This is a genomic window from Pseudoalteromonas sp. SIMBA_162 (genome assembly GCF_046535955.1).
Taxonomy (GTDB): Bacteria; Pseudomonadota; Gammaproteobacteria; order Enterobacterales; family Alteromonadaceae; genus Pseudoalteromonas; species Pseudoalteromonas marina.
In genome coordinates this window covers 1-57,671 of the sequence record NZ_JAWJBQ010000016.1, presented here as the reverse complement: position 1 = coordinate 57,671, position 57,671 = coordinate 1, and the positions used below count along the sequence as shown (strand labels likewise).

The following is a 57,671-nucleotide window of genomic DNA, read 5'->3' as shown; positions in this document are numbered from 1 at the left end:
AAATATGCTACTACTTGCAAATTGGCTTGTAGTCCAACGTAACCAGTCATGTAAAGTTGACAGTTCTGCAACAGCTTCTTCGAGTGTTGCTTCTTCAATTTGTAAATCGCTCATATATTTTTACCTGTATTAGCTTACTGACTGTTTTGAGTCTTTAAGACGATTGCATTGCCTATATTGGCTTAGCAAATTACAATTGTCTCTCATTTAAGTATTGTACCGCCTTTTGCGCTGCGTTTTTACGTTTTTTTGTTTAGGTAATTGTTATGAAAAAAGACTCTCCATCACCATCGTCCCTAAGCAATGACGACATAGACTTATTTCGCCAAACGATCACAGGCGCTAAAGTATTTAAACAAGATACTCATCGTTTTGATACAAAGCCTAAGGTGTCACAAGCAAAGCAATTTGCCCAGCAAAAAAAGCAGGCTCAATCTGAATTTTATTTCTCAGATGAATATATTCCCGATATAGACACCCACGGCACTGTCCATTATGTAAAAGAAGGGCACGACACTTATTTACCCAAGCAATTACGACGAGGCGACTTTGCACCTGATTTAACGCTTGATTTGCATGGCTTAAACAAAGAAATTGCTAAAGATGAATTAGCAGGACTCATTCACGAATGTAAAAAACAACATTATTATTGTGCGTGTGTTGTGCACGGAATTGGTGGTGGCATACTTAAACATAAAATTCCTCAGTACCTAGTTCAGCACCCAGACGTAATTGCAATGCATCAAGCGCCACTTGAATACGGTGGTAAAGGCGCGGTACTTATTTTGATAAACTTACCACAAAGCGATGAATTTAGACGCTAACCCAACATATTACTAGGAAGTAATTACGTGCATATTGTTTCTATTATTTTTCCACTTATCTTCATTGTCGCATTGGGTTATGGCTGTTGCCGGCTTTCGTTTTTTAACAAACAGCACATTACAGGGCTGAGTAAATTTACTTTTTACATAAGTTTGCCGGCTTTTTTATTATTGAATATGTCGCAAATAGACTTAAAGCAAAGCATTAGTCTTTCTGCATTTTTAAGTTTTTATATCCCGGTGTTGTGTATTTTTGGATTAGGTATTTTAGTCGACCGATTTTATTTGAATAAAAATAATAGTAAAAATTACCAAAAACACGGCGTATTTGGTCTTGCGGCTAGTTACTCAAACATGGTGTTGGTAGGTATTCCTATCATTATTGCATCGCTGGGCAAAGAGAAAATAGCCATTGCTTTTATGATCATCACCTTCCACAGCACTTTATTATTTGCACTGACCTATTTAATTGGGGCAAAGGGCAATAGCAGTTCGTTCTCGTGGTCACAGTTTGGCAAAAGCATGGTGCTTAACCCTATTGTTTTAAGTATTGGTTGTGGCTTAATCATTAACGTTTCGGGCATTGTATTATTTAAAAACTTAACGGACAGTTTGGCATTATTAGCAACCCCTGCAATAGCCTGTGCGCTATTTGTATTGGGCGCAAACCTAGCGTTTTATAAAATAGCAGCAAACTGGCAACCTGCTTTAATTGCCTCGATTTTAAAAATTATTATATTGCCGGCAGGCGTACTATTTATTGGGTCATATATATTTAAGCTCGACCCGCAAATACTAACCGTACTAGTTTTATTAAGTGCCTCACCTGTTGGCGTAAACGCCTATTTAATAGCGAGTCAAATTAAACAACATGAAGCAACGCTTGCAGGAGCGGTGGTGCTATCTACTATTTTAAGTGTAGTGAGTTTAACGTTTTGGTTAGCGGTTTTACTTTAATTTATAAGCCACCAGCTACATCAATAAAAGTGCCTGTGGTAAATGAAGCAGAATGTGAGGCTAAAAAGTATATTGCAGCAGCCACTTCTTCAGGTTGCCCACCCCTACGCAGAGGAAGATTACTTTTAAGCCGTTCTACCCGCCCCTCTTCACCACCATCTGTGTGCATATCAGTGTAAATAAGGCCTGGCCTAACACAATTAACGCGCACGCCTTTACAAGCAACCTCTTTGGCGAGACCCATGGTCAATGTATCAATAGCGCCCTTTGTCGCTGCATAATCAATGTATTCATTAGGTGAACCTGTTTTAGCCGCTACCGATGACACATTAACAATACTGCTACCGGGTAACATACGCTTAATGGCTTCTCGGCTACATATAAATGTGCTGGTAATGTTTGTAGTGAGTAATTCGTTAATTCGCTTTGCGTCCATGTTTAGCAGCGGCATTTGAGGTTTAAGCACACCGGCATTATTTACAAGTACGTCGAGCCGGCCAAATACTTTATCTATACGTGAAAATAAATCGTTAACATCGCTCTCTTGAGATACATCGGCCCTTACTAGTTCGGCTCGTACACCATAACTTCTTACTCTATCGGCAACGTATTCTGCTTGAGTTAAATGGGTCTTATAGTTAATACATACATCATATCCTTGGCGCGCAAAATAAACAGCGGTGGCTGCCCCTATACCTCGACTAGAACCGGTTATGAGTACCACCCGCGCTTTGTTCATACAAAATTAGTCCTTTAGCGCTGCCACTACCGAAATTTCGACCAATAGCGCATCGCGTGCCATTTTGGCTTCTACACAAGCGCGTGCCGGTGCATAACCTTCTGGTACCCATGCATCCCACACAGCATTCATATCGGCAAAATACTCCATACTTTTTACATAAATTGTTGCGCTTAACATATGCTTTTTTGAGCTACCGGCCTCATCTAACAGTGCTTCTACTTTATCGAGCATGGTTTGCGTTTGCTCTGTGATTTCCTTTTCAGCATCAGCGCATACCTGTCCACACAAATAAACAGTGCCGTTGTGCTTTACAATGCGACTCATTCGCGCACCGGTTTGAAGACGTTCAATGGTCATATTAGTCTCTTAATTTATAAATCGGCAGGAGCGTTTATATTTATATATTCGCTACGATTCGTATTTTCGTTGTAATGAATGACAGCCACAGCACCTGTATTAAATATAGGCATGTTTCCAGGACAAAGCTGATCAACCAAATAGCTCACTATTGGCATGTGCGCTACAATTAACCAACTATTACACTCGGGGTGCATTTGGATGAGTGTTTCAAGGTAATCAGCTGCAACATGCGGTTTGCCTTCCGGGGTAATATCGGCACACGTTTCGCTATATTTAAACGTGATACTTTCAGCGACCCCGTTTGCTGTTTGTTGAGCTCGTACGTAAGGGCTAACTAACAATGCATCCGGTTTTTGCGTATTGGCAAGCCATAGCCCCATTTTTTTTGCTTCTAAATGACCCACTTGGGTTAAATTTCTTGCCGCATCATCGGCCTGCATAGGTGCAGCTTCGCCGTGGCGCATTATTAAGATTGTTTTCATAAAAAATCAACCGATTAAAGAATATAAACAGTAGCCAGTTTGCTCACTTGTCAGCTATATTAACAACATAAACTTATTTTTTCTAAAATAGTTCTTTCACGACATTCAGGTAAATCTTTTAGCACACCCTTGCTACCCTGAAGTTATCCTCTGTTGTTATCAAGTAAACGTTTAGTTTCAGGAGCACCATTTGAATATCAGCCGCAATGATAATAGAGCATACCGCGCCCTTACACTGGACAATGGTCTAAAAGTATTGCTTGTGCAAGATAAAGATTCAACAAAGGCTGCAGCATCAATGGCTGTAAATGCGGGCCACTTTGACGATCCTGCTGATAGGCAAGGTCTTGCTCACTTTTTAGAGCACATGCTTTTTTTAGGCACAGACCAATTTCCAGACTCTGGAAGTTTTAATAATTTTGTTTCGCAAGCAGGCGGAAACACAAATGCATGGACCGGTACAGAACACAGCTGCTACTTTTTTGATATAAACAATCAAGAGTTTGAACACGCATTATTACAATTTAGCCGCTTTTTTATTGCCCCTCTGTTAAGTGCTAATGAAACAGAAAAAGAACGTAATGCCATTGATGCAGAATTTAAATTAAAAATTAAGGACGATGCCCGTCGCATTTATCAGGCCCATAAAGAAACGGTTAACCCTGCACATCCTTTCGCTAAGTTTTCTGTTGGTAACCTGCAAACACTCGCAGACAGAAAACGCTGTATTAGCGACGAACTTTGTGACTTTTTTAATGAGCATTACCAAGCACAATGGATGACATTAGTTGTATGTGCAAACGAAAAGCTAGACACTCTTCAAACCTGGGTAAAAGCTCACTTTAGCCAAATTTTAGGAAATAAAGCATCTGTAAAACCTGAGATCAGCGAGCCACTTTATCGAAAACAAGACCTAGGGAAAATTTTACATATAGAGCCACACAAACACATGCAAAAACTAATCGTTAGTTTTGCAATGCCTAATATTGATGACTTTTACCGACATAAAACCGTCAGTTTTATTGCACATTTACTCGGTTATGAAGGACAAGGCTCACTGTATTCTATTTTAAAAGAGCAAGGTTGGATAAATGCCCTTTCGGCGGGAGGGGGCATTAACGGCAGTAACTTTAAAGATTTTAATGTCAGCATGGCGCTTACCGATGAGGGTATAGAATATTTTGAAGATATTATCGAAATGCTTTTTGAGTACATATGTTTAATTAATGCCAACACAGAAAAGCTGCCCCGCTTATATCAAGACAAAAAAAATCTTTTACAAATTGCGTTTGATAACCAAGAAAAATCACGACTTATTGATTGGGTAAGTAGTTTGAGCATCAATATGCAGCATTATGATGAATGCAACTATGTACAAGGTGACTACCTAATGGAAGGCTTTAATAAAGCAACGCACGAAATGGCGATGCAATGGTTAAAACCTAACAATATGCGTATTGTACTCATTCACCCTGACGTAGAACCCGAGCATAAAACTGCGTGGTACAACACACCCTATAAAGTAGAAAAAGTATCACCTAGTTGGCTTGATGCCCTTAGTGATATCAATAAACCACTTAAAGATATGTACCTACCCACTGCAAACCCATATCTCACTAAAGAGGTTGAGCTTTTCGAAATAGAAAAGCCCCAAGAGCAACCCACACTTTTAGTAAAAGAACCGGGGTTTGATTTTTGGTTTAAACAAGACAGCACATTTAGAGTAGCGAAAGGTCATTTTTATTTAGCTATGGACTCTGACTTTGCGGTAAAAGACGTAAAGCATATGGCGCTAACACGCTTATTTACCGATTTATTTATGGATAGTGTTGGCGAGCAGTTTTACCCAGCAGAACTGGCTGGTTTAAGTTATCATTTAACCTCCCACCAAGGGGGACTTACACTACATACTGCAGGGTTATCATCGAGCCAATTAGAACTCGTCGATGAACTTTTAGATGCGTTATTTAATGTAGATATATGTGCAAAGCGCTTTGCCGAGTATAAAAAACAACTTGTTAGGCATTGGCGTAACAGCAACCAAAACAAACCTGTTAGTGAGTTGTTTAGTATTTTAGGTGCAAAACTAATGCCTTGGAATCCACAGCCTAACGATTTAGCAGAAGCGTTAAAAGCAACAAGTTTCCAGCAATTTAATGAATTTAGACAAGACTTTTTTAAGGCGTTACATGTGGAGTCTTTTTTACATGGTAACTGGCAAGAAAATCATGCTTTAGAATTTCAAAAAAAGGTGGCTGCACATTTGCAGAATGCCACAACTATCGACGATTTAAGACGCCCTTTATTTGAAATAAAAAAAGCAACACGTTATGAAATTGAGTTACCGTGTAACGATCATGCCATGGTTGTGTATTACCAGGCACAAACCAATGACGTGAACGAAAAAGTTAAAATGATGGCGTTAAATCATTTAATGAACCAAGACTACTTTAACGAGTTGCGCACAACACAACAATTAGGTTATTTGGTTGGTGCGGGTTACGCGCCTTTTAACACCCGGGCAGGCATTGCTTTTTATATACAGTCCCCTAAATTTGACTCAAAAACCTTGCTACATCGCCATACTCACTATGTGAATCAATATTTAGGTAATATCAATGAGCTAGACGAGCATAGCTGGCAGCAACAAAAGCATGGTTTAAAAACGCATATTGCAGAAAAAGATAAAAACTTACGTTTGCGATCACAACGCTTATGGCTTGCCATAGGTAACAGAGATCATAATTTTGATATGCAAAAACGATTGCTTTGTGCACTTAACATGCTGACTCTACAAGAAATTAAAGATTATGCTCTGGTACTTTTTGATGAAGATAGGCCAAGATACGAGCTTTTAAGTAACGCTAAAGTTAATAAATCTCAAAAAACACCGGTTTACTCGCATTCTCTTTGACTCTTGAATGTCCTTGTTTTAAATTGTCATTAGTAAATTAGTAGTAATAAAAAATGATAATAAAAACAATAAAACTAAACCTATTCGCTGTATTACTTGCTTACTCGTTTGATACTTACGCCTTTGAGTCTTCATTTAAATACAATTCAGACACTCTGCTGTTATTGTCGAGCGCTATTATTGCGCTCGCTTTGCCATACCTATTATTTGTTATATACAAGCTTAGGCGCTCTCGTCGCCAACTTCGCCTCTCTGAAAAACGTTTAAAAAGTACCGTTGAAGGCAGTGGTGACACCTTGTGGGATTGGAATATAAAAACAGGCGAAGTTATTCGTATTAACGATAAATACATGATGAACTCCCCCACTATTATGGGTTTCCCACCAAATAAAGGACTTATACACCCACAAGATATTCCTCATGTTGAGCATCTACTAAAAAAACATTTTGCAGAGCAAAGCGTTTTTTTTGAAGCCACATACCGAATTAAAGATACATTTGGCAAGTGGCATTGGGTGCTTGACCGCGGCAAGGTTATCGAAAAAGATGCAAATCTAGCCCCGCTCAGAATGACAGGCACTGTTCGCGATATTTCACAGTTAAAATCAACCGAAGAACGATTAAATCTGTTTGCTAAATGTGTTGAGTCGTTTACTGATGCGCTGGCAATTTACGATAAGAACTTTAAATTAGTCGATATAAATCCCAGTTTTTTAACGTTATTTGGTGGTATGCGCGAACAATACCTAAATAAAGATTTTAATTTGCCTGGATACGATACAAGTTACGTTGAAAACATTATCGATGTAGTGCGCCAAACTGAGCATATTCAGCAAGAAATTAAACTGCGCAATAATGAGCGTGTATTGCTGCCAATAGAAATATCAATTGATGAAATTAAAAACGAGCAAAACCAAATTACTAACTACGTGGTTGTTTATTCCGATTTAACAGAGCGAAAAAAAGCAGAATCGCAGCTGCATAATTTATCAAATCGAGATCGCACCACAAGCCTGCCTAACCGTAATTTATTTTTTACTAACTTACATAAACTGGTTCAGCAAGACGCTCACCATGCATTACTTGTTTTTGATTTAGATAACTTTAAAAAAATAAACGACTCATTAGGTCATCAACTAGGTGATAGTTTACTGGCAAAACTTGCTATGCGATTAAATAAACTCACCCGCGAAAACGATGTATTTTATCGTTTAGGAGGCGATGAATTTGCACTTGTAATGTCAAATACGAACGACCTTCATGTAATCACTCGCACTGCAAAACAGTTTTTAGCGGCTATTTCCACCCCATTTAAAATGGCAGGGCACGAGCTGGCTATTACCTCAAGTGTCGGTATTGTGTTGTTTCCTGAAGATGGAAACACACCCGAGGTACTACTTAAAAATGCAGATACCGCAATGTATCATGCTAAAAAGAAAGGTAACAGCTACCTGTTTTTTAACGACACCATGAACCGCCAAGCAGTTAAACGCTTACAAATTGAAAACCTAATGCGCTTTGGTTTGAAAGAAGATCACTTTGAAGTCTACTATCAGCCAAAAATGAATATACGCACGGGCAAGTTAACAGGCATGGAAGCGTTAGTCCGCTTTATTACTCCTAAAAAAGGAATAATAAGTCCGGGCGTATTTATCCCTATTGCTGAAGAAACAGGTCAAATAATAGATATTGGTGAAGTTGTTCTAAACAAAGCCTGTCGCGATGTAAAAAAATGGCTGGACGATGGACTGTTTAATGGGCGCGTTGCTGTTAACTTGTCTGCTAAACAATTTAGCCTTCCTGATTTAACGTCGCGTATTGATATTATTTTGCAAAAAAATGCTTTGCCATCGTACTTTTTAGAATTAGAGATCACTGAAGGCACAGTAATGGATGATCCAAACGAAGCCATTAATATTATGCGCTCGTTAAGCGCCCGAGGTATTCATTTAGCCATGGACGACTTTGGTACTGGGTATTCTTCTTTGGCTTATTTAAAACAGTTTCCGCTAAATACACTAAAAGTAGACAAAGCGTTTATTGATGATATGAAAAACGAGCGCGGCCGAAATATGGTCGATTCAATCGTCACGATTGCTCACAACCTTGACTTACATGTCGTTGCCGAAGGCGTAGAACAAGCACATCAAATAGACATTTTAAAAACGCTTAATTGCGAAACGGTACAAGGTTATTATTACTCAAAACCGTTATCTAAAGACGAATTTACTGAGTTTTTAAAACAACAACAAAGTAAAGCAACGCCAAGCTTAATTAGCCCTAAAAAAAGTAATGTGGCGTCTATAAGCTAAGCGCGCCACGTGCAGGTATTAACACCGACATATCTCAACCAGGCTCGCCTGTAATGAACGTTAAATAAAAACCAAGCCAATGGGCCAAGCAACGCACTGAGTAAAAGCCAGCGCTTTACGGGCATTCCTTTTTGTATTGTGTCTAAGTACATAAGCGGGATAAACAAACTGCTAAGTAAAACAAACCACAAAACCACATACCTTATCTAAATAAATTGGCGCGCAGTTTAGCGTTTCTTCGATTAAATTTAAAGCAATACACCTTTAACAAAAAGGCAGCATATTTAGGGCTGTTGATCTTTGGGATTAAATTTTGTTCAAATCAGCGGCTATTTAATCGCGGCGCGAGGTTTGTAACCTAGTAGATTAAGTAAAAACTGAGTAACAAAGAGTCAATAGCCCTTAGGAAGAACCCTTTGGGCTGCAGCTGTTTAGTATTAATGCGACGTTATCGCCAGTTTATGGGGAATAACCACACTACATAGGCTCTGCCTTACCTACATACCAAACAGACAGCTGCAAATTTAGCCTTGAAGGATTAACAGACCCTAGCTAAACCGCAGCTTTTTAAATTAATTAATAATTTGATGAGCGCTACTTTTCAGCACGCCCCATAAATTTGTTTTCAACCGTATTGATACGAATGCGATCGCCCGTTGAAATATGCTCAGGAACAGATATATTCAAACCAGTAGACATGCGTGCTGGTTTTGAACGAGCACTGGCTGAAGCGCCCTTAATAGATGGATCAGTTTCTTCTACAACAAGCTCAACGCTTGAAGGTAAATCAAGCCCTACTGGCGCTCCATCAATGACAATAACGTGCACCCCTTGGGTTTCTTCATTGATGAACAAAATTTCTTCACTAATGGCATCTTTATTCAAGTTATACGGCGTGTAGTCTTCGCTATCCATAAACACGTATTCGTCGCCATCTATGTACGACAGCATAGCCTCACGACGAATTAAGTCAGCAAGCGTTAGCATATCGCTGTCTTTAAACGTCTCATCAACCTTGCCACCGGTTACTACATCGTATAAACGCATACGGTATAAGCTTCCACCAGCACGGCCTTGAGGAACCGAGCGCACAATATCTTTTACTACTAATACACGACCATTAAACTCAATAGCTGTGCCTTTTTTTACTTCACTCGCCTTTGGCATGTGTAAATCCTATTATTTTTTTGATTGCCAGAAACATACCATGAACTGAACTTTGTTCAACAATAAAGTGAGCTAAAACGGCTTATACCTTGTATTGACTTGTAAAATCTATATTTATACTAAAATACATATAATCAATTCATTAAAAAACTGCTATGGTGTATCTACCTAGTATGACTTCAAGGAATGGATCATGGATCAAATAAAAGTACATGAGTATTTAATCAAAAAGCCGCTTGTGTTGGTTACAAAACCATTTGCTCAAGAGGTTGATGTCTATAAAGTGAATCATAAAATGTTCGCCACGCTTGCTGTTGGTAACGATGGTGAAACAAACGAAAACGGTGAAGTAATTTGGTGGCTTAATTTAAAGTGTGATCCCGATGAGGCACTTTCGTTACGCGATATTTTCCCCGCGGTTATCCCCGGCTACCACATGAATAAGCGTCTATGGAATACGGTTATTTTAGACGGTTCAATCCCCCAAGGTGAAATTGAACGCATGATTGATAATTCGTTTAATTTAGTCGTGGAAAACATGCCTGAAAAAGACCGTAACATGATAGCGCAACATTTAAATGCTGATTAAGCTTACTTATAAGCCTGTTACTTGGCCTAGTTAGGACACAAAAAAACCGCATATAAATGAAGTGACCCCCAATAGTTGGACAATCCAATTACTGGGGGTCTTTTTATGTCCAAGCACAAAAGAATATTTAAGTTAAAGCTCGCACAACTTGCTGAGCAGGAAAACTCTGAAGCATTAAGTAGAAAGTACAATATTAGCGCTCGGCTTATTCGTTATTGGTTTCAGGTCTACCTGCTTAATGGGTCAAAGAGTTTTATCCATAAACAGTTACCTTATTCAGGCGAGTTCAAAATTCATGTGCTCGAGACGATGGAAATTAATGATTGGTCTTTGGGTTATACTAGCGCCTATTTCGACTTATCATCCCCAGGTATTTTATTTCAATGGCAAAAGCTTTATGCTCACGGGGGTATAACCCGACTAAAACCACAGAAAAAAGGTAGGCCTCGCGTGACGAATCATTCTTCAACTCCTAAACCATCAGCAGACATGTCTGAAAAAGAGCTCAGGGAAGAATTGGATTATCTACGTGCAGAGAACGCAGTCTTAAAAAAGTTAGAAGCCTTGGCTCAGGCCAGAAAGAAAAAAGCAAAGACAAAACGATAGTTGTCGAAGAGCTCAAGGCAAAATACAGCTTACAACACTTATTAAAGGTCACAGGGCTTCCCAAGAGTGTGTATTATTACCATCGTAATACACTGGTTCAGCCCTGTTCCAACACTGACTTGTGCGAAAGAATACGTGATATCTATCACAAGCACAAAGGACGATACGGCTACCGTAGGGTAACTTGCACGCCAAGAGCAATGGGTTTGATGGTTAATCATAAGCGCGTGCAACGCTTGATGGGCGAACTTGGCTTGAAATCAAAAGTCAGACCTAAACGCTACACCTCTTACAAAGGTGAAGTCGGTAGGATCGCTGAAAATGTTCTCAAACGTGAATTTACGGCAAAGAAGCCCAATCAAAAATGGGTGACCGATGTCACTGAATTTAAAGTCAATGGAGAAAAGGTATACCTGTCACCGGTAATAGACCTATTTAACCAAGAAGTGGTCAGCTATGAGGTAAGGACATCTGTCACGCTACCACTAGTGACTGACATGCTTAAAGCCGCAACAGCAAAGCTGTTGAAGCATGAGAGACCACTCATCCACTCAGACCAAGGTTGGCAATATCAAAATAAACGATATCAACAACACCTGAAAAAGCATGGGCTAATCCAAAGTATGTCTCGAAAAGGAAACTGCTTAGACAATGCCGTTGCAGAAAACTTCTTCGGCATATTAAAAACTGAGATGTATCACAATGAGACGTTCAAGGACGCAAATGAACTCATTGAAAACATCAAAGAATACATCGATTATTACAACAACGAACGCATTAAGCTAAAACTAAAAGGCCTGAGTCCGATACAATATCGAAATCAGGCCTTGGTTGCCGCTTAGAAATGAGTCCAACTTATTGGGGTCACTTCATAAATGCGGTTTTTTAATACGTGTTAAACGTTATTTAGTGTCATCTTTAGCAATGTCTGATTGCTCTTCAGGCACAACGTCTGCTTCTTGCTCTGATGTTTCTAGCTTTACTACTTCAGGAACAGTTTCGTTTTGTGTTGGCTTTTCGCCATAAAACGTTTCACCTGACTCAGCCATTGATACTAACGACTCACAGGGTGCAAATATAGCGTTGCTATTAGCAAGCGTAGACATATCCGAACTTACTTTGCTCGCACCGAGTTTATCCATGTAGCTAAATGGACCACCTAGGAATGGCGGGAAGCCAATACCAAAAATAGCGCCAATATCACCATCACGTGGGCTTACAATAATGCCCTCATCTAAACAACGCGCAGCTTCATTAAGCATTTGCGCTACACAACGCTGAGCAATTTCGCTTTTGTTTAAACGTGAATTAGGCGTTACACCCAGCAACTCGTACACTGACTCGTCAACTTTTTTGCCTTTTTTCTCGTAATCATAAAAACCACGACCCGTTTTACGGCCAAGACGTTTTGAATCAATCATGCGTGAAAAGGCATCAGGTCCTTTAAAGCGCTCTCCCAATTCTTTTTCAAGGATAGGTGCGATCTTAGAGCCAATATCAATACCTACTTCGTCAAGTAATGCAAGCGGTCCTACTGGGAAACCAAACTCAACAAGGGCTGCATCAATTTTTTCAATTGGCTCACCAGCAAGCATTAAGTTAGCCGCTTCATTTAAGTAAGGTGCAAGTATGCGGTTTACGTAAAAACCTGCCATGTCTTTAACAACAATTGGCGTTTTACCCTGCTTACGCGCAAAATTAACAACACGTGCAATTGTCTCTTGAGACGTGCCTTCATGCGGAATAATTTCAACCAGTGGCATTTTTTCTACTGGAGAGAAATAATGCAAGCCAATTACATTTTCAGGACGTGTAGCATTTGCCGCAATCTGAGAAATAGGCAACGATGACGTATTACTCGCAAAAATTGTATTTTCTTGGCATTGCTGTTCTACGTCTGCGACCATACCTTGCTTAAGTGCTAAGTCTTCAAATACCGCTTCAATAACTAAATCAATGTGTTTAAAGCCACTGTAGTCAGTTGTACCGGTGATACGGTTCATTGTTAACTGCATATCTGCTTTAGACATAATGCGGCGCTTAAGGCGCTTATCAAGAATTTTGTAGGTGTAGTTCATCGCATTGCTAATGCCTTGCTCTGCGACATCTTTAATACGAACAGGCACTTTCGCTTTTACAGCACTTACATGGGCAATACCAGCGCCCATCAGCCCGCCACCTAACACGGCAGTTTTAGTCACTGCTGGGGCATCATCGTTGCGCCACTCTTTTTTCATTTCGGTGGTTGCAAAAAATAAACCACGAAGCGCTTTAGATTGCTCACTCATAACAAGCGTTGCAAACCCTTCTGCCTCGGTTTTATATGCTTTAAGCTCATCAAGCTCAACGCTCGCTCGTACTGCTTTTATAATAGCCAGTGGCGCTGGGTAATGGCCGCCCGTTTTTTTCAGTACGTTTTCTTTTGCTTTTTTAAAGATAAAGTTACGACCAAATGGGTTTGACTCTAATAGCTTGCTTACTTTATCGAGCTTTGGCTCTTTAGCTTGAGGCTTTTTCTTAGCAGCAAACTCTTTTGCTACTTTTAAAAGTACGCTTTGCGGTACGCAATCATCTAAAACACCCGCTTTTTTAGCCTGCTTAGGACGAATTTGCTTACCAGTTAGCATCCATTCAAGTGCCTTTTGAATACCCACAATTTTAGTTAAACGCTGCGTACCACCGCCACCAGGTAATAAACCTAGTTGAACCTCAGGTAAGCCAATTTTAGTTAAATCGCTATCTGTACCAACACGGTAATCACACGCTAATGCAAACTCTAAACCACCACCAAGCGCAGCGCCATGAATGGCACTTACTGTAGTGTATGGTAGTTTTTTCATATCAAAAAAAGCTTGATGACACAGCTCGCTAATAGCAAGTGCATCCTCACGTTTTTCTACGCTATCAAGCATTTTTACGTCAGCGCCCGCAATAAAGTTATCGCTTTTACCGCTGATAAAAACCATGCCTTTAACAGCATGTTCTTGTGCTTGCGTAAGTAAGGCTTTTAAATCGTCTGCAAACGAGTCACGCAGGGTATTCATTTTTTCACCCGGCACGTCAATCGTTACAACGGCAATTTTATTTTCGTCTACCGCTAAATTAAATACTGAATCTGTCATTACGCGCTCTCCAATACAAAGGCTGCACCTAAACCACCAGCAGCACATGCTGTTGTTAATGCTAAACCGCCACCACGACGTTTAAGCTCGTTTAAGCTTTGTGTAATTAAGCGAGCACCTGTTGCTGCAAATGGGTGACCATATGCAAGCGAGCCGCCATTCACGTTAAACTTATCCATGTTAATTTCGCCAATTGCTTTGCTTCGACCTAGCTTTTCTTGCGCAAACTTGTCTGAAGCAAACATCTTCATGTTCGCAAGGGCTTGCGATGCAAATGCCTCATGCATTTCAATTAAATCTAAATCAGCAAGAGTAATACCAGCTCTGTCTAATGCGATAGGTGTTGAATGCGCAGGACCCATCAACATATCTTGCTCCACACCAATGGCAGAAAACGCAAAGCTACGTACGTAACCTAAAATTTCGTAACCAAGCGCGCGTGCTTTACTTTCGTTCATCATCAATACCGCAGCGGCACCATCTGTAAGTGGTGTTGCATTTGCGGCTGTAACCGAACCATGTTGACGGTCAAACACAGGCTTAAGCTTTGCGTAACCTTCAACTGTCGAATTTTTACGGATATTGTTGTCTTCTTCAATAAAGCTTTTGTATGGCGGTAAATGTGCCGTCATTACTTCATCTTTCAACTTGCCATCTGCCCATGCTTGGGTAGCAAGTGAATGTGAACGATGTGCTAATGCATCTTGGTCTTCACGGCTAATATTATGTGTTTTAGCCATTTGCTCAGCAGTTTGACCCATTGAAAGGCCTGTTGAGTACTCTGCAACTGCAGGCGGTACTGGCATTAAATCTTTTAAGCGCAGCTTTGAAAAAATTTGTAAGCGTTGCCCTAAAGTACGCGCTTTGTTTAAATCAACTAAGCTACCTGCCAATTTTTTACTTACGCCAATAGGTAATACAGACGACGAATCGGCACCACCGGCAATACCTACACTCACAGAGCCCGCCATAATAGACTCAGCTACGTTAGCAATTGCCTGAAAGCTGGTAGCACATGCACGTGACACAGAATAAGCATCAACACCAACTGGCATGCCTGTACCAAGTACAATTTCACGCGCAATATTTGGCGCTTCTGGCATTTGTACTACTTGACCAAATACAAGTTGATCGATTTCTGACTTGTCGAAATTTAATCGCTCAAGCATTTCGTTAACCACTAATTTACCCATATCAAGTGCTGGTACGTGGTGGAATGCTGTTGCTTGTTTTGCAAACGGTGTACGAAGGCCACTTACAATGGCAATACGATCACCCTTTGGTGTTTTTAGTATGTTTTGCTCAGACATTTATGCTCTCCCGCTGACAGGTCTGACCTGTTTGTTTTCCTCGATTCTAAACAACCCGTGTGCTAAAGCCAATAGATAAACTGAAATTTATACAAAGTAGTCATGTTTACATATCACACAATAGGCTTTTTTAAACGCATTTACAAAGATTTGTGGTACGCTAAAAACCGTTAAAAAATAACGAACTATTTTAAAAAATACAGTCTAACTCTTGAGTTACCCTATTATAAACCTTATAAATAGGTCAGTATTTGCAACCTAACCCATTTAGGTACTAACCCAGCTGACGAGGACAGTCCACTTATTATGGCAGCTAACGCATTTTCACAATTAAAAACGTACTTAGATACACAAATCATTGGCCAGCCAGAGCTTACTCAAGCACTACTTATTGCTATTTTAGCTGACGGCCACTTATTAGTTGAAGGCCCACCAGGGCTTGCAAAGACACGCGCTGTAAATGCGCTTGCAAAAGGGATTGAAGGTTCGTTTCAACGTGTCCAGTTTACACCCGATTTATTACCGGCCGATGTAACTGGCACCGATATTTACCGCCAACAAACAAGCGAGTTTGTGTTTGAGAAAGGCCCTTTATTTCATAACCTTATTTTGGCTGATGAAATAAACCGTGCCCCAGCAAAAGTACAATCAGCATTACTAGAGGCCATGGCTGAGCGCCAAGTAACGGTAGGAAAAAACACCTACCCACTTAGCGACTTATTTTTAGTAATGGCCACTCAAAATCCGCTAGAGCAAGAAGGTACTTACCCGCTGCCAGAAGCACAGCTTGACCGCTTTTTACTGCATTTAAGTATTGGTTACCCGGGCGCCGAGCACGAGCTAGACATTTTACGCCTAACGCGCGGTGAAGCATTAAAAGAGCAACAAGCTGTTTTACAAAAAATTAGCCAAAGCGATTTATTTGCTGCCCGCCAAGCAATTTTAGGTTTGTACTTAGCCGAGCCTCTTGAGCAGTATTTGGTTCAACTTATTATTGCTACGCGAGAAGGCGCGCAACTAGATGAACAACTAGGCCGCTGGATTGAATTTGGCGCCAGCCCTCGTGCCACTATCGCGCTCGATAAATGTGCACGTGCTCATGCATGGTTACAGGGCCGCGACTTTGTAGCCCCTGACGACATACAAGCGGTTGTTCATAATGTACTACGCCATCGCATTATTTTGAGCTACGAAGCCCAAGCCGATGGTATTACAAAAGACCAAGTAATTAGCCGAATTGTAGAACTGGTAGCTGTACCTTAATTTATGCATAAACAATTAGACCCTCAGGCATGGCTGAAACAAAGCCATAGCCACGGTGTTAATTTAGCACTAAAAGAGCTGATGTATTACAAAGCCAAAGCGCAACTGCTTGAGCTTGCTCCTAAGGTTAAAATTAAAAATACTTTAGCAGGGCAATATCTTGCACCGCATAAAGGCCGTGGTATGGAATTTGCCGAAGTTCGCCATTACCAGCAAGGTGACGACATTCGTTCAATTGACTGGCGAGTTACAGCGCGTACAGGCGAAACCCATACAAAACTTTTTCAAGAAGAAAAAGAACGTCCTGTTTTTGTATTTACCGATTTTTCAAACTCGATGTTATTTGGCTCAAAGCTCCTGCTTAAGTCAGTGCAAGCTGCGCACATTAGTGCTTTAGTTGCATGGTTTGCCTGCCAGCGTGGCGACAGAATTGGCGGCATTGTATTTAATCAGCACGCTCATTTAGAGCTCAAACCCAGCGCGCGAGAAAAAGCCGTATTAAAACTTTGTCACAATTTATGTGCTAACCACCAGCAAGCCCTTGGGGGAATTGAGACAAAAGCCCACAATAACTTTAGTGATAACCTAAAGCGCCTTAATCATTTGGCAAAGCCAGGTAGCTTAGTGTATTTGGTATCAGATTTTAGTTCTCTTGACGATGCAAGCTTCAAACAGCTTGAAATACTTAGCCGTCATTGTGAGCTTATTGGCTGTCATATTAGCGACCCATTTGAACATCAATTACCGGCTTATAAAAATACTGTAAGCGTTAGTACAAATGGCCAAGATATTGCTTTGCCACTAATGGATAATGCCTTTAGAGCGCGCTTTGCTAAAAATGCAGAAGATACATTCAATAAGCGCCTTACTCGCTTAACTAAATCGGGTCTTAATTTAATATCGTTCAATGCAGCCGAACCACTTGAACTGCAGCTTGTGAGAAAATAAACCATGCAAACCAATCCACTCGATGGCCTGCACGATGTAATAGCACCTAACCAAGTTGATTGGTGGCCACTGGCCCCTGCTTGGTGGGTTATTATTGCTCTACTTTGCATTGCACTTTTAACCGGTGTGTATGCAATTTATAAAGCGTACCAATTTAAAAAAGCAAAACGTTATGCCGTATCATTAAGTCAACAAGAGCAATACCCTCAGCATTTACATATTATTTTAAAACGCCTAGTTGTTGAATATTACGGTAAGCACCTTGCCACACAACCTACAAAGCAGTGGTGTGAAACGCTTAATACACTTAGTGGACTCACGTTTACTGAGCAAGAAATTTTAAGCTTATACAGTAGCGAAAATAACAATGTCGATTTAAGTGAAAAATTTCGACAAGCAATCAAAAACTTTAAAGTAAAGGAGCCGCTATATGTTTGAATTTAGTTGGCCATGGCTTTTTTTGCTCCTTCCGTTACCTTTACTGCTTTTATTACTAAAGCCAGCAGCAAGTAGTAACAATACTCGCTTACGAATCCCGGGGTTTGCTCAGCATAGCTTGAGTAATCAAAGTATTGAACCTCGATCACGTCGTTTATCGTTATTTGAATGGTTACTTTGGTTATTACTTGTCAGCGCAGCTGCTAACCCCACGTGGTTAGACGAGCCTATTTTGTTGCCAAATGAAGGCCGAGATATCATGCTTGCGGTGGATTTATCTGGCTCGATGACCGAACAGGATATGGCCTACAATGGTCAATATGTTGACCGCTTAACAATGGTAAAAGCAGTACTTAGCGACTTTATAGAACAACGCACTGGCGACAGACTTGGACTTATTTTGTTTGGCGATACGGCGTTTTTACAAACACCTTTAACGCGCGATTTAAAAACGGTAACTAAAATGCTTAACGAAGCACAAATAGGTTTAGTTGGACGCGCGACAGCTATTGGCGACGCACTTGGCTTATCAGTGAAACGTTTTGCTAGTAAAGACGACAGTAACCGAATCGTTGTGCTATTAACAGACGGTCAAAATACCGCGGGTAACTTAAACCCTGACGACGCATTATTACTCGCCCGCGAAGAGGGCATTAAAGTCTATACCATAGGTGTCGGCTCTGATAACCCACGTGGTTTTAGCCTATTTAATATGGGTGGCTCAGGCGGAAGTAATTTAGATGAGCGCCTACTAAAAAATATAGCTGACGATACCGGCGGCCTTTACTTTAGAGCTAAGGATGTAGCGGGCCTCAAACAGATTTACGCAGAGCTTGATAAGCTAGAGCCCATTAGTGCGGACGAAAAAACCTTTCGCCCACAAAGCTCATTATTTTATTACCCACTACTTATTGCCATTTTACTAATTAGCTTAAACGTGATGCTAAGTACATTGCGCGCATTAAAGGAGCCAAACTAATGGATTTTGAATTTATTCGCCCTGCCATTTTATGGCTGCTTATACCTGCAATTGGCCTATTTTTTGTAGCGTTAATTAAGCACAAAAAAACCACAGACGTGCAATTAATTGCACCGCACTTAGCCCAATTTGTCATCAGTGATACCAACACAAAAGCCAGCCAACCACTTTGGCTGATAGCTGTATTTTGCAGTTTAGGGGTTTTATTCAGTGCAGGCCCAAGCTTTGAAAAAAAACAGGTACCCGTTTTTCAAAGCAAAAGTGCTCGTGTCATCGTTATGGATATGTCTTATTCAATGTACAGCACCGACATTTTACCAAACAGGTTAACGCAAGCTCGTTTTAAATCCCTTGATATGATTGAGCTTTTTAAAGAAGGTGACACCGCGCTAGTTGCTTATGCTGGCACTGCGTATACCATATCGCCACTAACCAATGATGCCACAACACTCAGCAATTTAATTCCAAGCTTAAGCCCCGACATAATGCCCGACAAGGGCTCTAATGTTTTAGCTGGCCTAGATATGGCAAAAGAGTTATTAAATCAGGCAGGTTATATTGATGGCGATATTATTTTAATAACCGATGGTATAGAACAAGAAGAACAAAGCGATGTAACAAGCTTTATAAATAACACAACATTTAGACTCAACATTTATGGTGTAGGGTCAGAGCAAGGTGCGCCTATAAAGTTACCTGAAGGTGGTTTTTTAAAAGACCGGTACGGTCAAATTGTGGTCCCGACTATAAATATTTCACAACTAAAAAGCTTAGCAACGCGCAGTGGCGGGAAATTTGCGCGCTATCAACCAAGTAATAGCGACATAAATACGTTTTCGCCAATGGCTAATAGTGAGTTATTAAAAGATGAAACACAAAGCCAAGCACTGTGGCGTATCGACGCCGGTATTTACGGGCTTTTGCTCTTGTTACCATTTGGTTTGTATTTATTCAGGCGCTCTGCCTTCTTAGGCGCGGTTTTGTTGCTTACCTTTTTACCTCAGCAAAACGCGTATGCATTGGAGCTCCCTACACTATTAAAAAATACAGACCAACGGGCTCTCACCGCCTATAAAAATGAAGAATACGACAAAGCCGCTAACGCGAAGTCAAACCAATTAAAAGGCGCAGCGCTCTACAAGCAAGGCAATTATAACGCCGCTTTAGATGCATTTAGCCAAGACAAGTCAGCCACAGGTTACTATAACTATGGCAATGCACTTGCCAAAGCGGGCAAACTTGAAGAGGCCATAAACGCTTATAAGCATGCTCAAACGCTGCAAAGTGATTTTAGTCAAGCCGCAGATAACCAAGCCTTAGTTGAGCAGCTGTTGAATCAACAAGAACAGCAAAACCAGCAAGAACAAAGTGGTGATGAATCTCAAAATCAAGAAAACCAGCAACAAAGTGATCAAAACCAACAACCCAATAACGAACAATCTGGGCAAGAGCAACAAAATAATGAGCAAAACGACTCGGCAAAAGGTGAAAACCAAAGCCAGAGCGATGCGAGCGAAAAATCAGAGCAAGAGTCTGAACCCTCTGAAGATCAGCAAGGGCAAACCGGTGAGCAATCAGAGGAGCAAAATAAACCTGATATGCAAGCACAATCACAAAGCGAACAAAGCGAAAATAAAAACGCTGAACAGCCTGACCAGCAACAGCCCCAATCGCAAGCAATGAGTGAGCAACCCGTTAGCGACGAGCAAAAACAAAAAGCGCAACAACAGGCAATGCAAGCACAAGCCAGTGAGCTTACAAATGAAGAAAAAGAAAAAGCCCAGCAGCTTAATCAATTACTCAGAAAAGTACCGGACGACCCGGCAATTTTACTACGGAATAAAATGCAACTCGAAGCCCAAAAAAGACAATATCAACGCCGCCCTACAGGAGTAGAAAAATCATGGTAATGCGATTATTTTGCTGTTTATTGCTACTATGCGCGATCCCTTCGTTCGCAGCGACAAAACTTCAAGCGAGCGTAGATAAAAACCCTGTTTTGGCGGGGGAGTTTTTTATGCTCAATATATCAGTAGACGATAACGTGAAAGGTGAACAACCCGATACGTCTGTACTGCTGAAAGATTTTGTAGTCGGCCCAACAAGTTTAAGTACGCGAACTAACATCATAAACGGTAGCATTAATAAACAAACTACGTGGAGCGTTAAATTAATGACCCGCACCGAGGGGCAGTACACTATCCCCTCATTTACGGTAAGTGGATTAAGCTCGCAGCCAATTGATTTAACCGTGACAAAACGTGCTGCAAACGCTGACAATAATAACGACATTTTTGTAAAAACATCACTTTCTAGCAATTCACTCTATGTGCAAGAAGCAGGCGTTTACACACTAAAACTATACTTAGCTAAAGAGTTACTTGATGGTAGTTTAAGTACACCGAGCATGGAAGATGCACTGCTAACACAACTAGGTAAACAGACAGAAAGTTACGAATTAGTTGATGGTAAACGCTACCTGGTTATTACTCGGGAGTATTTAATTCAACCCCAAAAAAGTGGTCCTTATACTATTGCTGCCCCCGTATTTCAGGGCCGAGTGCAACAAAATTATCGCCAGTTGGAAGTATCTGCAATTGGCGAAGACCAACAGATAGAAATTAAACCCATACCCAGTGATTACAACGGTGCATGGCTGCCTAGTGAGCTGGTGAACCTTGGTGAAGAATGGCAACCAAGTGATGACACCATTGAAGTAGGTACACCTATAACTCGTACAATTACACTTACAGCGCTTGGCGTCACCAAAGAGCAACTCCCAGATATAGAAATGCCAACAATAAATGGGATCCGTAGCTACCCTGATCAAAAAGAGAACAACAACGCAGTAAGAAATGGGCGTGTTGTTTCGCAACAAACCGCATCGTATGCATTATTGCCACAAACACCGGGCACTTACACCTTACCTGAAATTAAATTACCCTGGTTTAATACTAAAATTAACCGTATTAGTTTCGCCACGCTCCCAGCGCGCACAATTACTGTAACGCCAAGCAGCACCGTTGTTAATACCCCTGTAAATACAGAGCAAAGTATTGATAATATACCCGTTGATGAAACTAAAGCTGACGCTGATACCTCAATCCAAATGCAAACTGCTCACAGCTACACGCCACTATGGCTTATTGCTGTTGCTGTACTGGGTTATATTTTATGGATTGGCACTGTAATTTTTTATTGGTTTACAAGTTCTAATATAAATACCATTGAAAAAGTGAAGCCTTTACCTACTCCACGCAGCCAGCCAAGTTTAAAAAAGCTGTTAAACATACAAAAAGCAGGTGATGTTAAGGCCTTTTACAATGAGCTAAATAATTACGCAGTACAAATAACCAAACAGGATACCGGCGCTATTGATGAGTTATGCCGACGGATTAATAACTCACAGTTGAGTACTGAGGTAATTCAATTACAAGCGCAATTGTATGGAAATAAAGCTACAAACAGTGACCTTGGTGCTATTATAAAAATACTTGAGAGTGAGCAAGCTCAAGCATCAAATTCGCAACAAACTGTATTAAAAGACCTTTATAGCTAAAATAAAGTTACGTATGAGTCTTTTTTCATTAAATAAAAATATAGTAGTAAAAAAGTGCTTATGCTGGGAAATAAAAAATCAAATAATCAGGTCTTAATCGATATGGCAGAGAAACAAAAACGTTATGAAGCCTTAGTTCACGTTTATAATAAAGAGCTTTACCGCTTTGCATACTGGTTGTGCCGTGATCCGCACATAGCTGATGATTTAGTACAAGAGACATTTTTGCGCGCTTGGCGCTCACTTGATTCTTTACTCGATCAAAAAGCAGCAAAACCGTGGTTACTGACTATTTTACGCAGAGAAAACGCACGACGATTTGAACGTAAACAGTTTGATTACAGTGATGTAGAAAACGATACGCTAGTTGATGAAACCAGCCATTCGCTTGATGATGAAATGGAGCAAACCGTTATTCAACGACAAATTGGATTGCTATCTGACGAATACAGAGAGCCACTATTATTACAGGTCGTAATGGGGTGCACCGGCGAGGAAATTGCCGACATACTCGATTTAAATAAAAACACGGTAATGACGCGTTTATACCGTGCTAGAAACCAACTTAAAGAGGCTTTAAGCCGTGATGATGAACAACTTAAAGGGGCATCAAAATAATGGATGAACTTGAGTTTCGTCGCCGCACTATTGCGCAACCAAACGATATAGATAATGAACTTATGGAGTTTGCCCAGAGCAACCCTGAGCGACAAAGTTTTATTACCGAAATGAAAGAATTTGATAAACACCTTCAAGATGCACTCGACATACCTGTGCCTGATAACTTAGCTGATCGTATTATTTTAAATACATCGTTAAAAGAAAAAGCCTTACAAGAAGAGCAAGCTGCTGGCACCAACGTTGTTGACGCTAAATCGCGTTTTAAGTTTGACCGTGTGCACCTTGCCTTAGCGGCATCATTCATGGTCGCAGTGAGTGCGTTCTTTTTCAGCTCAGAGCAGCATATTGGCCACGAAGCGGGCGAGCATGCACTTGCGCATGTGTACTACGAAATAAATGCCCTTGATAAAAAATCCCCTATCAGCCTTCAAAGTGTTAATGACAAACTGGCCGTACTTGGAGGTCACATAGATGAGCTTCCTGGCGATATAACTTACGCTATGTTTTGTGATTTTAAAGGGGAAAGAGGCTTACATTTAATTTTTGAATCGGACTTTGGTCCAATGACGGTATTTATTGTACCTTCTGAAAATAAATCGTTTGGTTTGGGAAATGATCATTTCCAAGATGAGCGCTTTGAAGGCCAAATCAATCGCGGGTCGCAGGCCGATACCATTTTGGTTGCCAGTGTGGGTGCACCACTAGATACCTATAACGAGCGAGTAACCAACGCAATTCGCTGGCTCTAAGCCATAGTAAATAAAAAACCGCTTAGTACATACTAAGCGGTTTTTTTAAATCTAATTTTAATTAGTTAAAAAACGATTGATTTACCTCTTCCTGAATTTTCAGACGCAGCATCTAATTCCCCATCTTTATTAATAATCACATGCATGTCACCAAAGTGGCGCTCGTCAATTGTGTAACCCATTTTTTGAAGCTCTACTTTTACCGCATCATTTAACCCTTCGTGAACACGTATAACGTTTTTAGGCCACAGCTGATGATGAAAGCGAAGCACGTTAACCACCTGCTCTGCACTCATATTAAACTCTATTGCATTTAAAATTGACTGGTAAACCGAGCTAATAATCGTTGTACCACCCGGTGAGCCTGTTACCATTTTTACCGTGTTATCCTGTAATAAAATGGTCGGAGTCATAGAGCTAAGCATACGTTTATGTGGCTGTATTTCATTAGCTTTACCACCTAACGCACCAAACGCATTCATAACACCCGGTTTTGCGCTAAAGTCGTCCATTTCATCATTTAAAATAAACCCGGCGCCTTCAACTACAACCCCACTACCAAACCCTAAGTTTATAGTTGTGGTATTTGCTACGGCATTCCCCATTTTATCAACAATAGAAAAATGTGTGGTTTGTTCGCTTTCTTTCAGTCCAGGCTTTATTTTTTCGGTTGTTGAAATCGCTGTTAATGAGATATCAGCCATGCGCTTTTTTAAATATAATTCATTGAGTAATGCGTTTACTGGTACATCAAAAAAGTCAGGATCACCTAAGTACTCTGCTCGGTCTGCAAACACGCGTTTACCTATTTCAGAAAGCAAATGCACGTAAGACGACGAATTATGAGCCACTTCGTTATTTAGTTTTTGCAGTTCATACATTTTTAGCCATTGTAAAATTGCAATACCGCCTGAACTGGGTGGCGGCGAAGTAAGCACTTCATACCCGTTCCAACTTGCTTTTAATGGTGTGCGCGACTTAGCCGTATAATTTTTTAAATCAGCTTTGGTAATAATACCGCCATGCTTACGCATAAATTTTTCGATAATATTGGCTGTTTCGCCTTCATAAAACCCAGCTTGTCCATCATCGCGAATTCGCTTTAATGTTTTTGCCAGCTCAGGTTGTGTAAATTTTTCATTGGCTTTTAAACCAGCAAAATATTTCTCAAAGTTAACATCTATTTTTTGCTCGTTTAAATAGCTTATGTAATTACTAACCCCTTGCGCCAATTTTGGTGGCACAATAAAACCTTGCTCTGCTAAAGTAACGGCAGGTTGTACTAATTTTTTCCATTCTACCGTACCGTGTTTTTTATGAGCTAACCACATACCCGCAACACTGCCAGGTACACCACTTGCGTGTATGCCATAAATAGACCTATTAGGTATTACATTGCCTTGTTCGTCTAAGTACATGTCTCGGTGTGCATCGCTTGGAGCCGTTTCTCGGTAATCTATAAAATCACTTTTGCCATCTTTTTGGATCAGCATAAATCCGCCGCCACCAATGTTACCCGCTTCAGGCAGGGTTACAGCCAATACAAACTGTGCTGCTATAGCTGCGTCTACGGCATTTCCGCCCAGCTCTAATATATTTTTAGCCGTATCAGCACTGTACGAGTCAGGCATAGCAACAGCACTTTGCGCAACTTGCTTGGCTGCTACATGAAATGCACTGAATTGAAACACAAGTACACTCGTTATCACTAGCTTGGTTGGCGAAAAAAATAAGCCCATATAACGTCCTTAAATTATTGTTTTAGTTGTTGGAAGTTTCACTTAAAAGTTAAGTTAAAAATAATAAGCAGTATAACCTTCCCATATTTATGCACAGCATTTATGGCTAGGTCAATCCTTGTGGGTGCAGATTTTAGTCTTACTTTAGGCGCTTAGAATATAAAACAGCAGGTAAGTCACCCTGCTCATCAGTATGCGTGTAAGATTTGACAAACGTTAGTTCAAGCTTTTTCATTACTTTTATAGAGCTTATATTATCTGCTAACGCACTGGCACTAATATAATTAACATCGGGCTGTTTAGTGAGCTCTGCGCATAATGCTCTCGCGGCTTCAGTCGCATACCCTTGTCCCCAGCTTATTTGTTTAAAGCGCCAACCAATTTCAATATCACTAAAGTTTGGTTGTTCACTAAAAAAATCCATAGGTCTTAAAAGGACCCAACCAATAAATGTATTGGTGTCTTTAGTTGTCACAGACCAAAGCCCCCAACCCTTTTTAGCATTGCGGTATGCAAGCATACGCGGTATCCCCTCTTCTCTAATTTGTTTTTTAGTTGTAGGCACACCACGCGTTAAAAATTGCATTACTGCAGGGTCTTGATCAAGCTCATATAGTTGTTGCCAATCATGCTCGTTCATTAATTTAAACTTTAACCGCTCTGTTACGGGAACGTTCATTTTCATTACTCTATAATTATCTGGAATTAACTATTAATCTCTTGAGGAGATAGCATATGAACAAATTAGCAGGTTTAGCATTATTAGGCACTTTAATTACTTTAACCGGTTGTGAAGACGCTAAAGAAGTAAAAGAAGAAACAAAAGAAAAAAGCGCTCAAATGCAAGAAAAACTAGGTGATGCCTGGAATGAAGTAAAAGAAACAACACACGAACTTAAAAATGAAGAGTCGTTAAACGAGTTACTTCAACAAAGCAAAGCCATGGGCTTAGACATGTACGACGATGGTAAGGAAATTGCTATCGATGCATGGATAAAAAGTAAAGAAGCCGCAGGTGAATTAACAGAAAAAACCAAGCAAAAAGCCCAAGAAATTGCTGACGAAATTGAGCAAGCTCGCGAAGAACACAGTAAGGGGGAATAACTCTCTTTATAATAAAAAGGTAAGCCATTGTGGCTTACCTTTTTTTAACCGTAAAAAACAAATGTGGGTAATTAAGCTTTGTATTTACTCATTACCAAAGTGGCGTTTGTACCACCAAAGCCAAAGCTGTTAGACATCACTGTATTTAGCTCTACATCTTTGCGTTCAGTAACAATATCTAAACCTTCAGCTTGCTCGTCTAATTCATCAACATTAATAGACGGTGCTACAAAACCATGCTCAAGCATTAACAAAGAGAAAATGGCTTCATGCACACCGGCAGCTCCTAAAGCATGACCCGTCATTGCTTTAGTCGCACTGATCATGGGCGAGTTACCACCAAATACGTCTTGAATTGCACCAAGCTCTTTAACATCACCCACAGGTGTTGATGTGCCATGCGTGTTAAGATAATCAATGCTGTCTACATTTTGCATTGCTTGACGCATACAACGTGCAGCACCCTCACCCGATGGAGCAACCATATCGTACCCATCAGATGTAGCACCATACCCTACTATTTCAGCGTAAATATGTGCACCGCGTGCTAATGCATGCTCTAGCTCTTCTACGACTACAATGCCACCACCGCCAGAAATAACAAAACCATCACGGTTAGCATCATATGTGCGCGATGCTTTTTCTGGTGTTTCGTTGTATTTAGTAGAGAGTGCACCCATTGCGTCAAATTCCATAGCAAGCGTCCAGTGAAGTTCTTCACCGCCACCAGCAAACACAACGTCTTGCTTGCCAAGTTGAATTTGTTCAACCGCATTACCAATACAATGCGCCGACGTAGCACATGCAGAACTAATTGAATAATTAACCCCTTTTATTTTAAAAGGAGTCGCTAAACATGCTGAAGTTGTACTGGCCATAGTGCGAGGCACCATGTAAGGGCCTACACGCTTTACGCCTTTTTCACGCAAAATATCGGCGGCCTCTACTTGCCATTTAGATGAACCACCACCAGAGCCAACTATAATACCCGTGCGCTCGTTTGACACTTGCTCTTCTGATAACCCTGAGTCTTCAATTGCTTGAGTCATCGAAATGTAAGAGTACGCAGCAGCATCACCCATAAAGCGCATTGCTTTGCGGTCAACATGGTCTTTAACGTTTATATCAATTTTACCTGATACGTTGCTACGCAAGTTGTAGTCAGCAAACTCTTGGTTGAAAGCGATACCACTTTTACCTGTTTTTAATGACTCTAAAACTTCTTCTTTGTTGTTACCAATGCTTGATACAACACCGATACCGGTAATTACGGCTCTTCTCATGGGTGATTCCCTTAGCTTAATACTTAATTGCGTTTTATTTTACGCGAATTTAATCACTTAAGTGGTCAGCTTTCTAGCGTACACTTGTACTCTGAACTGCTAGCTTATAAATAACGCCAGACTATTACAAAGAAAACCCGTAAAATAATGAAAAATATATTTTGTAAATTTAAAAATTATGATTAAAAACGCACATATACACTTTAACGATTTAGGTACACCATTTGCTGATGACTTTGGTGATATTTATTTTTCGAATGACGACGGTCTTGCCGAATCGCATTATGTGTTTTATGAGCAAAATAATATAGAAACTCGATTACAAACTCATGACCAACCCCACTTTGTAATAGCAGAGACAGGATTTGGTACTGGGTTAAATTTTTTAAATACATGGCAACACTTTAACGATCATATTGCACGTCAACAATCACAAAATCAATTAGATAAAGGTGTAAAGCGCCTTCACTTTATTTCGTTTGAAAAATACCCATTAAAAGTTAACGATTTAAGCAAAGCGCTTCAAGCGTGGCCTACATTACAAAAATTAAGTGAAAAACTCGTCAACAATTACCCTATTAATTTACAAGGGTGTCACCGACTTGAGTTTGACAACGGACGTGTTGTCCTCGACTTACATTTTGGCGATGCACTCGCGTCTATTAATACAATGAGCTACCCACATACAGGGATTGTAGATGCCTGGTATTTAGATGGGTTTGCCCCAAGCAAAAACCCTGAAATGTGGCAGCAAAGCTTATTTAATAGCATGGCTGACATTTCAAAAGCAAAGGCAACTCTAGCTACGTTTACAGCAGCAGGTTTTGTTCGCCGTGGTTTAATAGAAGCCGGGTTTGATACAATTAAAACCAAAGGCTTTGGCAAAAAAAGAGACATGCTAATTGGCCAAATACCACATGCAAACACGGCTCAATCAGCCCCCCCTTACTTTAATCAAGACGATAGTAAACTTAATAACGTCGCTATTATTGGCGGCGGTATAGCCAGTAGTTGTATTTTATACAGCCTTGCTAAACGCGGTATAAACGCTGAATTATTCTGTAAAGACCCGCAGCCAGCCATGGGCGCATCACATAATGTGCAAGGCGCGGTGTACCCTCATTTACAAGCTAAAGATTCACCCCATAGTGAACTTTTTGCGCATAGTTTTTTATATGCAAAGCGCTTTTACCAGCAACTGTTAAATGATGGATTTAGCTTTGATCATCAATGGTGTGGTGTTTTGCAACATGCAGTAAAAAAGCCCCTTGCTGATAAACACAAAAACCTTGCTCAAAAGCAACTTTGGCCAAAGCAACTTATGCAAAACGTAACCGCAGAGCAAGGCGATGAAATAGCCGGCGTTCAAACTGGGTACCCCGGTGTTTATTTTGAACAAGGTGGCTGGGTTAATCCACCACAACTCGTTAATGCAATGCTAGGCGCAGCCAATAAGCTAATGCCCCACAACAGCCACTTTAATTGCAATATAGTAAACATAGAAAAAACAGCAAACGGCTGGGTTTTAACAAGCAATAATCAACAGTTTGGCCCATTTAGCGATGTTATTATTTGCGCTGGTGAGCACAGCGACACATTTGAGCAAACAAAATTACTTCCTATTGTAGGCGTGCGCGGGCAAGTATCGCATGTTCAAGCAAGTCCTGAATCTCGAAAGCTTAAAACGGTACTTTGCCATAAAGGCTACTTTACACCAGCTTATTTAGACCATCATTGCATGGGCGCTACATTTGATAAAAACAGTAAAAGCCGCCATGTTTCAGATGAGGATAACCACACTAACCGTGCTCAACTCATAAACTTTTACGATCATAGCGACTTTGCTACAACGTTAGGAAAAGTAAGCTCTGCAAAAGCAGCAGTAAGATGCACATTCATCGACCACTTGCCAATGGCTGGGCAATGGTGTGAACAAAGCGATTATACAAATGCATTTGCAAACCTGAGGTTGGGTAAGCGTTATCAATATTTGCCTCTCAATCACCCTCAACAAGGGCTACATATTTTTACGGGCTTTGGAGCTCGTGCCTTGTGCAGCGCACCACTGTGTGCTGAACATTTTATTAGCTGCTTAGCAAACGAGCCGCGCCCACTCAGCGAGCGAGTAAGCCAAGCTATACACCCCGCTCGCTTTATTGTAAGAGATTTAATTCGTAATAAAATATAAATGACAAAGCCCACTATTTGGGTAAACTGTTCTCAATAAAAGGAACTTAAAGAGTCACAATGAAAAAATTAATTATACTATCGCTGTTATTGTTTACCTCGTTTAAAACACTTGCCATAAATGTTATTGATATTGCAGTGCCAGATGAGTTTGTAACAACTATGGAAGTAACAGATGAATACCCACTTGTTAAAACTGGGTATTTAACGCAGTCTATTTCCTCCATTACAGACTTTTATCAGCAACAATTAGGTGACCCATTGAAGATAACCGGCAGTGAAAACTACCGCACCCTTTATTACAATTACCAAAATCGTAAAGTACGTATTAGCTTATACCACCGTAACTATGTGACCGAAGTGAGTATAATGATTGAAAAAATATTATAAAAAAACACAAATATAACTACTCATTTTCATACTCAGTTAAGGTGCTCTTTTTAAATTAAATATTTTTTAAAATTAATACGTTAATGTCTCTTTTTGCCCTTTAAAAACAATTTTCAAGCCCAAGGTCTATTTGTAAGCAAATACATTTACTAACAAGTGAAAGGAGTTAATTATGAGTAAGACCTTAATTATTGGCGCTAGTGGTCAAATTGGTAAAATGACAACGGAGTTATTACTTAAGAACGAACAAAATGTTACCGCCCTTGTTCGTGATAAAACTAAGCTAAGTGATTTAGAAAGCCCGTTTTTAAATATTGTAGAGCAAGATTTAGAAGGTGATTTTAGTGAGGCTGTTAAAGGTTGTGATCAAGTAATTTTTGCGGCCGGTTCTGGTGGAAGCACCGGCGACGACAAAACACTATTAATTGATCTATGGGCTGCAGCAAAAGCGGCTAATTACGCAAAAAACAATAACGTTAAGCACTTTATTATGGTCAGCTCAATAGGTGCAGATAACCCTGACGCAATAGAAAGTGATTTAAAACCATACTTAGTTGCTAAGCACATGGCCGATGAACACCTTGCCACTAGTGATTTAAATTACACCATTATTCGCCCTGGCACGCTCACCGATGAAAGCGCATCAATGAAAGTGACAACACAGCGCCCTGATGACCAAGATAAGGCTAAAATTAGTCGTGAAAATGTAGCCAATGCGCTGCTGCATATCGCAACCAATTCGTTTGAAAAGAACCGTATTTTTGAACTTTTTGACGGAGATACTGCCATTAAATCTGCGGTTAAATAGCCAAAGTGCTCCATTAACAAAAGCGTTAATGGGGCAACACTTTCAACTATTAGCAAGTTAACTAAACAGCTGACACTCAAAACAAGCTGCTAATATTTAATTCAAAAAGAACAAATCATTTAGATACGCCACAACAGCCATAAGGCTACCCCAAACAATTTACCCTCTAACCACGTCAACAACTGCAAACCAAAGCATTGCCTATAAGAGTTAATAAATTAGCAATAGAACCCCTTCACGATAAGCCCCTAGTGAGCAGCGTTCTGTGACCTAAACGTAACCTACTATCCCTCTTTCTTTCAAATTTTCTTCTCGTAAAGTCATTTACTGTATTAAGTTTAAGCACATTAAATTATTAATAAAAAATCATTAGTGAGGAATATAGAAAACAGAGTCTTAATCTGTTAAGTTTATGTTATGTATATAGATAAAAAAGCTCCTTAAGGGAAATGAAAACAAAGGAATTAAAGTGAGCGCTACATTTAAAATTATTTTTAATGGCCAACTACACCAACATGCCAATATTTCATTGGTACAAAAACAACTTAGCCAATTTTTAAATATTCCCCACACTATTGCTATAAAGTTGTTTGATGGTAAATCTTACGCATTAAAAAAAGATCTAACGAGTATTGAAGCCGTTAAAGCAGAATCGTCACTAAAAAAAATGGGCTTAATAACACGAGTTGAACTGCATCAATCTACCGCTCTTACAGCAAAGCAGTATCCTTTAGCGTTAAAAAAATTAACAAAACATGATGATGCAGAAGAACATAAAACGTCTAATTCAAAACGTACACTACTGCAGAAAAAAACTAATTCTATACAGACTATAATTACGCGATACAAAAACGACAAAGTAAAGCTGCAGCGCTCTTCACTAAAAAGCCTACTCTATCTTTGCTATATAGCTCTGTTAGTTATGACAATTACGGGCCTTACTATTAGCTATAATTTGCTTTCAAATACAATGAGTGAATCGCAAAGTAACACGTTAACAGGCTTAACCTACCAAGATTACAAACAGTACATAACTGAGCAAAAGGCAGTTAGTAATCAACAAAAAACGAATTTGAGTGCCAATAATAATGCACAGCAAAGCCACGATAGCGAGCAGTTCAATCGTTTTTCTCTATTAATTAACAGCTATGCCGACAGTGTAAAGCAGCCTAATATCGAAAAAATGGGAGGCGAAAAATTAAACCTTCGCCTGCAAGAAATAGACGACTTAGGTGAGAAAAATGCGTTTTGGTTGCAACTCATTAATTTAGCAAAAAGTTTAAATAATGACGCACATACAATGAGTACACTCAATAAAACAGATCCAAATAAAGTACAATGGATCAACGCCGTAGACTGGATAAGCCAGCGTTATATTAGGCAGCAGCAAAATGGCAACGCACACCCTAAAGTTAATCAGCCCAACAACGCCGTAATTAACTTAACGCTATCAATTAGTGTTTTATCACTACTTATATTAATGATCATTGTGATAAAAATGAAGCTACGCACAATAAGAGAAACATAATAGCTTTTATTAACCACATAAAAAAACCAGCAACTTGATTGCTCAAGTTGCTGGTTTTTTAGGGTTTTTAAACAAACGAATTTAAAAACCGTTATTGGTGGAGCTGGGGGGATTTGAACCCCCGCCTACCTCTTTAAAAACAACAGCTTAAATTCATTTGTGTATAAATGGTGTATTTTTTAATTTCTATTCTTATTATGACTTATATTTAAAATCATCATATCGATACAAAACTGCTCATGAGTCTGTACTGATTGGACAGTAGCAAATTTTTTATTTTGTACATGGAGCCGGAGCTTGATTGCGAATAAAAGCAGGAATATCAAAAATGTCATTTGTTTCTGGTTTGGCTTTATTAGGTTTTTTTTCTTGAGGCTGTTTGTCTTTATTCAAGTCATCAATAACCATTTTAGAACTCGCGCCAGTAGCAATAACTAGTAGCTCATAATTGGTGGATAAGCTTTCTATTTTTGAAACACCACAAATAACTAAAGCATTAGGACTTACCTGCTGACGTACTGTATCGGTAATGAGGTTATAACTACCGAGTGAAATTTCATCTTTACAGTTTACTTGCACAATAACGCCAGTACTTGATGACATATCAACTTGGTTAACCAGTGGGTTATTAAGTGCACCATCAAGTGCGGTAGTAAGTTCGCTTTCTTCATCGCATTTACCAACACCTAGTACTGCATCCCCCTGGCAATCCATAATTTTGGCAAAATCGTTTAAATCAACATTAATAAGCCCCTGAAAACAAAGCATATCGATTAATGATTTTATCAGTGAATGGAGTATTTGGTTTGAATGTTTAAACGCATCGAATAAGCCAATATCGTTACCAAGGACTTCTATCAGTTGGTCGTTTGGGAGAGTAATAACAGCATTAGCATGCTCTTTGAGTTCATTCAGGCCGGTTTGCGCTATACTGCTTCTGAACTGCCCTTCACTACTAAAAGGCAATGTAGCAACAAATATAATGGGCTTACCTTGCTCACTCGCAAGTTGCGCAATATACGGGCTAGCGCCAGTCCCAGTACCGCCACCCAACCCTGTTGCACACAGTATTATATCGCAGCCATTAATAAGCGTTAAAAGCTGCTCTTTACTCTCTTCCGCTGCTTGCAGCCCAACTTTAGGGTCGGCTCCTGCACCATAACCATGCGTGAGCTCTGCACCTATTAGTACTGCTTCATCACTCTGTGTATGTTCAAGTACCACTTTATCGGTATTAACACTGTACAAGTGCGCCTGTTCAGACACACGCTGTTCAAAAATACTGTTAAGCGTATTACAGCCACACCCACCAATACCAAATACACCAATCGATAAACCATCATTTTGTTGAATTAATTGAAACATAACACCTCCTTCATCTTTAGAAGGAGCATAACAAACGGGTGCGTCAATTTTTGACGCACCCAAACTAGTTGGAGTTATTTATAAATGTTAGCGGCCGCTTGAAGCTTGCTAACAATTCTTTGTCGCAGCTTTTCGGGTTTAACAATCTCGAGCCAATGGGCACATTTAAATAGCTCATCGGTCAATTGCTCGCTATCAATAGTTTGGTAGGTAAATAATACGTATTTATCGTCAATCTGTTGCTTGTCAATCAGCTCGCCAAGCTCAATAAAGCCTTGATTAACTGCAGATTGGTTAGGCACTTTTACAATTAACTCGATCGTTTCTTGCTTCATACCTTTATTAATCGCACTGCGTAAGGACTTTAACTGCTCATAGCTTGGCTCACGTCGTGTCTTTTGCAAAATGTGTACATTGCGAATGCGGTAAACCGGCATTTGATAACACTTGTCGTGAAGCTCTCCCACCATAAACTGCGCCATCAACACACCGCCTTGCTCAACTAAGTTGTAAAAACTTAACTCCGCAAATTTTAGCCAATGCGCCTCATCATAAAGCACCCTATAAAGCTCAACGCTCACCGCACGCTTATGCTTAATCGCATGCTCAATTTGCTCAACTAACTGAGTATCAATATTCACTTTTAACGACGGTTTTGACAGTGTTGAAAGCCAACTAGGTACATGGCCATTAAAACGTTTAAGAGCCTGCTCTGCTTTAATGTGAACTGAGCGTTTAACATCACTGGGAACCGATTGCGGTAGTAACTGCTCCAACAACAAATAATGCTCTGCCACTTCGCTGCTCATTACTTTTGAGTTACTACCTCTCCACTGCGCATTGATTGACCAACCATAGGGCTTACTACGGGTATCTTTTTCAAGGCCAAAACAACCTTGATCGTAAAGTGATTGTAGGTCTCGCTGGAGCATCCGAGTTGTTACTTTAAAGCCTTGATTTAGTAGCATAAGCTTCAGCTCAGAGGTTGACCTACGAAAAGGTCTAACGGGTATACAATCTAAAATAATTTCGTATCGTAAAACTTGCATGATTAATTCTATAAATTAAATACTTATAGTAAAGACACTAATTAACAACTTTTCTTGGTCATCAAAACCATATGGTTGAGCATCTTCTAACAAGCTATATCTAACACTAACTTTTGCTTTACCTTCTAACTGTGTACTAAGGTAATCTAATCTTTTGTCTATTAAATCACTTCCTTTTGTACTTTTTAGAGTTTCTTTGAGGCGCCGAACACTAACGATATAGCCCGTTTGTAAACGCTTAGATCCATGTTCGGCATCCGCCAAAGTATAAATCCTCTTTGCCTCTTTCAACAATTCCTTTTGACTAATGGAGCGTTTAACTTCGATAACATGCCTTATTCTTTTTGATTTACGACTGACTATTGCTATGTCAAACTTACCACCAATTCTTAAATCTTGATCGTTGCTGGTTTCGATAAGCCCAAAACTCCCTAATACTTCTCGAACTGGTATCTCTAATCTATAGCCAAGATTTGGAAATTTATCACATAACGCATTTACTATACTCACATTAAGAAAATACTCTGGCATTTGCCTATATGTGACCCCCGTTAATTGATGCGCTTTTTCTAAACTGTCTTGAATTGAGTCTAAAATTGTATCCTGAACTTGTATCTTAGTTGCTTTAGTCATTATTGTTCCTTTGAATTGATTTTTTAAAATATCACTACACTTTAATAATAGTTAAACAAACCCAATCTTCTGCTTCCCACCTTCTTTTAGGTCGTTTTGCTCTTGTAAAATCGATAACATGCGCTCTTGAGTCATGCGCTTTTTTGAAAACTTCATTTGCCTTTTTACAATCGCAAAGTCACCAGGTGTGAGCTTTGTAAGCTTGAATAACTCATCCATTAAGTGCTTTTTTAACACTCCTAGGCCTAATGTATCTTTAAATAATTGCTTAGCCTGTACAGGAGTCAAATAGGTTAAATTTAAATTAAAATCAAATCGCCTCATTACCGCTTTATCTAAATTTTTAGCAAAGTTAGTTGCGGCAAAAAGTGGGAGTTGAAATTGCTCCATATAGCATAATAATTCATTAACTGTTTGCACCTCCCAATTCGCATCAGCTTGTTCGCGGCTACATAGCAAACTATCTGCTTCATCAATAAATATTGCACTTCCTTCTTGTGTAGCTTGTTTAAATAGTTGAGCAATATTTTGCTCACTTTCACCAACCCACTTGCTCAATAAGTCAGATGCTTTAACAGATATAAGTTTAAAATCAGCTTTTTCGCATAAATAATTTACAAAAGCTGTTTTACCTGTGCCAGGCGGGCCCGTTAGCAGAGTTCGTGAACTCGAATATTCAATTACAGCCTCTTCAACCTGTTCGAGTGACGCATACTCAGACTCTATATTCACCATTTTAGGATTAAACTTTTGTGCTGCTTGGTAAGTTAATTCGTGAGCCGAAAAGCCGCATGCAGTTAAAGTATCTTGAATATTCTCTTCTATGCAGTCACGCGCGGTTTGTGCTTTAAATCCGCATAACCTAGCTACATGTACAGCTTTAGCAATATGAGCTGGCAATAAGTTTTGTTGGGCAGCTAATTTACTTATAAAACCGTTACCAACACTCAAACCTTTAACATATTTGCCAATCATTTTTTCTTTAGTTGTTTTGTTTAGCTCAGGAATTTCGTAAACAATATTAAATCGCCTAATAACGCTCTGTGGTAAATCTTCTAGATGGTTAGTGATCCAAATACTCACTACAGGGTGGTTTTCAATATAAGTATGAAGTAACTCCTTTGAGAAGCTTTTAGAGAATAAATCACGCTCAAAAATATTTTCACATTCATCCAGTAACAGCATTGTTTTTTTACGCTTACCAACCAACTTACTCACCACATTAAAGTGCTCTAAACGCAGCTCAGAGCTTGCGCTTCGGCTATCGAGCTCGTTTGTTGGGTTTATTAGATTACTACCTTTAGCTTGTACCTTTAGCAACTGTGCACCACAGGCTTGCGCTATATATTTCGCCAATGAAGTTTTGCCCGAACCTGGCACACCATAAAATAAAATACTCAATGGTTGCCCACCCGACTTAGTCGCATTTTGCGTAGCTTTTAGTAAAGTATTTAAATCTAAGTGAGATAAATCAGTAGCGCTAAGCTCAGAAGCTTCACAAGGAGTGACCAAGTTAGATAAAATATCACTTTCACTATTTAACTTACCCTCGAGAAGGTTTTTAGCAATTGCGTTTGGTAATATTAAAAACTCATCTTCCCCAGCAAATATCTCCATATCCATTGAATACATGCCAGATTCAATAATTAATCCAATTTGCTTGTTGAGTAGTGCTTCATCAATACCAACCGCATAAGCTATTTTTTCTAAAATAACGCTCGCATAATCGTCACGTAAGTATTCAACAAGTTCGCGTAATGGTTTACTGAGCGTCATGCAACACGAAAAAATAACTAAAGGAGTGACCGTTTTGGGCAGTCCAAACGCTTTACAAAATATATGCACATTTTTTTGTAACGTTTTAGGCATTGTGGTTATTGCTAAATGCTCTAATCGGGCTATCAAATCATCAACATCTAAGCCCTGTAAATTTGTATAGCTAAACCCAGAAATGCTACATAACGCTTTTTTAAATAGCTTATCTTGCCATAGCTCTTCTACGTCGAACTCTTCTAATAACTCAGTGGCAAAGTGTGCAACAATACGTTTTAATTGAGGGGTTGTGTTCATGCTATGTACCTAGTAGTTAGTGGGTTTAAAGAGCATATTACTAACTAAAAACTGTCAGCGTACCTAAAGTGAAAATTTGAAAAGCATCATAAGCTACTGAAATTAAAAGCCAAATTACAACAAAAACATTTTCAGTAATTCATTTTTTACTTTTTATTTTAACCTTTATTTTTCAATCGGTTACAATGACAAAAAAAACAATTAAAGTTTATTTGAACCTTTATGAAAAATAACAATTTAAATTTAGGGTCGTACAACAACCCAATAATCCTAAAAAATAAGCATCAAGATATCGAATCTGAAAAGTACATCTCTCGGCACTCTAGTGATGGATTATATGTGCATAGGCCATTATTACAGCTACACACTGGTAATAATCATGAAATAGATGAGGATGATTCTAGTTCTGGGATATTCGCTTTTCATAAACTTGCAACTCAGGAAAACTGTTTTATAAAAAATGTTATCAGCAATCCATATTTACAACCTCTAGAAATGAAGGTTGCAATTGCACTTTTTAATATTTCTGAAGATGACCTAGAAGATAATAAGTTTGTTTACATTTGCACCAGTAAGAAAGTAAATATTGATAATTATGGTGATGATGAAGGTTGTATTTGGATGGAAAATTATAAAAGTGAAAGTTTTTTTTCTGGGATTAATCAAACGCCACTTTTTAAAAAACTTGAAAAGGCACTTAACATAAGGGTGAGCAACGAAAAACTTAATAAAATACTCATAAGGTTAGATAGTTTTCACTATATCAGTGTGACACCGGTCACATTCGAAAACTCAAAACTTGGTATCAGTCAAAAGCATAATAAAAATCAACGTGCTTATTTAAAAATAATACAAATAAATGAGTTGATGGACTTTAAGAATTTAACAAATATATGGCTTGTAAAAAATTAAAATACGAAGTTTGAGCCCGATTTAAAAACCGAGCTCTACTCGTTCTACATTATATTTATTCAAAACCACATTCAGAAAGCTTAATTTTTACTGTTACCGACTGACTGCCATCACAAACAGTGGGTAAATCAGTTTTTATTTGATACTGTTTTGATGCGCTGTGTAAAGTCCACTCATCTTCGTGTGGGACCTTTTTAGTTTTAATGGCTCCACTCATAAAGCGATCTAAAGAACGGTTAAAGCCACGTTTAACTCCTTGTTCAAAAACTTCAGCAATCAATGTATTTATTGAATCATCTACAGCTTTATTTTCTGAACTTTCACTATCAACATCTTGGCCCATAGCACATTTAATTTTTTCTATTAAGTCTTCCATCCTTGCGGTAGGTGTATCGCCTATTGAGTCTAGTTCTGTTTCGTCTTCAATGCGCCTAATCCACTTGTTCATACTCTCAGAACGAATACTTGCCTCTATATTTTTATAAGTCATTACTGTTATCCTTTAACTCTATTAATTTTAAAACTCTGCGCTTGTTCAAATATTTCTTTATACACTTCATCGCGGCTGATTGGTGGGTATTTAAATTTCGCGAGTATTAAAATCAGCTCTACTTTGAGCGATGATTTAATGTCGTCGCGGTGGTTCCAATCAACAAATTTTACTTTGTCGTCTACAATTACTTTTACCGCTTGGGCGAGCTCAATTAGCTTATCTTCGGGGTAGTCAAAGTCGTACTTAACGGCAAGTGCTTTTAACGCGTCGTAAAATCCTTTTTCTTCAATATCAATACCTAGCTCGTCGCCAGCGTTCATTTCGTCGCGTACGCTATAAATCATATCAACCATGCTTTCTGAAAAGTCATCAAGTACGCTGCTTACAAGTACGTCATCTTCTTTTCGCTCGTTATAGCGCTGTACCAGCGATTCAAAGCGTTTAGTAAAATCGATACCTTGGGTTTGGTTTACTTTTTTAAGCTCGCCAATGGCTTTGGCTAGCATTTGTTGCAGTATTTTTATTTTGGTATTCGGGAGTTTTATTTTTTCTATTTTGGCGAAGTAGTCGTCATTAAAAATGTCGATTTCGCCGCCGTCTTCATTGCCGAGTTTAAATACTTCCTCAACGCCGTCGCTTTGTAGGGCTTCGCTTATCATTTCACGTACTTTAGCGTTCATTTGCGCGGTATCGGGCGCTTCACCTTTGGTTAGTTTGTAAATAATAGAGCGAATAGCGAGGTAAAAGTGAATGTGGTTACGCTCACTCTCGTTAATTTTTTCACTACCGCAACAAACATCGTAAGCGGCTTTTAAACGCTTAACTAAATCCATAAAACGCTTTTGCCGCTTTTCGGTAATTAGTGCAAACTCAGCGGCGTGGTTTAAGCAATTTAATTGGGCAACGGCTTCACCGGTAAAGTATGGGCTGCTGTCAAATTTATGAAATAACTGGGCAAGTAACGCCAAGTGGTTTTTTACCTCAATAACTGAGGCGGTAATATCTTCAAAATTGGTTTCGTCAGTTTTTGAATACTGCGCTAACGCCTTGTTCATTTCAGATTTAATGCCAATATAGTCAACCACTAGGCCTTTATCTTTACCTTCAAACTGGCGATTAACGCGCGAAATAGTTTGTATTAAGCTGTGCTTTTGCAGTGGCTTATCTATGTACATGGTATCTAAAAATGGCACGTCAAAACCGGTTAGCCACATATCTACCACTATGGCTATTTTGAAGTTTGAATTTTTGTTTTTAAATTGCTTATCAAGCTCTTTACGCGCGTCTTTACTGCCAAGTAAATTATATAGGCGCTCAACGTCGTCTTTGCCACGGGTCATCACCATTTTTACTTTTTCAGAGGGGGCAGCAATACGGCCTTCGCTAATGGCGCGCTTTCGCTCGGTCTCTGATAGCTTTTGGGCGTCGTCAGTGTCGACTACATCAAACCACTGTGGGCGTAGCTCTTCTAGTTCTTGATACAGCTGATAAGCAATACCACGCGAGCTACAAACAAACATCGCCTTTCCTGCAATGGTAGAGCCTTCCTCAACGCGTTTTTCGTAATGTTCAACAAAGTCTCTTGCTAATACACGTATGCGGTCAGGGTCGCCTAAAATGCTATTCATGTTCGCCGTGGCTTTTTTACTGTCTTCTATTTGCAGCTCGTTACTGCCTGCATCGGCACATTCTTTGTAATAGGTTTCAATTTTTGCCAGCTTGCTGTTGTTTAAACACACTTTGGCGGCGCGGCCTTCGTACACAATGCGTACGGTTATTTCATCTTTCACCGATTCGGTCATAGTGTACGAGTCAACCACTTCACCAAATACATCTAAAGTCGCGTCTACTGGCGTGCCAGTAAAACCAACGTAAGTGGCATTGGGTAGTGAGTCGTGCAGGTATTTAGCAAAACCAAAGGTCTTTTTTACACCTTTTTCGGTAATGGTAATTTTTTGGTCAAGGTTAACTTGGCTACGATGCGCCTCATCAGAAATACAAATAACGTTAGTGCGGTCGGTTAATAACTGGGTGTCTTCGGTAAACTTATGAATAGTCGTTAGAAATACACCGCCACTGTTACGGCCCTCTAATAACTCACGTAAGTGAGTACGGCTAGTCACTGTTTTTACCGTATCATCGCCAATGTAAGTTTTAGCATTACCAAACTGCTGAGAAAGTTGATCGTCTAAATCGGTTCGGTCGGTAATTAAAATAATGGTTGGGCTTTTAAGTTCAACGCTTTTCATCAACAAGCGTGTTAAAAATTGCATGGTGTAACTTTTGCCACAACCCGTTGCACCAAAGTACGTACCGCCTTTACCATCGCCTTGTGGCTTTAAATGCTGTTTTATATTATCGAACAGTTTATTAGCCGCATAATATTGCGGGTAACGCGGCACAATTTTTATCTCTTTTTTACCCGCGTTTTTATTATCAGAATCGGGGAAGAATACAAAATTGCGCATTACATCGCGCAAACGCGCTTTATCAAACAGGCCCTGCAATAAGGTATGTAACGAGTTAATCCCCTCTTGCGCGGTGAGCTCTTGCCCCGTTACTTTACCCCACGAGTAAAAAAACTGGTACGGCGCAAATAAGTTACCCATTTTATTGTTTACGCCATCGCTAATAACACACAGGGTATTAAACACAAATAACTGCGGAATAGCGCGGCGGTAGCGCACCGTTAACTGCTCATACGCTTCAAATATTGGGGCTTGTTCGCGTATTGCGCTTTTAAATTCAAACACCACTAATGGCAAGCCGTTTACATACAAAATACCATCGGGAATACGCAGTTCAATATTGTCGTAGCTTGTGGGGCTTTCTATCTCTAACTGGGTAACAAAGCGATAGATATTGCCGTCTTGCAGGTAAGTAACGCTTGCTTCATTCACGTTATCGAGAGCCATATTATCTAAAGCTGTCATAGCATTCCCTGCTATTAGGCTACTTTTAATACCTTGCTCAACATTGTCGTAATCAAGCAGCTGAATATACAAATCTTTTTGCGCCGCACTACCTGCTACTCTGCCACGCTCGCGGCTCAGTAAAAAGCCGTCACTTAGCCACTTACAAAAGGTTTTATTACTCTCGTATAAATCACTGGCAGGCAGCTTTTCAAGCTTTGTAATAATTGAGTCTACTTCGCCGGTGGTAATGTTATTTTTAGAATATCGCTTGGTTAAAAAAGCACGGAGGTCTTCTTTAATTAGTACTTCACTATTATTGCGAGTAAGCTCACCACCCAATAAATGCGGGTAGCCTTGCTCGCCTAATAACTCAACCACCGCTTGTTCTAATTTGGCTTCAGTAAATTTCATCAAACATCCTTATTCTTGTTATTTTGGCCTTAAACGCTCAGCTAAGGTTATTAATCGACTACTTCTTCATCATTGGCTACATCGGGTATTTGTAATTCGCCAGAGATGAGTTTGGGTAACAGAGTGTCACGGAGTTTGGTTAAAGATTCACTTTCTAACTTATTATTTGTCATTTTTTTAAAGTTTGGTTTTGTTAACTCGGTGAACATATCTTTTAATACATCACCTTTTGGAAGAGCTAAATAGTAACTATCAAAACAGGCATTTTGAACTCTTTGTCGACCAGAAGAGCCAACCATACTTTGCATACAATGAGCACGAAAACTATCATCCTTTGCCAAGCAAGCTATGAATGGAAAGCTAATATTATTATTTTCACGAAGTACTATAAACTCTGTTGATCCGAAACCAACTTCGTCTTCCTTAAGAAAATCAACCCAGGCTGTTTTACCGTTTTGTAAACAAGGCGTTATTCGTGCTAGCAATATATCATTTTGCTTAAATTTAACACCACCGGAAAAAGCTTTTTCAATTATTTCGTCAACCATATACCCAGATGTTGGAATTGACTTCATATCTGCAAACTTTGCAATAGCACCTTTTGACAAAGATGTTCTTGGATTTATTTGTATGGTCTCTGAGACAGCTTTTATATCCCACCCCTTTGGTATCCAGCCTAGTTGTTCGTTGTGTTCGAACTCATTAGGGAAGTGGGCGTGGGTGTTGGCGTGTTGGGCCAATATGTTAGGGTTGGCGTTAAAGTTTGCTTTAACGGGTGTTTCAGCGGCTGAAACAGTTGCTTGTGTTGCTTCTTTTGTTGGTAACTGTGCTTGTAATTCGTGAGCGAGCGCAATGAGTGAGGTTTTTATTTCGGCCGCATTTTCTAAGCTGTCCAGTGCCGCTAAGCGGCGCTGTGCTTTTTGTTTTAACTCGTCAGGCAGACTAGTTTCAAGGTTTTCTAACTTAAAATCAACGCTGGCAAGTAGATTGTCGAACACCGGATCAAAATCAACAAACCAGCTTTTAAATAACGCCTGCGCCATTTGTTCTAAGGTTTGGTTGGTTTTTTTGTTTAGCTGTATTTTATCATCTAAACTACTTAGTATATTAACACTATACCTTTGATGCTCCATTGGAGGTATATCAATTGGTAATTGAGAGAGAGCTTTGCCTGTTAAATGTTTTATTGTAGTCCCAGTGAAAAAAGGATCTAATCTTCCAGCTCTTCCTGCATTAAGGAACCAATAAAACAGATATTTAGAATCTAATTCATTAAACGGTCGAATTCGATGAAGCGCCTTTTGAATCATCATTGTTGGAACGTCCTCTTCCCAAATAGCACATCGCCCAGGTTCACCACCCTCACAAACTATAAGGTCTCCTTTTTTCAAACCATAACGATTCAATTCATGAGGCTCGAACTTCATTTCTGACAAATTATCTAATTCAAAATATCCCCATCTAACATTACTATTACCAAGATATGGCTGATAGTCACCCTTGTTTTTCTTTTTATCGAGCATTTTACCTAAACAAGAAGAGACATAATCTCCTAATTTCCCTGACTTCCACTTACTCCCCATAACCCAAAGCCTCCAAGTGTTTACGAATGGCTTGATCAAGCTCCTCGCTTTGACTCATTTGGCTATAAAGGGTTTGGCTAAGCTCGCTCATTTTAGTTTCGAACGGAATACCGTCATCTACAATATCGGCCGCGCCAACATAGCGCCCTGGGGTGAGTACGTAGTCGTTCGCTTTTATATCGCTAAGGGTGGCTGATTTACAGTAACCGGCGATATCTGCATATTCCTGCTCTTGCCCTTTATTTGCGCTTTGCTCTTTACCTGCGCTTTCTAGCTCGGCACTTTCAGCAGTAGCAAGCTCTTCGCCGCGCCAAAGGTGATAGGTTTGTGTAATTTTTGCTATGTCGTCGTTGGTGAGCTCTTTTAAAGTACGGTTTACCATAGAGCCCATTTCGCGAGCGTCTATAAATAGCGTTTCGCCTTGGCGGTCACGGCGTTTTAGAATGCCTTTTTCGTTATTACCGCGTTTATCTTTGCTTATAAACCATAAACACACCGGAATTTGTGTGGTGTAAAACAACTGCCCTGGTAGGGCTATCATACAATCGACTAAATCGTTTTCGATTATTTTTTGGCGAATATCGCCCTCGCCACTGGTGTTAGAACTCATTGAGCCATTAGCCAGTACAAAGCCTGCGGTGCCATGCTCGCTGAGCTTTGAGATCATATGCATGATCCACGCATAGTTGGCATTACCGGTAGGCGGTGTTGGGTAACCGGCCCAACGAGCATCGTCGACTAATTCGTTATCGGCGCGCCACTGTTTTTGGTTAAATGGTGGGTTTGCCATTATGTAATCGGCTTTTAGGTCGGGGTGTTGGTCTTTAAAAAAGGTGTCGCCTGCTACATCGCCTAAGTTGCCCGAAATACCACGCACAGCTAGGTTCATTTTTGCCAGTTTATAAGTGGTGTTGGTGTACTCTTGCCCGTAAATAGATATGTTTTTTTGGTTGCCATTATGGCTATTAATAAACTTAAGCGATTGCACAAACATACCGCCCGAGCCACAACAAGGGTCGTAAATTTTACCTTCAAATGGTTCGATCATATCGGCTATTAGGGTAACAATTGACTTAGGCGTATAGAACTCGCCCCCGCCTTTACCTTCAGAGGCGGCAAATTTACCTAAAAAGTATTCGTAAACACGGCCAACGAGGTCTTCTTCTGTTTTTTCGTTTTGGTTGGCAATGGTGTCGATATTATTAATGGTATCGATTAGTGCTGAGAGCTTACTGGCATCAAGCCCTAAACGTGAAAAGTAGTTATCGGGCAATGCGCCCGCGAGTGATTTATTGTTTTTTTCAACCGCGTGTAGTGCGGTATCTATTTTAACAGCTATATCGCCTTGCTTAGCGTTGGTTTGAATATACGACCAGCGTGCGTCTTCAGGTAGGTAAAACACGTTGTCCATCGCGTAAAAGTCGACCATGTCGATGTATTCATCACCGTATTCGCTGGCAATGGCTTTTTTACGCCCTTCAAACTTGTCGCTAATAAATTTAAGAAAAATTAAGCTTAAAACAATGTGTTTATATTCGGCTGACTCAACACTGCCGCGCAGTTTATTGGCGGCATCCCAAAGGGACTCTTCAAACCCGACTTGTGTTTTTTTTGTAGCTTTTTTAGTTGCAGGCTTTTTTGATGCAGCGTCCATGTGGTCTCTCTTTGCAAGAATATCAATATAAATTATTGGCTTATCATACCGCAAAGGTCGTGCTTTTTTGAATGTTAATTAGTAATAAATTGGTATTAAAAGTAGGGATGCTTTGTAAATGTAAGGATGAGGGTAAACTTATGCTTTTAGCAAAAAAAAACCGTATGTAATTTATTTAAAGGGCTAAGTGATTTTAGTTTATGAATAATCTGAATTTGTATCTTTTACTAACTTTACGTGTCACAAAATGGGTTTGATAATACCCGCTCACGAAACGTATTAAAACAGCGATGATGCAAGCGTATTTGTACATAAAGCGAGAGACATTGTCTCTCGCTTTTACTTTAAGGTTTACTTTTTAAGACGTACTGCGATCATTCATTGGTTAAATATAAACACTTAACATTATGGATATTTGCATTTATTTTCCGCAGCAATTTTTATACTTTAAATTAGAGCCACATAAACAAGGTTCATTTCTTCCTAATTTAGTGGTTTTAGTACAACATTTTTGTGGCCCTCTTTTTACTTTGGCACCTTTAATTTCGTCTAGCAATCCAGAAAATAGCTCTCTTATTTTTAAGTACTTTTCATCAAGGTACAAAGCTGCATCTAAGTTACCAGTAGCAATTGCTTGGCATAAGTAATTTTGAGCTAGTTCGTCATCTTTTTTAACTAAATCACCTTTGTAATAGATTTTACCTAATTCAAACATTGATTTATTACAGCCTAGCCGCACTGCTTTTTTAAAACTCTCAATCGCTTTATCACCATTAATTGAGCTAGCTTTGCCTGAAGAGTATAAAACACCTAACCTCTGATATAGAAAAACAGTATGCTCAGCCTTTTTGTGGTTAAGGTATTTATGTGCTTTTTTATAGTCTTCACCTAAGTAATAACACCAACCTAAATAAGCGTAAGCAGCGTAAAAGCCTCTTTTTGCTAATGCGTTTAATAATATTGTTACCTCAGTAATATGTAGGTCATCTACTTTATTGTTGAAACATAAAAGAGCATATTTAAACAGAATTTGATGGCTTTGCTGAGCAATACTAATTTGTTTATCATCAGCGCTAATAACATCAGTTATTGTTTTTTTTGAGCAAAGTTGAAAAGCACTTTTATAAGACTCAGCTGCAAAAGAATACATAGTCTGTGCGCGCGCAGTGAAAGATTTTTCATCTAAATCTTCACTTTCAAAAACTTCACCCATTTTTTCGTAAAAATCACCTAAGTTTAGATACTCTTTATAATCACAAGAGATTAAGCAGTTAAACCACATGTCTTTGTGCTCTTGGCCTCCCACATTTATTAACTCGTATTTAGGTATGCGCTCGCCAAGTTCTAAGTTCAAGTAAGCACTTTCCAATAAGTTTAAGATTTTTTTTCTTGAGGCTAACGCCTTACCCTGCAAGCTCTCGTTACTTAACTCCTTATTATGTACTCCATCGTTTGTTAACTCTCTAACAGCATGAAATAGCTCTCTATCAGCCCCATGAATTGCGCTGATATATGCAAGTTCATTTATTTGCTCCCATAAGTTTTTATTAGTAAATTCATAGCTATGGTGTTGCGCATATAGTAAGCATAAGGTCTCTAGTATTTTGCGAAATTTAAACAAACTAACATCAGGGCTTACATTCATCAGTAATAGTGCATTTTTGTAATCTGACTCAATGGACTCTTTAAATAATGCTGCGAATTGTTCATCATTATTTATAGTGCTCATGCTAATGCTCCCTGTTTACACGCGGCGTTATTTTTAAGCTGATACTCGCTATTACTAATGAGGCTAACTGTATTATCCTTTTTATATCGGCTAGTAAACGTCTCCCAGTTTATTTCACAGACCTCTAATGCTTGCTCCACACCTACATCTAAAATTAAATCACCATAAACGTATCCATTTTGATTTGCGCTATTTTGATAAAAGCGCCCTTGAGGGTTAATCATTAAATAAGAATTTGTCATTGCTTCGTTGTCTTCTGCCACCATGACTTCTTTTAATGAAGCGTGGCGTTTTACAAACCCAGAAAACTGCTCATCAGAAACTAATAAGTTGTTATTTAAGACAGGAAGCACCTGAAACACCTTCCATTTTTCGGGTTTTATTTCTGCTATTAGCTCCTCAAATGATTCTTGGAAATTTAGGTTATTAACAACGGTGTTTACTTTTATTGTGATGGATGGGTTAACGTTACGAAGCTGTGTAACAACTTTAATTAAATCGTGACTTCCAAAAGACTTACCTTTGCGATCTATTCGACCAATATCTTTACGTGCAGTTAAATATTGGCTATCAAAACTGATCCCAATCATTGAAAACATGGCACCATAGTTGTTTATAAACGAGTCAGTTAGATAATGGCCATTAGTAATTAGCGATAAATTAAAGCCAAGTGACTTTGTTTTTATAATTAACTGTGCAAAACGTTTTTTAAGTATTAAAGGCTCGCCCCCTGCAAAATTGATACGCACACTTTTATAAGGAAAAACCGATTTTACTTGATTGGTATTATCGTCAAAAAAGTAACTGGCTAACTTTTCAAGCATTAACTCAGCGTCTTGGCCATTAGCATGGATTTCGTTAGGACGGTCCCACTTTGCATAGCAAAATTTGCATGAGTAATTACATACTTCTGTAACGTGATAATTAATGACTAATTCATCAATAGAGTTATTCATTTGAACCTCCTAACACAAGGTTCAATAACGTTGTTTTGATAGCTGAATCAGCTAATGAAAGTTCATTGGTTTCATTGAATAATGAAAAAAGAATTAAATGGTGCATTATAATCTCCTAATATCACCGCAGTCGGCGGTGACTTCAGGAGCAAGTATCAAACTGTGAAATTCACAAAAAAGGGAAGGCAGTAAATATTCTAATATTTATTTAGCAATAAACTATATTCTTCATATTCTGCTTTTTTAGTGTTGTATAGAGTTACTAGCCATTGACCCTGTTCGCTAATAAATGCATCTGGTTTTTTAGTAATTAGCTTACCTAGAACACCAAACTCGCCTTCGAGCACAGCCTTAAGAGCTAAATCAAATGGGCTCGGTTGAATATCAAACTCAATAGAATTAGCAATCATCTCCAATGAACTATATTGACCTTCATTGAATGGATATGGGATTTCATCTTTTGACCAATCTATATTTTCACCTAATAGGAAAAGCCTTAAGTCAACAATACGCTTATCAAGTGCTTGAAAGAGTAATTTTTTAGCCCTCCACTCCCTGGCAAATTGATCAAAACTTTCAGTGTTGATTTTTTCGCCACCGAGCCAATTTACAACTAATTTTTTATCTTCAAACAACGTATCTAGAATAACAAGATTGCGAATAAATATATGATTACCTGCTTTAATAGGCTTTGGCACATAATCGACTGACTCAGATTTTATATCTTCCTCATCAAGTAGTTTAGCTTTGAGATTTTTATCTTTAACGTAATAATTTAAACGACTTCTCAAGCGCTCTGGTAACAAGTTGCGGTCAATTCCCAAGGCTTGACAGGCAACCGCTGCAATACTTTTATTTTTACCAGCCATACTGATTACCATAGCAACCAAGCCGTTGCTCTACTTTATGAACAGTTAAAGCCCCTCTAGCAATGTATGCGTAATTAATGTTGTAAGTATCTACTTTACACCGCTTTGCTACTCTATAAATTGCGCCAATACACATGCCAGCCAAATTAGCCTCTTTGAGGGATGTACTTAAAGAACTGAGCAGCGATTCTTTTTGCTCTAAAAACTCTGAGCAAGATTCTTTAAGATTAACCTCGTAGTACGAATCATACCCAGTGCATTGACCCGCTAAGTGTGCTTCAGTCACAGAGGTTGAAAGCCTTTCTAATAGGGAGCGCTGTTGCTCTTTTTTTTCTTTACATGCAAGCTCTATATCAACGTTTGCTAAACTGCTTGAGCTGAAAAGAATGAATACAACTAATATGAACCCTTTAAACATTAGCTGTACCTGCTTTTGTTAAGTCTTTTTCAACTACTTGCTTTAATGGTTTTTCGTCAGGTTTAAAGTTGATTAGGCACATAATAAATAAGGTAATTATTATCATGTCATCAATCCAATAAGCGTTATATTTACTCACAATAAGAAAAGGAATAATGCCTAGTAGACTTACTTTTATTAGTACGTTTAGTGAATGGATGCCTATCAAGCTGACACTAAATCGAAAAGGGGTAATAGCTAATTTTTTATATTTCCCAATTAAATTGCCCGCTGTTTTAATATTTACAATCCAAAACCAGCCTACTAGTAACTTAACGAACAAATTATCCTGAGTTTTATCCAATACTAAGAGGCTAATAACCCCAAGCACTAAAATAACGATTAGCGTGATTAAGAAGTGAAATAAAGAGTGAACCCAACTGCTTGGTTTTAATAACTGCTCAACTTGTTTAGCTCTTGAAAAAAAGTAAAATTTTGATGAGTCCCCATCGGGCGCGAGTTTTTTTTGCTGCGATAAGTATTCAAAGGCAATCATATGTTTGGCTTTATATGTTGCAAAGCCATTGTCTGATAACTGAAAATCTTCATTTTCATCTAGTAATGTATTTTTTTTATCTAAATACGCTATTGAATCTAGCGCGGTGGTAACCTTTTCATCACTTTTATCGAGCTCTTTAGGTACTTCGAACCCTGTGTCTTTTTTTAGGGATGCAAGGTTTACTCGCCATTGCTGTATTAATTGATTCTGGGAAAGAGGGTTATCTTGAGTTTCTGCTTCTACTGTTTCATTGGTGTTGGTGGTGTTCGAATGCTCGTTATTGCTTTCCATACTTCTCTTAATATCCTTATACAAATTACTAAATTGAAGCTTTTTATACTATTAAAACTAAAGCTCTTATATTTTTATACTTATGAACAGAGTGACAGTTAGGCACTTTAATCCATGAAAAACTACTTCCTAAGATGAATTTAACATGAATAAGCTGATGATACCGCAAAGATTAAAACTTTATAAAACTTAATTTTCAAAAATCGGTGAAGGTTTCTTAATTAATAAACTTTGGCTCATATAAGACTAGCTATTTACACTTAATGGCTTTCACTAACAAAGGCAAATTATAACAAGAGTACTTTTATTAATTAAAACTTACTTCAGTCAAAAAGGGGCTTCTAATAGAAGCCCCTTTGCTCTCATACAAACAAAATCTATTTTTCTAATTCAATCATATTGATTAACAAGTTATCAAAAACTTCTGCGTTTAGCGTTGAAGAAATGATCTCACCATTTGGTGAAAGTAAACCGAATGACAACTCTTGGTTACGCTCAAACATCGCCAAAGCTACATAATCATCAACACGGAAAGCAGCGATGTGATTGCTAGCAGTTGCAGTATAATATTGTAAAGACTGATTTTTAACTGTAATAGTAGGCGTCATTCTCGTATTTTCAATATAATTTAATCGACCTTCGTCTACTTCACCATTTGCATATTCAGCAACTAGGCTCGCTTCGTAGTCAACCTTATAAACAACATGATCATAATCACCTTCGCTGTTTTTAGCAAAACCTGAGTAAATAGAGTGCCACCAATCTCGACCACGTAACCCCATACCCTCATCTTCTTTAACATCATAATTATCAATCCACATATAACCATTTGGAAGGAAATTATCGTTTTCTACTCTTTTGTAAGCTTTGAAAAGCAGCGCTGTTCCCTTATCTGATTTGTGACCATATGCGAAACGATATTGAGCATCACCAGCTATAGCAGTATTGTGAGTATACAAAAAATCTACACATTCTTTCTCTGCATCCAATGGGATAGGCTTATTTGCTGTAATATATTCTTTAACTGAACAATAAGCATCACCAATACCCTCAGTGATCGTTACACGACCAAACCCATCATCTTCGGTAACACGGTCAAAGTAATAGGCACTCCAGTCACCCACTAAAAGAGGCTCAGATAGTTCTTGAATAAATGGACTATCACCCGTACCTCCATCAACGCTTGGCACAGAAACATACATCTGCCCATCGCTATCCAACTCGAATGAAATATCTGCTGGACTAACACCCGACTCCAGAGTTGAATATACATAATCAGCCACTAAAGACACACTCTGCGGCACACCAGAAAGAGAACCCCCCTCTTGCAACAGCTTAACGGCATAATCAGACGCAAGCCCTACCAAGATAGCTTGAGGACTCCCTGACTCCAAAAGCGTTGTGTAGTCTCCTGTCACCATGTTTAAGTCAACAAGCCACATATCAGCAATTGACTGCATTGAATAGCCAGAATCAACTGACATTGTTGTTACAGCACTCACGTTAACAGTACCTGCTTCTGCGTACATTGTGTAAGCGCCATCAACAAGGGTACCAGTATTAATATCAAGTGTTTGCTCTGGCACTGCGTCAATAATAATTGCTGTATCTGCGTAGTCACCCGCTACTGTAAAAGCGCCAGATGTTGATGTTAGGCCCAAAAATTCAGACTCTTCACACACAGAGTTTTGATTTACATCAGCACACACACGAGCATCACTTAATGGAGCCACGGTACCGATAACAAAATCCGTATTAGTAACAGTGCCCGTTGATGTGTCACCAACTGAATCGTTAACTTTTGGTGTAGACTCTGACCCACCGCCACCACACGCCGCAAGTAAACTACAAAGAGATAGAGCAATTAATTTTTTCATTTTGTTTATTCCAATATTTTTTAAGGCAAGTAGGAAATTGAGATAGAAACTTAAAGTATTGATTTTTATTTTTAAGCGCACTTGTCTAAGCACGCTTTTTAAACGGCTTAAAATAACTCAGCTATTAGCAACACTTATAAGATGCTCGAGTAAAACGCCCATCAGCTTTTCATCATATTGTGATGTACCGTCAGGGCTTGCAGAAACAGGATGACTTAAACGATATTCAACTTTTGACTTACCGCGGTATAAAAAAATATCTAAGTCGACATACGCAACTGTACCACCTGAATTAAATGTAAAACGATTCTTGTAGACTCGCTTATTTGATTTGTTTTCATCAGCTCGCTGCTTTAATTTTCTCTCAAAACTTGTTTGAACAGATGCAGGGTCAAAATCAACATCAAATGAGCCACTTGAATAAACATATTTATCAATATCTTTACCCGGTTTATCCATCACATTATCGAGTAACTCTTGAAGTGTTTTGTCGCTTATTGGGGAAGATATTGGAATAAACAATGCGTCAGAAGCATCTTCTGCAGTTGCAGTCACTGCAGGTAAAAGGTTAACTTTAAAAGATTCTGTTGTTTCTTCAATTTGGTAAGGAAATGCAGTGTGAACTTTTGAAAGGTAAGTACTACCTGTGCGAAATTTATCCCCGCGAAAGTAGGTAATCTTTACTTCAGAATCAGTTAGAAAAACGTCTTTACCCCATATTAATTTTATGTCTGCCGTTTGCCATTTACCGCATTCGCTATTGCATTGCGTATATCCAGTTTGTGCTGAAACATGCTCTTTTAAAGCATTTTTAACCGCCCCTAAAGTAACAACATCACTTGCAACGCCTGAAAGTTTTTTATATTCAAATGTTTTATTTTTAGCCGTTTGACTTAACGGGATATTCCTAATATCGGGAGTAGACTTACAACCCGAAACAAAAGACAAAATAACAGCGGTTATAGCAAGTTTTTTCAAGCTCATTATTTATAATTCCTTTTTCTTCAATGTTTTAATTAAATACGAGTCTGTAACCCCAAATATAGAGGGTTTTAAAGCTCATTTTTTCGGACAAGAAATATCTATGATCTTTATAAAAAAAGGTAGTGAATAAATATAAAACAGTGTGATTTAGTGTGAAATATCATAATTATTAAATAGTTATAAATATCATGGTGATTGTTGAAATAATCAAAACAAATGGTTAAACTCCCCGAAAAAATAATAAAGCTCTCCCTGTGAACTATAAAATCAATGACTTTTTAATCTCACCAGATATTAATTCAGCATCAAAAAACAACAAAAAGCTTGAACTGACCTCGCAAGAAATAATTGCACTTAAACTGTTTTTTTCGTCCGATGATGGTTTTGTTGATACACAAACTCTTGAATCAGAAATTTGGGGGGAGCGCATTGTAACTAAAAACTCACTTCGTAAGCTGATAAGTGATCTACGGTTAAAATTTGGTGATAGTGAGTCATTTAAAAACATAAGAGGCAGAGGCTACAAACTCAAATTTGAATCGTTTGAACCCGCAACGGTTAATCACAAAAAAGTAAAGAATTATAAGTACTTGTTCACTTCGCTATTTATTATTTTGATATGTATTGTGGCAATTTTATCTTATAGCTACAAAGGGAAGATTGAAGCGCTACCGAAGGTTTCTACCCAAACCGTTTTTGAATCTAAAGATTATATTTTGGACTACGCAACTTATAACAATTCGCTATTTGTTACTGCGCGAGACAAAAACACATCAAAGTTATACAAAGTTTTAAATCGTCAAAACACAGTGTTAATGTCGGAGAATTATTCTGGTGCTTATCGCGGCTTAGAAATTCATACAAGTGGCCGCACAATAATGCATGTAGTTGAAGATTCAAAATGTAAAATTAAAGTTTTTCAGAGGCCTGTCGAAGACCAAATAGATGAGATCCCCTGTAACAGGCAAAATGCATTCCCCTCTTTTGATTGGATTGATGAAAATAGGTTTTACATTACTTTTAACGTTGATCCGAGTTCATCAATTAAACCTTTTGTATATGACCTGAAAACTAAACGATTAGAAGAAGTTTTTAGCATCAACTTTGAGTCAGAAAATAATAAAAACTTTATTGACGCATACATAAAAGCTCACAATGATGGCGTATTTTCATTAAGAGAGAATCATTTAGATGAGATGTCATTAACTTACTTTGAGGGTAATAATAGACAAACATTTTATAAGTTTAGATCTAAACCTTATTCCATTGCCGTTGCAGAGCAAAACCTATTCTTTGTGGGTAATAATAATGAGCTATTTATGTTGCCGTTATCAGACGACATATTATCCCAAGATATAAATTTATCACTTTTGATGGCACCGCAAGCTACTAAAATTGATGACCCTTTAATCCTTGAAGAACAGCTCTATTTATCTTTAGGTAACATTGCAAAAGAAGTTATATATAGTTCATCAGGGAATTTTACTTATAGCTTAGAAAATGGTGTTAGAGACTTCACCTATACTGATAAGGTGCTTACAGTTTTAGCATTAACTAACAGTGGTTACGCAATAGAACAACTTAAAGATGGGCTTGTTTTTAATTCTATTTACTTCGATTCAAACCTGAGCCTTAGGCATATAGCTTTTTTTAAAAACGAAATATTCTTGGCAGGTGCTGATGGTGTCTATAAGTTAGTTAAAAATAAATTGACCCAAGTTAGCAATATAAAAACTATTCAGCTCGTGTCTAACGGTAAATGTATGATTGCAGAAGGTGAAGGCATTCATTTATTTGACCAAAACACAGACACTTTCACAAAAATAGTGGAGCAAGGTGAAAGAGCATTTCAAAGTGAACAAGGGTGTTTATTTGTAGATACTCTTACAGGGAATATTGTTAATGAAAGTCGTGAAATAATAAGTAAGCAAACAAAGAAAAGACTACTAATTGAGCACAAAGGAAAAATTGCACACCGCTACAATGTTAAAGAACAAACACATATTGTGGATATCAATACCGGTAAAGTAATAGAAAAAACAAAATCACGCGCCAGATTTACGAAGCTTATTTCCTATGAGGAGGATATTCTTTATTTAGGTGAAGCTGATGTTAATACATCCATTTTGAGGTTGAAATTAGATTAAAAGCGTATCAGCTATAATCACCCTGAACTTTTTAGCTAGGGTATTTAATTTCCATTAAGTGAGTAAGCGCATTGAAATGTTTTGGGCAGGTAGCATGTTTTAAAAGTGCGATTTTATTGCCTGATTTGACTAAGTCAAAAGCACCACATTTTTCTAAAAGCACTCGCTTTTTATTATTTGTAATACTGAGGTAATGAGCCAATTAACTACTCACAATTTAAGGTTATAATCACTATCAGCTGCGCTGGTAATAGAATCACTTAAAAATAACCTGAACTAGATTGCTGCATTATTTAAATCATAAAACTAAAAAAGCGCACTAGAATTAGGCGCTTTGCGTTTAGGACAAATAAAAAAGGGGTTATACAAATTTAAGTAGCAAATATTTGATCGCTACCTTCATGCTACGCTTATTACTCTGGCAATATTGCTCATAATTAATAATGCCGAGAATCATTTTAGTGCAAAAAAAACTCAGAGCTATAAACCACGCAAAATTTTGAGTCGATTGGTACTGTAATATCAGTATAGCTGAGCCACTAAATGCAATGGTCGAATATACGATTTCTATTCGATACTGACTAATTGCTTTCAAAACTTTGGGCATTAAAAACCATCATCAAACGAGTCAAAAGCATCAAAACAATCGTGCTCTATAGAGTCCGCTATCGAATCTTCAATCTCATAAACAGTCATTACTCTATCAGGCTGACCCACCACATTGCCGCCAACATCTAAGATGTTGGAACTCGCATTTGTGATAGGTAATCCTGTTGAGGGATTAATAGCAATATCATTAGCGTCATTATTTTTCATTTTTTAACCTTATTAATCATTAATTTCTGCTTTCAAATTTAATGATTTCGTGATAAAAAACAAACTTGTTTGACTGCGCAGCTCAGCGCAAAAAGTTTGAATAAGGCATTCACTTTTCTTCTATTTTCACTTAATTTTTTTAGTAAAAACCCTTTCCTCTTTATCTAAAAAGTTCATTAATAAGTTTATTTTGAAGGCGCTTTTGTCTAAAAGACGCTCTTATAAAACGCATTTTTCGGCACGAAAAACTGCAAAAAAAAAGCGTCTCAGAATGAGGCCAACAAGCGCGTAATGTGTTGTAGGCGAAGCCGTAGACACATGGAGACAGCGCGAATGTACAGCTGGTCTGTACTAACCGCGATAGTGTTTCGCATCAGCGAAATTCGATATCATTTTGGCACAAATTGATATCGAACCATCTATTTTCGCAGAAAATTACAGCAGATGAAAAATGCAAATTATGGGGCACCCATTGCATTGTCAGGCGCGGCAGTATGGCGGTTAGTACAGAGCGTAGCTCGGTGCATTCGCGCAGGGTCTAAAACGCTAGCGCGATAGCGCGTCGAGTTAGCTCGTTGCGGAGCAACACCAGAGCTGGCGGGCGTTTTAGACCCTATGGTTGAGTAGCACAGCGACGAGGCCATCCGCTGACAGCGGCTTTTGTTGCGATTATTATCGCAGCAATCATTACGTGCATGCTGTTAAAGCTTCTCGGAATGAAAAACGGCAATTTAATTTTAAAATGATGATAATTTTTGTGTTGCGGTACTAGTTAATTTTACTAATTAACTAGCCAGAAAGATTTTAGAAAATGACACAACAACCATCAATAAATTTGGAAACGAACAACACTCTTCATACTCACTACCCTCGCTATTTTGATATTGATATGCGGTATTATCTAGGCGCAAATAACCACCAAAAAGGGGTTAACAGAACCAAGGTCTCGGTGCTTATTGCAATTCGGTTTTCTATTATTA

General features: G+C 38.8%; 49 protein-coding genes (1 of these 49 running past the window's edge). 22 read left to right on the top strand and 27 right to left on the bottom strand.

Translation table 11 applies throughout. The features are described 5' to 3' along the window. A protein-coding gene (prmB, locus tag R0J88_RS12675; RefSeq protein WP_039036634.1) for a 50S ribosomal protein L3 N(5)-glutamine methyltransferase crosses the window boundary here: on the bottom strand, positions 1–114 show its 5' portion. The gene continues 822 nt to the left of window position 1, outside the view; only the first 114 of its 936 coding nucleotides appear in the window; it begins with the start codon at positions 112–114; its stop codon lies off the left edge, out of view. A gap of 152 nt (positions 115–266) precedes the next feature. Here prmB and smrB point away from each other — a divergent pair, with 152 nt between their 5' ends. Both smrB and R0J88_RS12665 read left to right on the top strand, forming a co-directional pair. Continuing rightward, the gene (smrB, locus tag R0J88_RS12670) at positions 267–824 is read left to right on the top strand and encodes an endonuclease SmrB (protein ID WP_006793353.1); all 558 of its coding nucleotides are present in this window, start codon (positions 267–269) and stop codon (positions 822–824) included. A 27-nt stretch (positions 825–851) separates the two neighbouring features. Beyond that, positions 852–1,781, top strand: a complete 930-nt coding sequence (locus tag R0J88_RS12665; RefSeq protein ID WP_006793352.1) for an AEC family transporter — start codon at positions 852–854, stop codon at positions 1,779–1,781. A gap of 1 nt (position 1,782) precedes the next feature. On the opposite strand, the gene R0J88_RS12660 is transcribed toward R0J88_RS12665, so the two are convergent. The 3 genes from R0J88_RS12660 to sixA are packed head-to-tail and all read right to left on the bottom strand — an operon-like array spanning position 1,783 to position 3,365. Then, positions 1,783–2,520, bottom strand: coding sequence for an SDR family oxidoreductase (locus R0J88_RS12660; protein WP_410900094.1), 738 nt, complete (start codon positions 2,518–2,520; stop codon positions 1,783–1,785). A gap of 6 nt (positions 2,521–2,526) precedes the next feature. Further along, positions 2,527–2,880 (bottom strand): RidA family protein, encoded by a 354-nt coding sequence (locus R0J88_RS12655; RefSeq protein WP_410900093.1) that lies wholly within the window; start codon positions 2,878–2,880, stop codon positions 2,527–2,529. Between the two features lie 14 nt (positions 2,881–2,894). Next, positions 2,895–3,365: a phosphohistidine phosphatase SixA gene (sixA, locus tag R0J88_RS12650; protein ID WP_248518451.1), complete on the bottom strand. Its 471-nt coding sequence runs from the start codon at positions 3,363–3,365 to the stop codon at positions 2,895–2,897. Between the two features lie 190 nt (positions 3,366–3,555). Here sixA and R0J88_RS12645 point away from each other — a divergent pair, with 190 nt between their 5' ends. Together R0J88_RS12645 and R0J88_RS12640 are read left to right on the top strand one after the other, a co-directional pair. Beyond that, positions 3,556–6,279 (top strand): insulinase family protein, encoded by a 2,724-nt coding sequence (locus R0J88_RS12645; protein WP_410900092.1) that lies wholly within the window; start codon positions 3,556–3,558, stop codon positions 6,277–6,279. 53 nt (positions 6,280–6,332) lie between these two features. Next, complete coding sequence (locus tag R0J88_RS12640; RefSeq protein WP_410900091.1) at positions 6,333–8,591, top strand: putative bifunctional diguanylate cyclase/phosphodiesterase; 2,259 nt, start codon at positions 6,333–6,335, stop codon at positions 8,589–8,591. On the opposite strand, the gene R0J88_RS12635 is transcribed toward R0J88_RS12640, so the two are convergent. Together R0J88_RS12635 and yeiP are read right to left on the bottom strand one after the other, a co-directional pair. Continuing rightward, positions 8,588–8,782 (bottom strand): hypothetical protein, encoded by a 195-nt coding sequence (locus R0J88_RS12635; protein WP_239104449.1) that lies wholly within the window; start codon positions 8,780–8,782, stop codon positions 8,588–8,590. The two genes, R0J88_RS12640 and R0J88_RS12635, sit on opposite strands and share 4 nt — an antisense overlap. 403 nt (positions 8,783–9,185) lie before the next feature. Then, positions 9,186–9,758: an elongation factor P-like protein YeiP gene (gene yeiP, locus R0J88_RS12630; protein WP_006793345.1), complete on the bottom strand. Its 573-nt coding sequence runs from the start codon at positions 9,756–9,758 to the stop codon at positions 9,186–9,188. A 193-nt stretch (positions 9,759–9,951) separates the two neighbouring features. Here yeiP and R0J88_RS12625 point away from each other — a divergent pair, with 193 nt between their 5' ends. The 3 genes from R0J88_RS12625 (at position 9,952) to R0J88_RS12615 (ending at position 11,795) form a co-directional block, all read left to right on the top strand. Then, on the top strand, positions 9,952–10,347 hold the full coding sequence (locus R0J88_RS12625; RefSeq protein WP_006793344.1) for an MmcQ/YjbR family DNA-binding protein: 396 nt from the start codon (positions 9,952–9,954) through the stop codon (positions 10,345–10,347). A 105-nt stretch (positions 10,348–10,452) separates the two neighbouring features. Then, positions 10,453–10,953, top strand: a complete 501-nt coding sequence (locus R0J88_RS12620; RefSeq protein WP_058429285.1) for a transposase — start codon at positions 10,453–10,455, stop codon at positions 10,951–10,953. Beyond that, positions 10,863–11,795, top strand: coding sequence for an IS3 family transposase (locus R0J88_RS12615; protein ID WP_410900121.1), 933 nt, complete (start codon positions 10,863–10,865; stop codon positions 11,793–11,795). The genes R0J88_RS12620 and R0J88_RS12615 overlap by 91 nt, the downstream gene beginning before the upstream one ends. Positions 11,796–11,855: 60 nt before the next feature. On the opposite strand, the gene fadJ is transcribed toward R0J88_RS12615, so the two are convergent. Then, complete coding sequence (gene fadJ / locus R0J88_RS12610) at positions 11,856–14,075, bottom strand: fatty acid oxidation complex subunit alpha FadJ (protein WP_410900090.1); 2,220 nt, start codon at positions 14,073–14,075, stop codon at positions 11,856–11,858. Next, positions 14,075–15,385: an acetyl-CoA C-acyltransferase FadI gene (gene fadI, locus R0J88_RS12605; RefSeq protein WP_006793342.1), complete on the bottom strand. Its 1,311-nt coding sequence runs from the start codon at positions 15,383–15,385 to the stop codon at positions 14,075–14,077. The genes fadJ and fadI overlap by 1 nt, the downstream gene beginning before the upstream one ends. A gap of 306 nt (positions 15,386–15,691) precedes the next feature. On the opposite strand from fadI, the gene R0J88_RS12600 reads away from it, so the two are divergent. From R0J88_RS12600 to R0J88_RS12565, 8 genes are read left to right on the top strand one after another with little or no spacing between them, the layout of a single operon-like run. After that, the gene (locus R0J88_RS12600) at positions 15,692–16,648 is read left to right on the top strand and encodes an AAA family ATPase (protein ID WP_058428589.1); all 957 of its coding nucleotides are present in this window, start codon (positions 15,692–15,694) and stop codon (positions 16,646–16,648) included. Positions 16,649–16,651: 3 nt separating this feature from the next. Then, positions 16,652–17,596, top strand: coding sequence for a DUF58 domain-containing protein (locus R0J88_RS12595; RefSeq protein WP_410900089.1), 945 nt, complete (start codon positions 16,652–16,654; stop codon positions 17,594–17,596). A gap of 3 nt (positions 17,597–17,599) precedes the next feature. Further along, the gene (locus tag R0J88_RS12590) at positions 17,600–18,034 is read left to right on the top strand and encodes a DUF4381 domain-containing protein (RefSeq protein WP_276756457.1); all 435 of its coding nucleotides are present in this window, start codon (positions 17,600–17,602) and stop codon (positions 18,032–18,034) included. Continuing rightward, on the top strand, positions 18,027–19,013 hold the full coding sequence (locus R0J88_RS12585) for a vWA domain-containing protein (RefSeq protein ID WP_039036625.1): 987 nt from the start codon (positions 18,027–18,029) through the stop codon (positions 19,011–19,013). The genes R0J88_RS12590 and R0J88_RS12585 overlap by 8 nt, the downstream gene beginning before the upstream one ends. Further along, positions 19,013–20,923, top strand: coding sequence for a VWA domain-containing protein (locus R0J88_RS12580; RefSeq protein ID WP_410900088.1), 1,911 nt, complete (start codon positions 19,013–19,015; stop codon positions 20,921–20,923). Before R0J88_RS12585 ends, R0J88_RS12580 begins: the two co-directional genes overlap by 1 nt. Further along, positions 20,917–22,572 (top strand): BatD family protein, encoded by a 1,656-nt coding sequence (locus R0J88_RS12575; RefSeq protein ID WP_410900087.1) that lies wholly within the window; start codon positions 20,917–20,919, stop codon positions 22,570–22,572. The genes R0J88_RS12580 and R0J88_RS12575 overlap by 7 nt, the downstream gene beginning before the upstream one ends. A gap of 60 nt (positions 22,573–22,632) precedes the next feature. Further along, the gene (locus R0J88_RS12570; RefSeq protein ID WP_021032391.1) at positions 22,633–23,190 is read left to right on the top strand and encodes a sigma-70 family RNA polymerase sigma factor; all 558 of its coding nucleotides are present in this window, start codon (positions 22,633–22,635) and stop codon (positions 23,188–23,190) included. Then, positions 23,190–23,942: a DUF3379 family protein gene (locus tag R0J88_RS12565; RefSeq protein ID WP_375277079.1), complete on the top strand. Its 753-nt coding sequence runs from the start codon at positions 23,190–23,192 to the stop codon at positions 23,940–23,942. Before R0J88_RS12570 ends, R0J88_RS12565 begins: the two co-directional genes overlap by 1 nt. A gap of 65 nt (positions 23,943–24,007) precedes the next feature. Here R0J88_RS12565 and ggt read toward each other — a convergent pair whose 3' ends face one another. Next, entirely contained in the window at positions 24,008–25,681 is a 1,674-nt protein-coding gene (gene ggt, locus R0J88_RS12560) for a gamma-glutamyltransferase (RefSeq protein ID WP_410900086.1), read from the bottom strand. A gap of 139 nt (positions 25,682–25,820) precedes the next feature. Continuing rightward, complete coding sequence (locus R0J88_RS12555) at positions 25,821–26,366, bottom strand: GNAT family N-acetyltransferase (RefSeq protein ID WP_033024947.1); 546 nt, start codon at positions 26,364–26,366, stop codon at positions 25,821–25,823. A gap of 50 nt (positions 26,367–26,416) precedes the next feature. Here R0J88_RS12555 and R0J88_RS12550 point away from each other — a divergent pair, with 50 nt between their 5' ends. Then, complete coding sequence (locus tag R0J88_RS12550; RefSeq protein WP_410900085.1) at positions 26,417–26,785, top strand: hypothetical protein; 369 nt, start codon at positions 26,417–26,419, stop codon at positions 26,783–26,785. A gap of 71 nt (positions 26,786–26,856) precedes the next feature. Here the strand turns inward: R0J88_RS12550 and fabB are convergent, their stop codons facing one another. Further along, complete coding sequence (gene fabB, locus R0J88_RS12545) at positions 26,857–28,068, bottom strand: beta-ketoacyl-ACP synthase I (protein ID WP_008126923.1); 1,212 nt, start codon at positions 28,066–28,068, stop codon at positions 26,857–26,859. Between the two features lie 178 nt (positions 28,069–28,246). On the opposite strand from fabB, the gene mnmC reads away from it, so the two are divergent. From mnmC to R0J88_RS12525, 4 genes are all read left to right on the top strand, one after another. Continuing rightward, positions 28,247–30,256 (top strand): bifunctional tRNA (5-methylaminomethyl-2-thiouridine)(34)-methyltransferase MnmD/FAD-dependent 5-carboxymethylaminomethyl-2-thiouridine(34) oxidoreductase MnmC, encoded by a 2,010-nt coding sequence (gene mnmC, locus R0J88_RS12540; protein ID WP_410900084.1) that lies wholly within the window; start codon positions 28,247–28,249, stop codon positions 30,254–30,256. 59 nt (positions 30,257–30,315) lie between these two features. Continuing rightward, complete coding sequence (locus R0J88_RS12535; protein ID WP_006793328.1) at positions 30,316–30,645, top strand: hypothetical protein; 330 nt, start codon at positions 30,316–30,318, stop codon at positions 30,643–30,645. Positions 30,646–30,817: 172 nt separating this feature from the next. Then, positions 30,818–31,453, top strand: coding sequence for an NAD(P)-binding oxidoreductase (locus tag R0J88_RS12530; protein ID WP_410900083.1), 636 nt, complete (start codon positions 30,818–30,820; stop codon positions 31,451–31,453). 469 nt (positions 31,454–31,922) lie between these two features. Then, the gene (locus R0J88_RS12525; RefSeq protein ID WP_410900082.1) at positions 31,923–32,981 is read left to right on the top strand and encodes a hypothetical protein; all 1,059 of its coding nucleotides are present in this window, start codon (positions 31,923–31,925) and stop codon (positions 32,979–32,981) included. 273 nt (positions 32,982–33,254) lie between these two features. On the opposite strand, the gene R0J88_RS12520 is transcribed toward R0J88_RS12525, so the two are convergent. From R0J88_RS12520 to R0J88_RS12505, 4 genes are all read right to left on the bottom strand, one after another. Then, positions 33,255–34,346: a cell division protein FtsZ gene (locus R0J88_RS12520; RefSeq protein WP_410900081.1), complete on the bottom strand. Its 1,092-nt coding sequence runs from the start codon at positions 34,344–34,346 to the stop codon at positions 33,255–33,257. A 74-nt stretch (positions 34,347–34,420) separates the two neighbouring features. Beyond that, the gene (locus R0J88_RS12515; protein WP_410900080.1) at positions 34,421–35,395 is read right to left on the bottom strand and encodes a WYL domain-containing protein; all 975 of its coding nucleotides are present in this window, start codon (positions 35,393–35,395) and stop codon (positions 34,421–34,423) included. Positions 35,396–35,410: 15 nt separating this feature from the next. Then, entirely contained in the window at positions 35,411–36,028 is a 618-nt protein-coding gene (locus R0J88_RS12510; RefSeq protein ID WP_410900079.1) for a hypothetical protein, read from the bottom strand. Between the two features lie 51 nt (positions 36,029–36,079). Beyond that, on the bottom strand, positions 36,080–38,098 hold the full coding sequence (locus R0J88_RS12505) for an AAA family ATPase (protein ID WP_410900078.1): 2,019 nt from the start codon (positions 38,096–38,098) through the stop codon (positions 36,080–36,082). Positions 38,099–38,320: 222 nt separating this feature from the next. Here R0J88_RS12505 and R0J88_RS12500 point away from each other — a divergent pair, with 222 nt between their 5' ends. Then, the gene (locus R0J88_RS12500) at positions 38,321–39,010 is read left to right on the top strand and encodes a hypothetical protein (RefSeq protein ID WP_410900077.1); all 690 of its coding nucleotides are present in this window, start codon (positions 38,321–38,323) and stop codon (positions 39,008–39,010) included. A gap of 55 nt (positions 39,011–39,065) precedes the next feature. On the opposite strand, the gene R0J88_RS12495 is transcribed toward R0J88_RS12500, so the two are convergent. The 11 genes from R0J88_RS12495 to R0J88_RS12445 form a co-directional block, all read right to left on the bottom strand. Next, entirely contained in the window at positions 39,066–39,500 is a 435-nt protein-coding gene (locus tag R0J88_RS12495) for a hypothetical protein (protein ID WP_410900076.1), read from the bottom strand. Between the two features lie 5 nt (positions 39,501–39,505). Further along, complete coding sequence (locus R0J88_RS12490; protein WP_410900075.1) at positions 39,506–42,829, bottom strand: type I restriction endonuclease subunit R; 3,324 nt, start codon at positions 42,827–42,829, stop codon at positions 39,506–39,508. A 50-nt stretch (positions 42,830–42,879) separates the two neighbouring features. Then, positions 42,880–44,412: a restriction endonuclease subunit S gene (locus R0J88_RS12485; protein WP_410900074.1), complete on the bottom strand. Its 1,533-nt coding sequence runs from the start codon at positions 44,410–44,412 to the stop codon at positions 42,880–42,882. Beyond that, positions 44,402–46,066, bottom strand: coding sequence for an N-6 DNA methylase (locus R0J88_RS12480; RefSeq protein ID WP_410900073.1), 1,665 nt, complete (start codon positions 46,064–46,066; stop codon positions 44,402–44,404). Before R0J88_RS12480 ends, R0J88_RS12485 begins: the two co-directional genes overlap by 11 nt. 421 nt (positions 46,067–46,487) lie before the next feature. Beyond that, the gene (locus R0J88_RS12475; RefSeq protein ID WP_410900072.1) at positions 46,488–47,795 is read right to left on the bottom strand and encodes a DUF4145 domain-containing protein; all 1,308 of its coding nucleotides are present in this window, start codon (positions 47,793–47,795) and stop codon (positions 46,488–46,490) included. Continuing rightward, positions 47,792–48,751: a viperin family antiviral radical SAM protein gene (locus R0J88_RS12470; RefSeq protein ID WP_410900071.1), complete on the bottom strand. Its 960-nt coding sequence runs from the start codon at positions 48,749–48,751 to the stop codon at positions 47,792–47,794. Before R0J88_RS12470 ends, R0J88_RS12475 begins: the two co-directional genes overlap by 4 nt. A gap of 197 nt (positions 48,752–48,948) precedes the next feature. Next, positions 48,949–49,620: a hypothetical protein gene (locus tag R0J88_RS12465; protein ID WP_410900070.1), complete on the bottom strand. Its 672-nt coding sequence runs from the start codon at positions 49,618–49,620 to the stop codon at positions 48,949–48,951. Further along, the gene (locus R0J88_RS12460; RefSeq protein ID WP_410900069.1) at positions 49,610–50,038 is read right to left on the bottom strand and encodes a hypothetical protein; all 429 of its coding nucleotides are present in this window, start codon (positions 50,036–50,038) and stop codon (positions 49,610–49,612) included. The genes R0J88_RS12465 and R0J88_RS12460 overlap by 11 nt, the downstream gene beginning before the upstream one ends. Next, complete coding sequence (locus R0J88_RS12455) at positions 50,031–50,867, bottom strand: hypothetical protein (protein WP_410900068.1); 837 nt, start codon at positions 50,865–50,867, stop codon at positions 50,031–50,033. The genes R0J88_RS12460 and R0J88_RS12455 overlap by 8 nt, the downstream gene beginning before the upstream one ends. Before the next feature lie 377 nt (positions 50,868–51,244). After that, a complete protein-coding gene (locus tag R0J88_RS12450) occupies positions 51,245–52,744 on the bottom strand; it encodes a hypothetical protein (protein ID WP_410900067.1) in 1,500 nt (499 codons plus the stop codon). A gap of 117 nt (positions 52,745–52,861) precedes the next feature. Then, positions 52,862–53,728: a hypothetical protein gene (locus R0J88_RS12445; RefSeq protein WP_410900066.1), complete on the bottom strand. Its 867-nt coding sequence runs from the start codon at positions 53,726–53,728 to the stop codon at positions 52,862–52,864. 254 nt (positions 53,729–53,982) lie between these two features. Here R0J88_RS12445 and R0J88_RS12440 point away from each other — a divergent pair, with 254 nt between their 5' ends. Beyond that, positions 53,983–55,875 (top strand): winged helix-turn-helix domain-containing protein, encoded by a 1,893-nt coding sequence (locus tag R0J88_RS12440; RefSeq protein ID WP_410900065.1) that lies wholly within the window; start codon positions 53,983–53,985, stop codon positions 55,873–55,875. Positions 55,876–56,481: 606 nt separating this feature from the next. Here the strand turns inward: R0J88_RS12440 and R0J88_RS12435 are convergent. After that, positions 56,482–56,691, bottom strand: a complete 210-nt coding sequence (locus tag R0J88_RS12435; protein ID WP_410900064.1) for a hypothetical protein — start codon at positions 56,689–56,691, stop codon at positions 56,482–56,484. Positions 56,692–57,671 lie beyond the last annotated feature (980 nt).

What these genes read in the sequence shown, in the direction of transcription:
- fadJ (WP_410900090.1), bottom strand. Translation starts at nt 14,075, where the DNA reads ATGACAGATTCAGTATTTAATTTAGCGGTAGACGAAAATAAAATTGCC.
- R0J88_RS12535 (WP_006793328.1), top strand. Translation starts at nt 30,316, where the DNA reads ATGAAAAAATTAATTATACTATCGCTGTTATTGTTTACCTCGTTTAAA.
- fadI (WP_006793342.1), bottom strand. Translation starts at nt 15,385, where the DNA reads ATGTCTGAGCAAAACATACTAAAAACACCAAAGGGTGATCGTATTGCC.
- R0J88_RS12590 (WP_276756457.1), top strand. Translation starts at nt 17,600, where the DNA reads ATGCAAACCAATCCACTCGATGGCCTGCACGATGTAATAGCACCTAAC.
- R0J88_RS12620 (WP_058429285.1), top strand. Translation starts at nt 10,453, where the DNA reads ATGTCCAAGCACAAAAGAATATTTAAGTTAAAGCTCGCACAACTTGCT.
- R0J88_RS12515 (WP_410900080.1), bottom strand. Translation starts at nt 35,395, where the DNA reads ATGCAAGTTTTACGATACGAAATTATTTTAGATTGTATACCCGTTAGA.
- R0J88_RS12465 (WP_410900070.1), bottom strand. Translation starts at nt 49,620, where the DNA reads ATGGCTGGTAAAAATAAAAGTATTGCAGCGGTTGCCTGTCAAGCCTTG.
- R0J88_RS12460 (WP_410900069.1), bottom strand. Translation starts at nt 50,038, where the DNA reads ATGTTTAAAGGGTTCATATTAGTTGTATTCATTCTTTTCAGCTCAAGC.
- R0J88_RS12475 (WP_410900072.1), bottom strand. Translation starts at nt 47,795, where the DNA reads ATGAGCACTATAAATAATGATGAACAATTCGCAGCATTATTTAAAGAG.
- R0J88_RS12660 (WP_410900094.1), bottom strand. Translation starts at nt 2,520, where the DNA reads ATGAACAAAGCGCGGGTGGTACTCATAACCGGTTCTAGTCGAGGTATA.
- R0J88_RS12450 (WP_410900067.1), bottom strand. Translation starts at nt 52,744, where the DNA reads ATGAAAAAATTAATTGCTCTATCTCTTTGTAGTTTACTTGCGGCGTGT.
- ggt (WP_410900086.1), bottom strand. Translation starts at nt 25,681, where the DNA reads ATGGGCTTATTTTTTTCGCCAACCAAGCTAGTGATAACGAGTGTACTT.
- mnmC (WP_410900084.1), top strand. Translation starts at nt 28,247, where the DNA reads ATGATTAAAAACGCACATATACACTTTAACGATTTAGGTACACCATTT.
- R0J88_RS12490 (WP_410900075.1), bottom strand. Translation starts at nt 42,829, where the DNA reads ATGAAATTTACTGAAGCCAAATTAGAACAAGCGGTGGTTGAGTTATTA.
- R0J88_RS12555 (WP_033024947.1), bottom strand. Translation starts at nt 26,366, where the DNA reads ATGAAAATGAACGTTCCCGTAACAGAGCGGTTAAAGTTTAAATTAATG.
- R0J88_RS12485 (WP_410900074.1), bottom strand. Translation starts at nt 44,412, where the DNA reads ATGGGGAGTAAGTGGAAGTCAGGGAAATTAGGAGATTATGTCTCTTCT.
- R0J88_RS12585 (WP_039036625.1), top strand. Translation starts at nt 18,027, where the DNA reads ATGTTTGAATTTAGTTGGCCATGGCTTTTTTTGCTCCTTCCGTTACCT.
- R0J88_RS12435 (WP_410900064.1), bottom strand. Translation starts at nt 56,691, where the DNA reads ATGAAAAATAATGACGCTAATGATATTGCTATTAATCCCTCAACAGGA.
- sixA (WP_248518451.1), bottom strand. Translation starts at nt 3,365, where the DNA reads ATGAAAACAATCTTAATAATGCGCCACGGCGAAGCTGCACCTATGCAG.
- smrB (WP_006793353.1), top strand. Translation starts at nt 267, where the DNA reads ATGAAAAAAGACTCTCCATCACCATCGTCCCTAAGCAATGACGACATA.
- R0J88_RS12500 (WP_410900077.1), top strand. Translation starts at nt 38,321, where the DNA reads ATGAAAAATAACAATTTAAATTTAGGGTCGTACAACAACCCAATAATC.
- R0J88_RS12625 (WP_006793344.1), top strand. Translation starts at nt 9,952, where the DNA reads ATGGATCAAATAAAAGTACATGAGTATTTAATCAAAAAGCCGCTTGTG.
- R0J88_RS12655 (WP_410900093.1), bottom strand. Translation starts at nt 2,880, where the DNA reads ATGACCATTGAACGTCTTCAAACCGGTGCGCGAATGAGTCGCATTGTA.
- R0J88_RS12480 (WP_410900073.1), bottom strand. Translation starts at nt 46,066, where the DNA reads ATGGACGCTGCATCAAAAAAGCCTGCAACTAAAAAAGCTACAAAAAAA.
- R0J88_RS12550 (WP_410900085.1), top strand. Translation starts at nt 26,417, where the DNA reads ATGAACAAATTAGCAGGTTTAGCATTATTAGGCACTTTAATTACTTTA.
- R0J88_RS12640 (WP_410900091.1), top strand. Translation starts at nt 6,333, where the DNA reads ATGATAATAAAAACAATAAAACTAAACCTATTCGCTGTATTACTTGCT.
- R0J88_RS12595 (WP_410900089.1), top strand. Translation starts at nt 16,652, where the DNA reads ATGCATAAACAATTAGACCCTCAGGCATGGCTGAAACAAAGCCATAGC.
- R0J88_RS12565 (WP_375277079.1), top strand. Translation starts at nt 23,190, where the DNA reads ATGGATGAACTTGAGTTTCGTCGCCGCACTATTGCGCAACCAAACGAT.
- R0J88_RS12510 (WP_410900079.1), bottom strand. Translation starts at nt 36,028, where the DNA reads ATGACTAAAGCAACTAAGATACAAGTTCAGGATACAATTTTAGACTCA.
- R0J88_RS12530 (WP_410900083.1), top strand. Translation starts at nt 30,818, where the DNA reads ATGAGTAAGACCTTAATTATTGGCGCTAGTGGTCAAATTGGTAAAATG.
- R0J88_RS12455 (WP_410900068.1), bottom strand. Translation starts at nt 50,867, where the DNA reads ATGGAAAGCAATAACGAGCATTCGAACACCACCAACACCAATGAAACA.
- R0J88_RS12445 (WP_410900066.1), bottom strand. Translation starts at nt 53,728, where the DNA reads ATGAGCTTGAAAAAACTTGCTATAACCGCTGTTATTTTGTCTTTTGTT.
- R0J88_RS12600 (WP_058428589.1), top strand. Translation starts at nt 15,692, where the DNA reads ATGGCAGCTAACGCATTTTCACAATTAAAAACGTACTTAGATACACAA.
- R0J88_RS12575 (WP_410900087.1), top strand. Translation starts at nt 20,917, where the DNA reads ATGGTAATGCGATTATTTTGCTGTTTATTGCTACTATGCGCGATCCCT.
- R0J88_RS12505 (WP_410900078.1), bottom strand. Translation starts at nt 38,098, where the DNA reads ATGAACACAACCCCTCAATTAAAACGTATTGTTGCACACTTTGCCACT.
- R0J88_RS12580 (WP_410900088.1), top strand. Translation starts at nt 19,013, where the DNA reads ATGGATTTTGAATTTATTCGCCCTGCCATTTTATGGCTGCTTATACCT.
- R0J88_RS12495 (WP_410900076.1), bottom strand. Translation starts at nt 39,500, where the DNA reads ATGACTTATAAAAATATAGAGGCAAGTATTCGTTCTGAGAGTATGAAC.
- R0J88_RS12570 (WP_021032391.1), top strand. Translation starts at nt 22,633, where the DNA reads ATGCTGGGAAATAAAAAATCAAATAATCAGGTCTTAATCGATATGGCA.
- yeiP (WP_006793345.1), bottom strand. Translation starts at nt 9,758, where the DNA reads ATGCCAAAGGCGAGTGAAGTAAAAAAAGGCACAGCTATTGAGTTTAAT.
- fabB (WP_008126923.1), bottom strand. Translation starts at nt 28,068, where the DNA reads ATGAGAAGAGCCGTAATTACCGGTATCGGTGTTGTATCAAGCATTGGT.
- R0J88_RS12470 (WP_410900071.1), bottom strand. Translation starts at nt 48,751, where the DNA reads ATGAATAACTCTATTGATGAATTAGTCATTAATTATCACGTTACAGAA.
- R0J88_RS12520 (WP_410900081.1), bottom strand. Translation starts at nt 34,346, where the DNA reads ATGTTTCAATTAATTCAACAAAATGATGGTTTATCGATTGGTGTATTT.